Here is a 53989-nt window from a genome sequence, read left to right as displayed (position 1 = left end):
CCGCCTCGCGGCGTTTTCCGGCCTGGGCCTTTCAGCCACTGCGCACCCGATGGGCATCGGTGACTACCTCGAAACCGACGCTGATGGCGCCACCGCCGTGCCCGGCGTCTGGGCAGCGGGCAACGTCACGGACTTGAGGGCGCAGGTGCTGGCGTCCGCAGCGGCAGCGGCGTGGACCGCCGTCGTGATCAACAACCACCTGATGGCTGAAGAACTGGACCGCGATGTCAGCGCCTACCGGGAGTCCCTGGCGCTTACCGGTGCCTGAAGTCCGGCTGGCGCTTTTCCGTGAACGCCGCCATGCCTTCTTTCTGGTCCTCCGTGGCAAAGAGGGAATGGAAGATCCGGCGCTCGAACAGGACCCCCTGGGCGAGCCCGGTTTCGAAGGCGGCGTTCACGGCTTCCTTGGCCGCCATGGTCACGGGCTTGGACTTGGCCGCGATGACTTCGGCGGCCTTGAGCGCCTCGGCCACCACGTCCTCGGCAGGAACAACGCGTGACACCAGGCCGCACCGGTCAGCCTCCTCCGCCCCGATGAACCGGCCGGTCAGGATCAGGTCCATTGCCTTGGCCTTGCCCACGGCCCGGGTCAGCCGCTGGGACCCGCCCATGCCGGGAAGGACGCCCAGGTTGATTTCCGGCTGCCCGAACTTGGCGTTGTCCCCGGCGATGATGAGGTCGCACATCATGGCCAGTTCGCACCCTCCGCCCAGGGCAAACCCGGATACCGCAGCGACAGTGGGGATGCGCAGCCGCGTGAAATCCTCCCACCCCCGGAACCAGTCAGCCGCGTACATGTCCATATAGCCCTGGGACGCCATCTCCTTGATGTCGGCACCGGCGGCGAAGGCCTTGCCTGATCCGGTGATCACCACCGCTCCCACCCCGGGATCGGCATCCATGGCTGTCACGGCGGAAACCAACTCCTCCATGGTGGCCTTGTTCAGCGCATTCAGCGCCTGCGGCCGGTTGAGTGTCACCAGGCCCACCCGGCCCCGCTGCTCCACCAGGATGTTGGCGTACTCCGTCATTCAGGGCTCCCGTCGTCGTGTGCTGTCGTGGCCGGCGCTGCGGGCGTTACCGGCACCTTCCCCGGGGCATCCGGGCCCTGGTTTCCGGACTTCTCCCGGATATCGGTGATGATCGCGGAGAAGTCCCGGCCGGCGCCGCCTTCCGCGGCAAACGTATCGTAGATTTCGGCGGCAAGGGGTCCCATCCGTCCCGCCACCCCGGTGCTGCGGAGGGCGTTGACCGCGAGGTTGAGGTCCTTGGCCATGAGTGCGCCGGCAAACCCCGGCTGGTAGTCCCGGTTCGCCGGGCTGCCGGGAACAGGGCCGGGCACCGGGCAGTTGGTGGTCAGCGCCCAGCATTGCCCGGAAGCCGCCGAGGCAACATCGAAGAGGGCCTGGTGGGTCAGGCCCAGCTTTTCGCCGAGCACGAAGGCCTCGCTGACGGCGATCATGGACACACCCAAAATCAGGTTGTTACACACTTTGGCGGCCTGCCCTGCCCCGTGGGTCCCGCAGTGCACCACGCGTTTGCCCATCACCTCCAGGAGTGGGCGGACGGCCTCGAAGTCTTCCGCGTCCGCACCCACCATGAAGGTGAGTGTTCCGGCTTCGGCGCCCACTACACCGCCGGAGACGGGGGCGTCCACGGAGCGGTGGCCTGCTTCGATGGCCAGATGCGCCGCCTCACGTGCTTCGTCGACGTTGATCGTGGAACAGTCCAGGAACAGGGTTCCGGGAGCGGCTGCTGCCAGCAGCCCCGGCTGCCCGGAGGTTCCGCGGTAGGCGTCGAGCACCTGCTGGCCGCTCTGGAACATGGTCAGCACCACGTCGGCACCCTGCAGTGTCTCCGTGGCGCTGCCTGCCACCGGAATTCCCTGGGACCTGGCCGCTTCGAGGGCAGCCGGGACCACGTCGAACCCGGCCACCCCATGGCCTGCCCTGACCAGGTTCGCGGCCATGGGCCCGCCCATGTGCCCCAGCCCCAGGAAGGCCACGGTGTACTTTTCAGACATGGTCCGTCTCCTCTAATCGCAGTCCCCCGCCTGCACGGAGGTCCAGTTCCCTGCCGTGCAGCGGTTCGAAAAAGCGGGCAACGTGTTCCGGACGCACCTCCCCGAGCGTTGGCGGCGTCCAGCGCGGAGTGCGGTCCTTGTCCACCACCTGCGCGCGGATACCCTCGCGGAAGTCGGGGCCGGACAGGAACCGCAGGCCAACCCGGTATTCCTGGGCCAATGCCTCGTCCAGCGCCAGTGTCCTGGCCCGCCGCAGGGATTCCAGCGTGACCTTGACCGACGTGGGAGACTTCCCTTCGATGGTGTCAGCGGCGTGTGCCGCGTCCGCCGCGCCTTGTCCATTCCAGCTGCGGAGCCGCCGGACGATGTCCTCGGCGTCGGCGAAGGCGTAACAGGCGTCGATCCACTCGCGCTGGCCGGCCAGCACCGAGGGCGGAGGTCCTGCAGTAAAGCGTCCGACGGCGTCTTCCGCGCTTTCGTTTTCCAGCGCGGCCACGAGTGCGGGCAGCCGCTCAGACGGGACGTAGTGGTCCGCCAGGCCCAGGTGCAGTGCGTCCGGACCGGTCAGGTGCGCCCCCGTCAGGGCCGCGTGGGTTCCCGCCTCCCCCGGTGCGCGGGCCAGCAGGAAGGTCCCGCCGACGTCGGGGGCGAATCCGATGGTGGTCTCAGGCATGCCCGTCCGGGTGCGTTCGGTGACCACGCGGACGGACCCGTGGGCGGAAATTCCCACCCCGCCGCCCAGTACCAGCCCGTCCATGAGCGCTACATACGGCTTGGGGTAACGCGCAATCAGGGAATTGACCCGGTACTCCGTCTGCCAGAAAGCTGCGGTCCGGGCACCGCCCTGCGGGATGTCCTCGTAGATGGCCACGATGTCCCCGCCCGCGCAGAGGCCCCGCTCTCCGGCGCCCTGCACCAGGACGGTGGCGACGCCGTCGTCATCAGCCCAGGCGGTCAGCTGCTCCAGGAGCATGCCCACCATCCCGGCGGTCAGTGCGTTGACTGCCTTGGGCCTGTTGAGGGTGGCCACCGCCAGCCGGCCGCGGCGCTCGAACAGCACCTCGGTACTGCCCGCGTCCCCCTGCACCTTGTCCGCACGGCCGGAGGTGCCCGCCATCAGCTTCCCTCCGGCATCACGAAGCTGGCTCCGTGGCGTATTCCGGACGGCCAGCGCGTGGTGACGGTCTTGGTCTTGGTGTAGAAGCGGAAGGCGTCCGCGCCGTGCTGGTTCAGGTCGCCGAAGCCGGAGGCTTTCCAGCCGCCAAAGGTGTAGTAAGCGAGGGGCACGGGGATGGGAACGTTGATCCCCACCATGCCCACGTCCACCCGGGTGGCGAAATCGCGGGCGGCATCACCGTCGCGGGTGAAGATGGCTACGCCGTTGCCGTAAGGATTGTCGGTGCACAGCCGGAGGGCTTCGTCATAGGTGGCCGCCCGGACGACGCTCAGGACGGGGCCGAAGATCTCGTCCCGGTAGACGGCCATGTCCGGGGTGACGTGGTCGAAGAGGGTAGGCCCCACCCAAAAGCCGTCGTCATAGCCCGCTACGCGAAGCCCGCGGCCGTCAGCAAGGAGGGTGGCGCCGTCGTCCACCCCTGCCCGGATGCAGCCTTCGATGCGTTCCTTGGCGGCGGCCGTCACCACGGGACCGAAGTCCGTGCCCGCCTCCAGGCTGTGCCCTACCTTGAGGGCCTTGACCCGTTCCTTAAGCCTGGCCACCAACCGGTCGGCGGTATCCCCGCCCACCGGCACGGCCACGGAGATTGCCATGCAGCGTTCACCGGCGGAGCCGTAGCCGGAGCCGATCAGGGCGTCCGCGGCCTGGTCAAGATCCGCGTCCGGCATGACCACCATGTGGTTCTTGGCCCCGCCGAAACACTGGGCCCGTTTGCCGTGTGCGGCGGCAGTGGCGTAGATGTACTGGGCGACGGGTGTGGACCCCACAAAGCCCACCGCCTTGACCTGCGGGTCCTCAAGCAGCGCGTCTACGGCTTCCTTATCGCCGTTGACCACGTTGAACACACCGTCCGGCACGCCCGCCTCGCTGTAAAGTTCCGCCAGCCGGAGCGGCACCGAGGGGTCCCGCTCCGAGGGTTTCAGGATGAACGCGTTGCCCGCGGCCAGGGCGGGACCCGACTTCCAGAGCGGAATCATGGCCGGAAAGTTGAAGGGGGTAATGCCTGCCACCACACCCAGCGGCTGGCGGAGCGAATGGATGTCGATTCCCGCGCCTGCATCGCTGGAGAACTCACCTTTGAGCAGGTGCGGTGCACCCGCCGCGAACTCCACCACTTCCAGGCCCCGCTGGATGTCTCCCCTGGAATCGGCGAGGGTCTTTCCGTGTTCCGAGGACAAGAGCCGGGCCAGCTCGTCCATGTTGCGGTTTACCAGGTCCACGAAGGCGAGCAGGATCCTGCCCCGCCGTTGCGGGTTCATCGCTGCCCATTCCGCCTGCGCCTTGCCTGCGGCGGCTACCGCGTTCTGCACCTCATCCCGGCCGGCCAGCGGAACCCGGGCCTGGACGCGTCCGGTGCAGGGATCGAAGACGTCGCCGAAGCGGCCTGAAGTTCCGGGGGTCTGCTGACCGCCGACGTAATGGGAGAGCTCGCGCACCATGGCTGATGCTCCTTCGCATGTGGCCCAGGTCATCTTTGGTTGCGAATATACTCGGACTTCCTACTAAGTTCCATCCGCCGTTTCCGACCCTGGAAGGGGCCGGGCAGGCTTCAGCCCCGCTTTACCAGCGGTGGTGCCGCCACGGTAAGTTAGGAACTGTGAAGATAGCTACCTGGAATGTGAACTCGCTCCGTGCCCGCGCCGACCGTGTTGAAGCCTGGCTTCAGCGCAGCGACTGCGACGTCCTGGCCATCCAGGAGACCAAGTGCAAGGACGACAACTTTCCGTGGGAACTCTTTGAACGGATGGGCTACGAAGTGGCCCACTTCGGCGTGAACCAGTGGAACGGCGTAGCCATCGCTTCCCGCGTGGGGCTCGAAGACGTGGAGCGGACGTTCCTTGACCAGCCCTCCTTCGGCAAGGCCGGCAAGGACCCCGTGCAGGAAGCCCGGGCCATGGCAGCAACGTGCGCAGGCATCCGGATCTGGAGCCTCTACGTTCCCAACGGCCGCTCGCTGGACGACGAACACATGCCGTACAAGCTCAAGTGGCTGGAGAGCCTCAAGACGCACGCGCAGGGGCTTGTCACCGAGAACCCCCAGGCCCAGGTTGCGCTGATGGGCGACTGGAACATCGCGCCCTTCGACGACGACGTCTGGGACATCGACCTGTTCGTGAACAACCGGTACACCCACGTCAGTCCGCCGGAACGTGCCGCATTCCACGCCTTCGAATCCGCCGGCTTCACGGACGTTGTCCGCCCCTACACCCCGGGCCCCGGCGTCTACACATACTGGGACTACACCCAGCTGCGCTTCCCCAAGCGCGAAGGCATGCGGATCGACTTCGTCCTGGCGTCCCCCGCCCTGGCCGGCCGGGTCACCGGCGCCTCGATCGACCGCGAGGAACGCAAGGGCAAGGGCGCCTCGGACCACGCCCCCGTGCTGGTGGAACTGGCGGACTGATGGCAGCCATCTGGACCCTTCCAAGGAGACCGTGATGACGGGAAACCTCTACCGGGGCCAGGCAGGCCTGCCATTCTCCTCGACCCTGCGCGTCTACGAACCCCTGGACGCGTTTCCGGAAGAGCAGCGCCCGGCCATCCAGGCGGCAGGAGCACGCACCGCCTCGCGTGCCGCCGTCGAAAACGCTGAACTGCTGGCATCCCTGGGCCGCATCACCCGCTCCGGCGGTGATCCGTTCCCCACGGGCCGCACCGACCTGGTCCGCGTCACCACGGCGCCGGCTTCCCAGGGCGGAACGTCCGATGACGACGCCGACGCCGAACCGGTGCTCCTGTACTGTCCCAGCCAGCTGGTCCTGCGGGCGGGGCTGGCGGCCAACGCCCTGATGGAAGGGATCCACGGTCCGCTGGCCGAACTGTTGATCCCCGAGGAGCAGCGGGACCGGCACCAGGAGCGGATCGACCTGGTCAAGGCCCGCGACGGTTCCATCCGGGTGCACACGCGGGCGTCAACATGGGGAATCCCGTTCAGCTGGTTCTCGCTGTTCATGGAGTCGGACCACAAGGACGTTGTGGAGGCCGCGGGGCGGATCCTGACCGTGCGGGTGTGGGCGCCCATCACCGAGGCGCTGGAACGCGCCCGGTACGCGGTGGCGAATCTGGCGCTGGCGGCACCTGACCTGGACATGCTGGACGATCTGGCCCAGCTCACGGAGTGGCTGGAACAGTTCCACGTGGCGTCCATGGTGGAGCTGGATTATGGCGCCGTGGCTGACAAGGTGTATCCGGACGATTCCCCCATGGACATCCGGCTGGGCATCGAGTGCCTTGCGGAGGGCGACATGACCGGAGCGGCCGCCGCGTACCGCCGGCTGGCGTCCCGGTGGATCCCCATCCGGCAACTGGCCCGCGCGTCCTGACTGCCGCTGGCCTTAGCGTTTAGCAGGGCTGTTAGCCCTGCGGCGGGGCCGTGGTGCGCCGGACGATAAGTTCGTGGGGTGCGACGGCGGACTGGACTGATCCCAGCTGGCCGTCCAGTTCGTCAAGGAGCATCTTGGTGGCCAGCTCCGCCTGTTCATCCGGCCGCTGCCCTACCGTGGTCAGGCCCATGGGATCGGCAAAATCGTGGTTATCGATGCCCACCACCGAGAGGTCCTCCGGCACCCGGACACCAAGCCTGGATGCTTCGAAGATGACCCCCATGGCCATTTCGTCCGAGGCGCAGAAAATAGCGGTTGGTTTGTCGCCCGGTCTGGACCACAGCCTGCGAAGGGCTTCCTGCCCGCTTCGTACAGTGAAGTCGCCCCATTCGTCCCACTCCGGCCGGGTGGGAAGTCCGGCCGCCGTCATCACGTCCTTGAACGCCAGGATACGCACGCGGGGAACATCGAAGTTGAGGTCAGTCTCGTCGTCGCCATGCAAGAGGGCGATGTCCCGGTGGCCCAGGTCGATGAGGTGCCGGACTGCTGTTGAGGCGGCGGCGTAGTCATCGATGCCGATGTAGGCGCACTCTTCCACATGGCCGCCCACCACAACCAGCGGGATATCGATCTTCTGCAGGTGGTCCAGCTCTTCGTGCGTCAACGCCATACACAGGACCAGGAGGGCGTCGATCTGCTTGTAGACCATGGTCTTGCTGAACAGCCGTTCCCGGTTGCTGCCGTGCCCGCCCAGGTTGAAGAGGGAGAGGTTGTAGTGCCGGGCATGGAGTTCCCGGTCGGCCCCCTCAATGGCCTTGGAAAAGAACCACCGGCTGACGAACGGGGCCAGAACGCCGATGGTCTTGGTGCGGCCGGTGGCAAGGCCGGAGGCGGACGACGACGCTACGTAACCCAGGTTCGCGGCAACCTCGAGGATCTTTTCCCGCGTTGCCGGCGAAACCCGGGGCAGTCCCCGGACCGCCCGCGACACGGTGGCAGTTGAGACACCTGCCGCCGCAGCAACGTCCTCGATACTGACGCCGTTGTGGCCGCCCCGTTGGGACCTCTCAGTTGTGCGTGCCACGGTGTCCCCTCAATAACTCCTTGCAGCGTAAGGCGCTCCGCCCTGCGTTACCCCAAACCTTCGTATTTTTGCATCCCGTCCAGGCATGGTGTTAAACGCAGCGGGATGTGACCTGTTACCTGCGTGCCGGGAGCTTGCGGCGGAGCCGCACCATGCCGTACAGCGCCAGGAGCGTTGCCAGCAGGCCAAGGGCCCAGCCGAGGGCGGGCTGGGCCGTCACCTCCATCCAGACGGTGACGACCAGCAGGACCAGGGCCCAAAAACCGAGGAATCCGATGATGATGTCGAAGTCCTCGCCGGACCTGGCACGCCGGCGGCTGCTTCCCGCCCCCGTCGAGCGGGAACGGGAAGCGTCGCCCGTCACTTGACTGCACCTGCTGTCAGGCCGGCCACAATCTTGCGCTGGAATACCAGCACCAGGATCACCAGCGGAATGGTGACGATGGTGCCTGCGGCCATGATGGCCGTGTACGGGATCTGGTTGGGCTGCGCGCCGGCAAAGCTGGCAATGGCAACCGTGACCGGTTTCGTGGCCTCATTCGACAGCTGGCTGGCGATCAGGAACTCGTTCCAGGAGGAGATGAACGCCAGGATCGCGGTGGTGAAGATGGCCGGTGCTGCCAGGGGCATGATCACCTTCCGGAACGCCTGGCCCTGCGTGCAGCCGTCAACACGGGCTGATTCCTCGAGCTCCCACGGCATCTCGCGGAAGAAGGAGGTCAGGGTGTAGACGGTGAGCGGCAGGACGAAGGAGATGTTCGGGATGATCAGGGCCTGGTAGCTGCCCATCCAGCCGATGTTGGTGAACAGCTGGAACAGCGGGGTGATAAGGGCAACGCCGGGGAACATGGAAGCGCCCAGGATGAAGCCCAGAACCAGGTACTTGAACCGGAAGTTCAGGCGCGCCAATGCATACGCGGCGAACACACCGATCACCAGCGAGATCACAGTGACAGTGACGCCAATGAAAATACTGTTCAGCAGCGCCTGGCCGAACCTGTTGCCGAACGAGGTATCGAAGGCCGTGATGAAGTTGTCCAGCGTCACGTGCGTCGGCCACGGCGTGGTGTCGTAGGTGAAGCCAACCTCACGGAACGCCGTCACCACCATCCAGTAAGCGGGTGCAAGGCACCAGATCAGGATCACGGCGGCGCTGATGTACGTGCGGGCGCTCGCCCACTTCTCCCGGGTCTGCGAAGCTTTACGCCCCTTGTCCTGCTGCGCCCGCAGTGCGGTGGAGGCAGATGTGGTTGTCATTTCTTCCCCTTGCCGGTGGCTCCGCTTTGTTCCACAACGTTCGCACCAAGGAACCGGACGAAAATGAATGCGACCAGGAAGATGATGATGAACGTAATGGTGGACAACGCGGCTGCTGAATTGAACCCTTGCCTGATTTGGTTAATCACCAGGATGGACAGCGTGGTGGTGTTGTTGGCACCGCCGGTGAGGATGTAAGGAAGGTCAAACATACGCAGCGCGTCCAGGGTACGGAACAGGATCGCCACCATCAGGGCCGGTTTGACGAGCGGAAGCGTGATCAGCCGGAAGCGCTGCCAGGCCGTGGTGCCGTCCACCTTTGCGGCTTCATACACTTCGGCAGGGATCATCTGCAGGCCTGCAAGGATGAGCAGCGCCATAAACGGCGTGGTCTTCCAGGTGTCGGCAATGATCACCGCCCATTTTGCGGGCCATTCACTGCCGGTCCACAGGATGGAGACATTGAACAGCTTGTTGATGATGCCGTTGAAATCGAACATAAAGAGCCACAGCTGTGCGGTAACGGCGGTGGGGATAGCCCATGGAACGAGCACGGCTGCGCGGACCAGGCCACGGCCCTTGAACGTCCGGGACATGATCATGGCCATCCAGAAACCGAGGACGGTTTCGAAGGCCACAGTAACCACCGTGAACAGGAATGTGGTGCCTGTCGCCGTCCAGAACTGGCCCCCGAGGGTGCCGGGCGGACAAGCGACCGTGCCGCCGCCTTGGGCCGCGCACTGCTGCCCCAGCCAGTTCACATAGTTCTGGATGCCCGCCGGGCCGCCGGCCGTAAACAGACCTGTAACCGGATCGAGTCCGGCGTCCTTCTGGAAGGACATGACGATCGCGCTGATGATCGGGTAAACGATCACAATGCCGAGCGCAATGATGGTGGGGGCAAGGAGCCATGTGGCCCACTTGCCCTGGCTGAGGATCTTGTTGTCTTCGCCTACACCCTTAGGCCCGTGGTGGACCGGGGTGGCGCCCGACGCCGGCTTGACCGGCGTCGGGCCCAGTTCGGTAGCCATGGTTTGCTACGATCCCGCGCCGGCGGTCTCGATCGACTTCTGCATGTCGGACAGCGCATCCTTGGCCGGCTTCTCACCCTTCAGTGCCGCGTAGGCATTTTCCTGGATGGCCTGGGTGACAGCGGGGTAGAACGGCGTCACCGGACGGGGAACAGCGTTCTCGATGGAGGTCTTCAGGACCGGCAGGTACGGCAGCTTGGCAACCAGTTCCTGGTCCTCATAGAGAGCGCCGAAGACCGGAGCCAGCGAACCCTGGGTTGCGAAGAACTTCTGCTGTTCCTCTTCGATCAGGAACTTGACGAAGTCCAGGGCGGTCGCCTTGTGATCGGAGTAGACGCTGATGGCTGCGCTGTGGCCGCCGAGGGACGAGGCACCGGGGCCATCCGCGCCGGGCAGGGCAGCCATGCCCAGAACGTCCTTCACCTGCGAGGAACCTTCAGTGGTGGCCAGGTTGTACACGTAAGGCCAGTTGCGGAGGAACAGCAACTTGCCTTCCTGGAAGGCACGGCGGCTTTCCTCTTCCTGGTAGGTGATCGCCTCAGCGGGGATGTTCCCGTTCTTGAATGCTTCCACCAGGTTGTTCAGGCCTTCTTCAGCCTCCGGGGTGTTCAGGTTCGGCTTGCCCTCGTCATCCAGGACAGAACCGCCGGCCGAGTTGATGGCCTCGGACGCATTGACCGTGAGGCCTTCATACTGCTTGAACTGGCCTGAGTAGCACCCGATGTTGTTTTCCTTGGCAATGGAGCACATCTCCATCATCTCGGCCCAGGTCTTGGGCGCCTCGGGCACCAAGTCCTTGCGGTAGTAGAGGATGCCGCCATCGGAGGAGACCGGAGCCGCGTACAGGGTGCCCTTGTAGGAACCGGCCTCAACGGTGGGTTCGAGCATGCCCTCGGTCTCCACAGCCATCTTGTCCTTGAGCGGCTGCAGCCACCCCTTGGCTGCGAACTCAGCAGTCCACACAACATCCACGCTGGCAACGTCGTAATCCGCGTTCTTGGCCTGGAAGTTCTGCACGAGGTCATCGTGCTGCTGGTCGGCCTGGTCGGTCTGTTCCTTGAACGTGACCTTCTCGTCGGGGTGGGCAGCGTTCCACTTTTCGATCAGCGGACGCACCACGTTGCTGTTGTCCTTGCCCTGTACGTAGGTGATGGGGCCCCGGCTGTCCAGGTTTGCTTCGGCGTCGGTTCCACCGCCACCCGTGGTCCCGCCGCCGCCTCCGCCGCCACAGGCGGACAAGGTCAGGGCAAGGACGCCGGCAGTGGCAGCCGGAAGAAGGAATCTAGGGGTTTTCATTAGCTTGAAGCTCCTCGCTGAGTGACAAGTAAGTCGACAGTGCGCTCGTTTGGTGAGGTTGTTGTGGTGACCATCACACTAGTAATGTGACTGCGGGTAATGCAAGCGTTTACATCAAAAAGTTATCTGAGAGGAACCAAATGTCCAACCTGAGCGTTCCTGCCGCCGCCCCGGCCCGTTCCGAATGGTGGGCGGACGCTGTTGTCTACCAGATTTACCCGCGGTCCTTCGCCGATGGAAACGGCGACGGAATGGGCGATCTGCGCGGCATAGTGGCCCGCCTTCCCTACCTCGAACGCCTGGGGGTGGACGCGATCTGGCTGTCCCCGTTCTACAAGTCGCCGCAGGCCGACGGCGGGTACGACGTCGCGGACTACCGCCAGGTGGACCCGCTGTTCGGCTCGCTGGCCGACTTCGACGCCATGTTGCAGGATGCTCACAACAGGAACCTGAAGGTCATCGTCGACCTGGTTCCCAACCACACCTCCGATGAACACGTATGGTTCCAGGAGGCCCTGGCTTCGCTGCCGGGGTCACCGGAACGGGAGCGCTACATCTTCCGCCCTGGCAAGGACGAGGTTCCCGGGTCGGGGGACGGCAACCGGGCACCGAACAACTGGCGGTCGATTTTCGGCGGGCCGGCCTGGAGCAGGGTCCGGGGCGCTGACGGCTCCCCCGGCGAGTGGTACCTGCACCTGTTTGATACCAAACAGCCGGACCTGAACTGGGAAAACCCCGAGGTACAGGAAGAGATGCGGTCAGTTCTCCGTTTCTGGCTGGACCGGGGCGTGGACGGCTTCAGGGTGGACGTAGCCCATGGCATGGTCAAGGAAAAAGGCCTGCCCGACTGGGACGGGGTGGCTGCCATGGTGGAAGGCACCGCCGGCACGCGCCCTGGTGCAACACCACCCGGCGACGCGCCCGGCGCCCATACCGACGCCGAAGAACCGCACCGTGCTGTGTCTCCGGTGTACCCGCCGTCGCCGTTTTTCGACCAGGACGGGGTGCACGAGATCTACCGTGACTGGCACAGGGTCCTGGCAGAGTACGCTGGCGACCGGATGATGGTGGCGGAAGCCTGGGTGGAGCCGGCGGAACGGCTGGCACTCTACGTCCGGCCCGACGAGATGCAGCAGGCATTCAATTTCGATTTCCTGCTGGCCGGCTGGGACGCTGAACGCCTGGCCGAGGCTGTGGAAGCCTCCCTTGCAGCCGCAGCGTCCGTCGGCGCGCCCTGCACCTGGGTCCTCAGCAACCATGACACAGTCCGCCATCCCACCCGCTTCGGGCTGTCCGATCCCACAACCTTCCCCAAGGGCATCGCCGCGGATGACGAGCAACCGGATGCCGCCCTGGGACTGGCCCGTGCCCGCGCTGCCACCCTGGTTTCGCTGGCCTTGCCCGGTTCCGCCTACCTGTACCAGGGCGAGGAACTGGGCCTGCCGGAACACACCACGCTTCCGGCCGCCGCCCGGCAGGACCCCACTTTTTTCCGGACACGGGGTGCTGAAACCGGGCGGGACGGCTGCCGGGTGCCGCTCCCCTGGTCCGGCAACCTGCCGGGCTACGGGTTCTCGGACCCGCGCAACGGACAGGCGCCGCAGCCGTGGCTCCCCCAACCGGAGAGCTTCGGGCCCCTGGCTGCTGACCGGCAGGACGGCGTGGAAGGCTCCACGCTTGAGCTTTACCGGGCCGCCCTTGCCTTCCGTTCCGCCCACAAACTTGGCCGCGGCGCCGTGGCATGGGCCGATGTCCATGCACCGGACAGCGGCCTGCTGGCCTTCCACAATGGGGACGTCCTGGTCCTCGCCAACATGGGATTCGCCTCGGCACCGGTTCCTGAGGGGTACACCGTAGCCCTCTCCAGCGGGCCTGAACCTGCCGAAGAGTGGGCAGCGATGCGGGAGGTCCCCGTGGACCACGCCGTCTACCTTCTCAGGAAGTGACCTGTCAGCGGACCCGCTCGGCCCGGCCGAAGCGGGTCCGCGCACCGGCGCCGATATGGATGAGGACGGGCGTTTCCCTGCCTACGACGGTTTCGAGGGCAGCCAGCAGCTCGGAGATTTCGGCGGCCAGCAGATGCGGCGCCACCCCCTGGCGCGGCAGGAGCCGTACCTTCAGGGCAGGGGTTCCCTTGACGTCGTAGGTGGTTACGGTGGCTCCGGCAAGGTCCGGACGTCCGGCAAGGGCGTGCTTGAGGGCCTGCTCGGCCACTCCCCCGCCAATCCGCACGTCACCGGGAACCTCACCGGGATCGTACTCGGAGGCCAGAAGGTTGGACCGTCCCTTTCCCTGCTGGGCGATCCAGGCCACCATGAGCCCGATCAGCAGCAGCAGGACCAGCGCCACTATGATCCACAGCCAGCTTTGGGTCCGGCCCGGGAACCTGGTGGCGTTGAACATCTGGTTGATCCCGTTCCACACGCCCGGGGACCAGGAGTGCCACCACGCCGCGACTGCGGGCACGGTGGCCAGCAGCATCAGCAGGACACCGATGGCCAGGAGCTTCAGGCCCAGGACGGTGAGCAGGATCCGGTTGAGGAGGGTTGGTGTGCTGTTCACGCGCCCACCACTCCTGACGGTGCCACGTTGACACGGGCGGCAGGTGACGGATCGAGCGCCATCTGGTCCAGCTCGTCCTCGATGGCGGCAAGGACTGTCCCCTCGTCGACGGGTACTCCGGACGTGGGCCTGACGTTCACCAGGACCTGCCGTTGCGAGACCACCACCATGACCTGTTCGGGGGTGACATTTGCCGCCAGCCTGGCGCGGCGGGCCAGCGACGAGGCGATGACTTCGTCGTCAACCACGACGGCGGGACGGGCGGTGGCGTGGCCTGAGAGAAGGTGCCGGGCCCGCCGTCCGGGAAGTATTCCGTTGAGGAGAAAGACCAGGCCGACCATGGCAATCACTGCCCCGATCGCGCCAAGCAGAAGCGGGGTTATGCCGGCGGGCAACGCGACGATACGTTGCGCCGCCATCTGCGGCTCGATGAGCCAGGCCGGTTGGCCGATGGCGTGTACGGCGGCTTCCAGGAGGCCGTAGGCGGCGATCACCGTGACCAGGACTGCAGCGGCGATCGCAACGGCCGCCCTTGTTGAGTGGGTTTCGCGGTACACCACGCGGCGCATGTCAGGACGCCGTCCGTTGTCACTGCCCTCCGGACTCCGGGACCTGCGGTCCCCGGCCTCAACCCTGCTGCTCACTGGACGCGCCCTCCTTCACTGATCCTGGCGCCGCTGATCCTGATATCCACCCGGCTCAGTTGTGCACCGCTGAGGTCGGTGACAGTTTCCAGGATGCGGGCTTTGGCCCGGACGGTGCGGTCCCAGATGGAGCCGCCAAAAACCTCCACCCGTGCCGGGTCTACGGACACATCCTTTAAAGGCGGAATGCTAATGGGCGTGACGAGGGACAAAGCCAGGAGGCCGTCGTCGTCCGTCCAATCCGCCCGGACATCCTGGGCATCGACGCCCAGGGCATGGGCGGCCGCCGCTTTGGCGAGGCTTGTCAATGCCTGCGTGCTGATCCGGTTGTGGCCGCTGCGCGCCTGCCCCCGCACAGCCGGCGCAGGCGTGCTCATGAGGATGAGCGCCGGCCGGTGATGGCGTCCAGGACGCCGCGCAGGTCCAGCTTCCCCTCGGCGGCGCGGCCCAGGAATGCCCCGATGGCCATAAAGAGCAGGGAGATCAGGAATCCCCACAGCCCGAACTGGAGGGACATGAAGGCAACGAAGGCCCCCATCGCGATTCCTGCAACAGTGAGATTCACAGCAGCGCCTCCCTGTCGGCAGTGCCCGGTATTGTCGGTTTAACAGGAGGCGGAACGAAGACGTCGGTGACTTCGACGTTCACCTCGATGACCTGCAGTCCCACCAGTTCCTCGACGGCCCGGTAAACGGCCGCCCGCACCTGGTTGGCGAGGGCGTGCAGGGGCGTGCCGTAGCTGGCCACCAGGCTGATATCCACAGCTACCTGCGTTTCGCCCACCTCGGCATGGACCCCCGCAGCATGGTCCGTACTGCTGCCTACGGCATCGCGGATGGCCCCCAGCGCGCGGGACCCCGACCCCAGGGAGTGGACACCGGGGACGGCACGGGCGGCGATTCCGGCAACCTTGGCCACCGCCGTTTCGGAAATCACTGTCCGGCCCAGTCCCGGGACCGGGACGGGAACCGGCACGGCGGTACTGTGACTGCCCTGGCCGGGTTGTGGGTTCTGGTATTCCATCAGGCACTCCCCCTTCTGTTGTTCCAACCCTATCCCCAGCCGGCGCTGATGTGCTGTTATGCCTGTCAGCCCGCCTTTTGCCGCGCTCCCTGGCCGGCTGCCAGCGCACCTTTAAACAGCCCACATTGAAAGAACCCAGGCGGGGAGGCCCCCAAGGACATCCCCGCCTGAGCGGTGCCGCTGGCTCAGCAGCGGCGGTTACGGCTGGTGCCGCAGTCTATTTGTAGTGTCCTTCGCCGCCGACGCGGACGTTGGTGGGCAGGTAGCCGAACGGCCCAAGGCCGTTCTGGCCGAAGCTGCGGTCCACCTGGGAGACGCCATTACGGAAGTTGATCTTCACCGTGGGCGAGAGCGAGCCGCCCCGGACACCGTTGACGTTGTCGATGAAGGACTGCACCAGGCCGCCGGGCTGCACGTAGTGCGAGTAGGCCTGGAACTGCCGACCGTTCTGGTTGGGCGTGGGTGCCTCCGGTGATTCGGACGGCAGGTTCAGGTCCGTCGGCGAACCGAGCGCCAGGCCGCTGTTGTTCATCGGCTGGTAGTCGGAACGGACGCCGTCGCCCACGAAGCCGTAGACGCCGTCGGGGCCGCGCATGCCCGCTGCATACGTGAACTGGTGGCTGATGGTGAACAGGTAGTACTTGTTCTTGCCGCCTTCGTTCTGGATGAAGATCTGGGGACGCTCGGTCTGGTCGTTGACGCAGTTCGCCGAAAGGATGGGCGGCAGGAAGGACCACTTGGTGAGGTCCTTGTTGTCCGCCACTGCCAGGCCGACATTGGCGGTCTGGTAGTAGGCTCCGCTGCTGTTGACCTCGTCCACGGACTCGGCGTTGGCGTCGCCGGGACGGTACCCAAGGTCTTCAGGCTTGCACTCGTATTCACCGCGGGTTCCGCCGGTGTTGCCTTCGAAGACCATGAAGGTCTTTCCGGGGTGGGCCGGGTCGGCGAATGTGTAGGGGTCGCGGAAGGCGAAGCCCGGGTTCTGTTCCTTGGTCTGGTACATCGTGCCGTCCGGTTCCAGCAGCTTGGTGTGCTGGAAGCCGTCGAACGTCACGCCGTTCTCGTCAGCGTGGATCTTTCCCAGTGCCTTGGCGATGGCAGCATCGGGGGCAATGCCGCCGCCACCTGCGTTCCGCTCGGCCACATCGTAAAAGGTGGTGGCGGTGTAGAACACGTTGACCTGGTTGCCCTGCATGAGGCGGGTGGAACCGGACCATTCGGTGTTTCCGATGGAGGCGCCGTCAGCGAAGACGTGTCCGCCGTAGTTCCACTTGTCCTTGGCCGGGTCGGCGTTGGTCTTGCGGAAGAAGTAGCCGATGCGGGCGTTCCAGTGCCGCTGGTCGAAGCCGTAGCCGGCGTGGCGGTCCGCGACCAGGGAGAAGACGACGTCCCAGCCCTTGTAGCTGATCTGGTTCGCGTTCTCGTCCGTCAGGGACCAGGTGTCCCAAACCCAGACGTCGTCATTCATGGCGGGGAAATCCTCGGGGATCTCCGGCATGGTGACGTCGGGGCTCATGGAGTTTTCGCCGGCAGCCACGGTGGAGTCGCTCTGCGCCATGATCTGCTTGGCATCCGCGCGGGTCCACTTGGAGGTGAAATCCGACGCCGGATCGTGGGCCTGCTGGGTGTGTTCCGTGGGGAGGGGGAAGCCAGGGGTGGGCGCGGGCATCTGCTCAACGGCCGGCGGGTCCGCAGGCTCGTTCGCCTGCGCCGACGGCACGGCCAGGAAGGCCGAGGCCGCTACGGCCGTCGCCAGTGCTGCGGCGGCGGGACGCCACCGCAGCGGCCGGCGGGTTTGGGGGTGCTTGTGCATTGTTGCTCTTCTCGCGGAGTTGTAACTGTTCGTGGAAGACGGGCGGATGCCCTGTTCCTCACACTCCGGAGTCCCCGATAACCCTGCTGGCGTCATCGAGGACGCCGTTGTATCGAGGGGAGGGACTTGGTGCGGTCCCGATGCGGGCCCGGTATCTGGGGAGATCCCGGGCCGCTGTCCACGCTAGGCACGGTGAACGGCCCGCTCCAAACCGTGTTGCGGGCCCCAGAGTCCGGACCGGCCGCGTCATGTGCAAGCGCTTACGCATCCCAAGGCGCGCGCGTGCCACAACGGTTTTGCACGAGTCAAATGTTTCAAAGGTCAGTCAAATCCTTTTCGCTTGGTCTGGGCCGTGTGGTTCGTGCCACGCGCGGTTCTGTGGGGCACTTCACAGGATTTTGCTCCACGGAAATCCGTGATGCCAGCGACATACCCCCGCAGATGGACATCTCCCCTGGAAACGCCAGGGGGATTTGTCTGCGAAGGGGGGATTTAGCTGGTGAGCCAGGGTCAGCGGTCCGGTTGGGCCCCTCGGAATCATGCAGCACCGGGCGCCTGCCCCTGGTTCCCTATAGAGGCCGCTAATTCAGATAAAAGGCGGTGCGTTAAATGAAGAAAAGCACCAGTTCCGAAGAACTGGTGCTTCCCAGTGGTGGCTCCGACCGGCGTCGATCCGGTGACCTTTCGATTTTCAGTCGAACGCTCTACCAACTGAGCTACAGAGCCTAGGTGACTAGTCACCATGACAGCCGGAATTACTTCCAACAATCAGAGCGACCCTGACGGGACTTGAACCCGCGACCTCCGCCGTGACAGGGCGGCGCGCTAACCAACTGCGCTACAGGGCCTTGCGTTTCTTGCATTTGCAGTATCTCTACCGCTTTTTTCAAGGCTTCCAGCCTACCAGACTTTTTTAGTCTGTTTGACCAGTTCCTTGCGTACCCCCAACGGGATTCGAACCCGTGCCGCCGCCGTGAAAGGGCGGTGTCCTAGGCCGCTAGACGATGGGGGCCAGAACCCGTTCGGAACAAAATAAAAGGCGTAAAGCGAGGCTTTCCGTCTTTGTCCTTTGCGTTTCTCCGAACTGGACTCTAAAACTATAGGGCCTAGTCCGGGATATTCCAAAATCGGCCCAAAACACCGTGCCTGAACAGGGAGAACAGGTGAAGATGGACTGATGGATGCCGTTGCAGCACTCAACGAGATTGCTTTCTGGCTGGAGCGCGGACGCGCCGCCACCTTCAAGGTCCAGGCCTTCCGCAAGGCCGCCGCGGCCATCAGCCCGCTGCCGCCGGAGGAGGTGGCGGAGCGTGCCCGCACCGGGCGGCTGAAATCCATGAAGGGCATCGGCGACCGGACCTACCAGGTCATCCAGCAGGCAGTGGGCGGCGGGGTCCCGGACTACCTGGCCGACCTCCGGGAGAAGGGCGTTCAGCCCCTGGCAACCGGCGGCGCCGCGATCCGGAACGAACTGCGCGGGGACCTGCACAGCCACAGCGACTGGTCCGACGGCGGCTCCCCCATTGAGCTGATGGTGGCGGCCGCCGGGGTGCTGGGGCGGGAATACCTGGCGCTCACCGACCACTCACCGAACCTCACCATCGCCAACGGGCTCTCGCCGGAACGGCTCACGCGGCAGCTGGACGTGGTGGCGGAAATCAATGCCAACGGGCAGTCCGGCAGCGGGAACCCGGACAGCAGGGTGCGGCTGTTGACCGGCATCGAAGTGGACATCCTCGAGTCGGGCGAGCTGGACCAGGATCCCGGCCTGCTGGACCGCCTCGACATCGTTGTGGCCAGCGTCCATTCCAAGCTCCGGGCGGACCGGAAGACCATGACCCGGCGGATGCTCGGAGGCATCCAGGCACGGCACACCAACGTCCTGGGCCACTGCACGGGACGCCTGGTGGAGGGTTCGCGGGGAACGCGCCCGCCGTCCGAATTCGACGCCAAGGAGGTCTTTGCCGCCTGCGCCGAATACAACGTGGCGGTGGAAATCAATTCCCGGCCGGAACGGCAGGACCCACCGGATGCACTGATCCAGCTCGCGCTGGAAGCCGGGTGCCTGTTCTCGATCGACAGCGACGCCCACGCGCCGGGACAGCTGGACTTCCTGCAGTACGGCGCGGAGCGGGCCGCACGGAACGAGGTCCCGGCTGAGCGCATCATCACCACCTGGCCGGTGGAGCGCCTGCTGGACTGGGCAGCCGCGACGTAACCTGCTTCCCAGGCGACCGGCGCGGCAGAGGAACGCTACTTCGCCGCGTCAGCCAGCTTCTGCCGGAAGTCCGCCTGCGTGGACAGCGTGAGCTTTTCCCCGTTCAGGAAAAAGGTGGGCGTACCGCTCACGCCCAGCGCCTTGCCGTCGGCGATGTCGGCCAGGATCCGGTCCTCGGTCTTCTGGTCGGCCACCGCGGCGTCGAACAGGGCAAGATCGAGCCCCAGCTCCTGGGCATAAGTGCGGAACAACGGCGCCTGCGACTGCTGGCTTCCCGCCCACTGGGACTGCGTTTCAAACAGCCTGTTGGCCATCTGCTGGTACTGGCCCTGCTGCCCGGCCGCCTCGGCGGCCAGGGCAGCCTGCCCGGAATTCGGGTGCATCGACAACGGGAAATGCCGGTGGACGAACGTGATCCGGTCTCCGAACTCCACCTTGAGCTGCTCCACCACGGGATGGATGGAGCCGCAGGACGGGCACTCGAAGTCGAGGAACTCCACCAGCTGGGCTTTCTCCACCGAGGGCATGGTAAGCCGGTGGCTGTCCGCCCGGACCAGCTGCTCCGAGCCGGGGACCGGCGGGGCGGCCTGCTGCGGCTTCCCGGCTCCGAAGAAGGCATACCAGGCGACGCCGCCTGCCACGACGAGGGCCAGGACGATCCAGATGATTGTCCTGACGAGGCGTGCGGCATCACGGGGAGGAGCAGGGTTTGAGACCATAACCCGCATCCTAACCGAGCCGGCAGGCTGCCCTTGCCCAAGCGCCGCGCAACTTTGGCAGGAAGTTGACCAGACGTGGCCGATTTCCGCCAGCCTGCAGCTCCCGCGCCCGGATACATTGGCTTCATGCCGTCAACCACCCCCGCCAGCACATCCGTTCCCGCACCTGCCGGCCAGGCCGCCCCACTGAAGGCGCTGGGCGTGGCAGCGATGGTGGTTACCGTGGTGCTGTGGGCATCTGCCTTCGTAGGAATCCGGGCCATCGGTCCGCACTTCTCCCCAGGCTCCCTGACGCTTGGCAGGCTGGCGATCGCCGCCGTCGTACTGTCCCTGCTGGTCCTGCCGCAACTCCTGAAGAGCCGGCACCTGCCCAAGGGGCGCGAGTGGTGGCCCATCCTTGCGTACGGCGTGATGTGGTTCGGCGGGTACAACGTGGCGCTGAACGCCGCCGAACATGTCCTGGACGCGGGCACCAGCGCTTTGCTGATCAACGTCAACCCCATCCTGGTGGCCATCATGGCAGGCATCTTCCTGAAGGAAGGCTTTCCCAGGTGGCTGCTGATCGGAAGCACCGTGGCGTTCGCCGGGGTTGCGCTGATCGCCCTGGGATCCGGGCAGGGGGCGGCGTCCGGGCCGGGAACCATGCCGGTGTCCGGCGGAGGGGAAAGCACGACGGCGGAGATGGCGGGTGTGGCGCTTTGCCTCCTGGCCGCCGTACTCGCCGCGGTCAGCGTCATCATCCAGAAGCCTGTCCTGCGGAAGTTCCCCGCGGCCCAGGCCACGTGGTTCGGGATCCTGGTGGGTGCGGTCTGCTGCCTGCCCTTCGCAGGGCAACTGGCAGCCGAGGTGCAGGCCGCCCCGCCCGGGGCGACGGCCGGGCTGGTGTATCTGGGGATCTTCCCCACCGCCATCGCCTTTACCACCTGGGCCTACGCCCTCTCACTCATTGACGCGGGCAAACTCGCCGCCACCACCTACCTGGTGCCCGGCACCACGGTCCTGATTTCGTGGCTCCTGCTGGGAGAAATCCCCACTGCCCTGGGCCTGGTGGGCGGCCTCATCTGCCTGGTGGGAGTCAGCCTCACCCGGCGCCGTTCACGCCCGGGCGGCGGGCACAAGGCGCGGATCCGGCAGGGGCACGTTCGGGACTAAAGTCGAGGTATGCCTGCCAGCCTCCCGCCCGGCCTCCCCATCATTCCGGAGGGCCCCCACGAACCGCTCGGCTTCAGGATGTCCGCCGACGACTTCGAAGCCGCGGTGTTAGATGCCCTGGACAGCATCCCGGACAAGCTGGCCCGCGCCATGGACAACGTGGCCGTGTTCATCGAGGACGACTACGTGCCGGGGCCGGGTGAGGACCCGGACACAGTCCTGCTGGGAGTTTATGAAGGCGTGCCCCTCACCGAACGGGATTCCTGGTGGGACGCCGGCTCGCTGCCGGACCGGATCACCATCTTCCGGGAACCCATCCTGGAGATCTGTGCGTCCCGGGAGGACGTCATCCACGAAGTGGCGGTGACAGTGGTCCATGAGATCGCCCACCACTTCGGCATTTCGGATGACCGGCTGCATGAGCTGGGCTGGGGCTAGCCTTGTAGGCATGGGACACGACCACAGCCACACGCACGGCATCACCGCCACCGGGCGGCACCGGAAACGGCTCGTAGCCGTGCTGTCGATCACTCTCGCCGTGGTCCTGGTCCAGGTTGTGGGCGCCATCCTGTCCGGTTCCCTGTCCCTGCTGGCTGACGCCGGGCACATGCTGTCGGACGCGGCCGGCGTAACCATTGCCCTGCTCGCATCCTGGATCGCCGGCCGGCCAGCCAGCGACCAGCGCACGTACGGGTACCAGCGGGCCGAAGTCCTCGCTGCACTGGCCAACGCGCTGATCCTGATCGTGATCTCCGTGGTCATCTTTTCGGAGGCAATCCGGCGGATCGGGGCCGCCCCGGAAGTGCAGACCGACATCATGCTGTTCGCGGCCATCCTCGGCGCCATCGCGAACATCGTGTCACTGCTGATCCTGCATGGCGCCCATCATGAAAGCCTGAACGTGCGCGGCGCCTACCTGGAGGTCCTGGGCGACCTGCTGGGCTCCTTCGCCGTCATCGCCGCGGCCGTGGTGATCATGCTGACCGGATTCAACGCCGCGGATACCATCGCGTCCGTGGTGATCGCCCTGCTGATCCTTCCCCGGGCCTGGAGCCTGCTGCGCGACGTGGTGGATGTGCTGCTGGAAGCCAGCCCCAAGGGCGTGGAGGTGCAGATGATCCGTGAGCACATCCTGTCCGTGGACGGGGTCACCGACGTGCACGATATCCACATCTGGACCATCACGTCCGGCGTGCCGGTCTTTTCCGCCCATGTGGTGGTGGAGGACGGGGTGCTCAACGCCCGCGGCGCCGACCAGCTGCTGGACAAGCTCATCACCTGCCTGGGCTCGCATTTCGACACCGACCACTGCACCTTCCAGCTGGAACCTGCGAGTCATTCCGAGCACGAGGCGCACCAGCACGCGTAGTTCTTCAAACGGCCAGTTCGGCAACACGGCTGGTGCGGCTCAGCTCAGGACGTCCTTGGTGACCATCCGCCCGTACGCGAGCGCCCCGAACACGGTGATGTAACCGGCCTGCAGCAGCGCGTTGCTGGCGAACGTGTCCCACAGGACCGGCTGGCGGAGCATGTCGCCAAAGCCGAACCAATAGTGGCTAAACAGCCATGGGTGCAGCCACTCCAGCTGGGGCAGCTGGTCCAGGACCTGGGACACCACCGAGACCACCACGGTGGCGGCCATCGCGCCAACCGGGACCACGGTCAGGGTTGAGAGGAACAGCCCGATGGCGGACAGGCCTGCCAGGGACACCGCAAGGTAGGCGGCAATCAGGAGAATGCGGACGGCAGCTTCCGGCGGCTGGATCACGTCGCCGGACAGCAGTGTCACCGGCCCTACCGGAAACAGCGCCGCGCCGATGGCCGCACCGGCAACGGCCACGGTGAGGGGTGCCACCAGGCAGAATGCGAGCGCCCCCGCGTACTTGACCAGCAGCAGCCGCACCCGCCCGGCAGGTGCAACCAGCAGGTACCTCAGCGTTCCCAGGTTCGCCTCGCCCGCAATCGTGTCCCCGGCAACCACCCCCACCGTAAGCGGCAGGAACAAGGGGACCGAAACCAGCATCGCGGTAAAGGCGACGAACAGGCCGTTCTGGCTGATCCGGTCAAGGAAAGCAGGGCCACGGCCCGGCGGGACGGAGGAGGACACCCGCACCGCAACGGCCACCAGCACAGGTATGGCCGCGAGCGCCAGCAACAGCGCCCAGGTGCGGCGGCGCGCAAACAACACTCTCAGTTCAGACAGCATCAGTGAAAACGCGGACCCGCGGGGCACCCCGGCCGGTCGTAAGGCCACTCCCGGGACGTCCGCCGGGACACTACTGGGCAACGTCGAACCCCTCCCCCGTCAAGGCAACAAAACGGTCTTCCAGGCTTTCGCGTTCGACGGCAAATCCCCTGACCCGGACCCCCGCCGCCACCAGGTGCCCCACAATGTCCTCCGGAAGGCGGCCGTCAGCACCACCTCCAGGGGAGGCCAGGTCAGCCAGGAGGATCTCGCCGTCGGCCTGGACGCCGCCTGCCTCCACTTCCAGGCCAAGCCCGGCCAGGACCGGACGGGCCGCCCCGGCGTCAGGTGTCAGCAGCCTGATCCGGGCGCTGCCCGCCCTCCGCAGGTCGGCCAGCGGCCCCTGCGCCACCAGCCGGCCGGCACTCATGACGGCGGCGTGCGTGCACATCTGCTCCACCTCCGCCAACAGATGGCTGGAGACAAAGACAGTGGCGCCGTCGTGGGCCAGAGACCGGACCAGGTTGCGTACTTCGCGGGTGCCCTGCGGGTCCAGCCCGTTGGTCGGCTCGTCCAGGACCAGCAGGTCCCGGTGGGACAGCAGGGCGTTGGCGATGCCCAGCCGCTGCTTCATGCCCAGCGAGTAGGCGTGGACCTTTTTTCCTGCTGCGTGCGACAACCCCACACGTTCCAGGGCCCGGTCCACCCTGGCCTTGCGTGTGGACGGCACGGTGTGGCGGCCGGCGGCGTCCAGGCGGTGGAGGTTGGCCGCTCCGGACAGAAAGGGGTAGAACGCCGGCCCCTCCACCAGCGCGCCCACCCGGGGAAGCACGTCCTGGAACCGGCGCGGCATGTTCATCCCCAGCAGGTTGACCGTTCCCGCCGACGCCGCCGCCAGGCCCAGCAGCATCCGGATGGTGGTGGTCTTGCCGGACCCGTTGGGGCCCAGGAACCCGAACACTGAGCCGGGCGGCACGGCAAGATCCACGGCGTCCACCGCAACCTGCTGGCCGAAACGCTTCGTCAGGCCCTGCGTCTCGATGGCCAGTCCGTCAGTCCCGGGGCGGGAGCTTCCGCCCGCAGGGTTCACGGAACCGCCGACGCGGCTGCCTGCAGCCTGTCCGGCGGCACCATGCCCGCAAAGATGCGGCCGTCGTCGGTGATGAGAACGTTGAAGAGCGTGGTGGACAGCAGCCGCCCGCCCGGTACGACGACGGCGGCCTGGGACAGGAGTGGATCCTTCAGCAGGGAGCCGGCGAGACTACCGCCCGCTGCCGCGGCAGGGATTTCCACAACAGTTTCCCAGCCCTTCCCCGTCACTGTGGGCGGGGCCGGATGCTGGTGGATGCCGTCCGGATGCTGGTGGATGGCATCCAGTTGGTCCGGGGTGATCATCATGCCAGGGTTGCGGATGCCGGGCGGCCACCCGGTGGCCGGAACCTGCAGTTCCTCCACGGTGCTGCCCGGTGGCGGGACGAAGGTGAAGAGCGAATCGTCCGGTGCTTGAAGGGAAAGGCTGGTGAACCCGGCACGGAAGGACGGCGAGTCCGCACCGCGTGCGGTCACCTGGACGGACAGCGGCATTCCGGTTTCCCCGTCCACCGCGATGGCCACGTTGCCCACCAGGGTGGCGTCCGTGCGCGGCTCAAGTATCAGGTTGTAGGCTGCGCGTCCGGCCACTTCCACGTCGTCCCCGACCCGCACCGCGGTGGTGGGGTCCACCTTGGCCAGCAGGTGCTCGGCGAGTTCCTGGGGCGTGGCTGGCATGGCGCCGTCCGGTATCGCGTGGTCCGGCATTGACTGGTCCGGTACAGCAGGCTCCGGTACAGCCGGCACCGTTGCAGGCTGGTCCGGGGGCGGACTTCCCGGAAGTCCGGGATCAACAAGCGGCAGGTCGCGGGCGAATGCCGGCAGGGTCAGGTGCGCTGCGGAGTTGTCCCTGGAGGAGTAGAACCACAGGTCGCTGTCCCGGCGGATGATGTCGCGTTCAGCCAGCCGGTCCATGACCTGGATGCGGACCTTGGTTTTACCGTCCATGTAGACCCGTGCGGTGTGCCCTCCGGAGAGCAACTCGAACACCGAGGCTGCGCCGCCGGCAGATGCGGGTCCTGAGCTGGGCCCGGCAGCGGGCAGCTCCGGCAGGCCAAGGTCGGAGGACTGCTCGATGGTGCCCGAGAACGAGTGCGGTTTGTGCCCTCCGTCGTGCCCGCCGAGCAGCGCCAGGACTTCAGCGGGAGTCTTGGCGGGCAGGGGATCACCGGCCCGCGCCGGAATGGTCCCCGCCAGGACGCCGGCGGCGATTACTGCAGGTGCTGCCACGGCAGGCACCCACCGCAGCCATGCACGCCTGGTGCCGGGCGTACTCCGCCGGTTGAATCTGCCGCCGGAGCCCATGATGTCGGAGCCCATAGCTCAAGGGTACGCCTGCAACGGCGGGTAGACACGCGCTCCAATCCCCCACCTTCGGGGCTTCCGGAAGGTCACGCAGGCACTACTGTCCCCGCCCCGCCGTCGACCGTTATTCTCTCCCCCGTGGCGATCCTGGCCGTGGCATCCGGCACCCCCACCACGGCAGGAATGCCGTATTCCCGCGCCACCACGGCACCATGGGAATTCGGACCGCCCATTTCCATCACCAGCCCGCCCGCCGTCAGGAACAGCGGCGTCCAGCCGGGGTCCGTGGACGGGGCAACCAGGATTTCGCCGGGTTCCAGGTGGGCGCCCACCGGGTCCAGGATGACCCGGGCGGCAGCGGTAACGGACCCGGCCGACGCGGGGCTTCCCGCCAGCGCGCCGGCAACAGTGCTTTCCGCTGCAGGCCGGAGTGCCTCGGGTTCCGTGCCGTCCGAAAGCAGCACCCGGGGAATGTGCCGCCGCCCGAGTTCCCGGGCGTACGCCTCGCGCCGTTCCGCCACAAGGTTCCGTATGTCTCCGGCTTCGGCTGTTGTGCCCGTGCCGCCAGTTTCGCCCGTGCCTGCCTGCCGGGTTACTGCCGTCCGGGCTTCGTCGAAGTCGAGGAAGAAGATGTCGTCCGGCTGCCCGAGGACGCCGGCGGCGGTGAGCGCGCTGCCCACGTGCAGGAGTTGCCGGCGGACTTCGGCGAGGCCCAGCACCAGCTGGTACTTGGGCAGCTCCCGGAGCCCGGCGAACAGCCGCGCCCTGCGCAGGGCTCCGCGGACCAACACGGCGTGGACGGCGCTGCGGGCCCGGGCCTGTGCGAGGAGGCGTTCCACCTGCGCGTCGGCAGCCTCTGCCGCCTTGCTGAACTGGACGTCGGGGGCAAGCCCAGGATCCTCCAGCCGGAGATAGTTGGCCAGGACCCCAAGGATGTGGGCAGGGTCATCGGACCAGCGGGGCATCCCGACGTCGATCTCGGCAACGGCGCGGTGCCCGTAACGGTCCAGGAACCTGGTGAGGCCGGCCTCCAGGCGTGGCGGCACGCGTCCGGCCAGGAACTCCCGGGCCAGGCGGGACGGGTCCTGGGTCAACAGGGCCGCGCTGGATTCGGCGTCGTCCCTGATGGCCGCGGCCAGGTGCCACAGCTCAAGGTCCATTTCGGTGGTCACGTTGTTGGGCAGGCCGCGGAGCACCGGCTGAAGTTCGTCCCACCGGTTCCCGCCCAGCAGTTTGCCTGCCACGGCCAGCATGGCGAATCCCAGCGCCGGCAACGGCAGGATGGCGGGAACGATCGCGAACAAGCGCGTCTGCAGGAGCCTTTCGGCGTGGTCGAGGCGTTCCCCGGCTCCGGTGTCACCCGGCAGCGCCAGCGCGGCGTCGAATTGGGCCGTGAACCTCTTCATCCGCCGGAGGGCAGCAGCAGGCCGGACCAGTCCGCGGAGGACCGATTCCGGAGCTTTGGCGCGGGCCGCTGCGGGCACGACGTGGCGGAGCAGCCCCCAGGGGGTCCTGCGCGTCACGGAAAAGGCCGGATCGTCGAAAAGTTGCCGCAGGACGGTGGCGGAGCGGGCCTCCATGATGTCGAAGACGCGGGGCAGGATCTGCCGGCCCACGGTGCTCCGCAGTGGAGTGGTGGCGTCGATGTAGATGCGCTGTCCGGCTTCGGCATAGGGGGACGGTCCGCGCCGCGGGTCGGGAACCCGGAAGCCTGCCGCGCCGGCGACCGAGGAAGCGATGAGCCTCAGGGCGGCGCGTCCCATCGGCGTCAGGGGACGGGTCAGGCCCTGGGCAAGGCTGAAGCAGAGGTACGCCCTGGTGCCGCCGGTGTTGCCGTTGCTGTTGGCCTGGTTGGTTCCGTTCCGTGCAGGGACCGGATACAGCGTGGTGATGGGCCTTGACTGCGTCAGCCACGGGGTGCCGTTATGGTCGATGGCCCACTCGATGTCCTGCGGCGCACCGAAATACTGCTCTGCCTGCTGTCCCAGGCGGGCCAGTCCGGTCGCCTGGGCGTCGGAAAGGCAGGAAGAATCCGGCGCGGGTGGCAGGTCAACGGTCTCGGTCCCGCCGCCGGGAAGGGCCAGGACAGCTACCCGTTTGTCGCCCAGTTTCCGCTCGACAACCCGGCCGGCAGCGGCGTCCACGACGTAATGGTCCGGATTGACCGCCCCTGAAACCACCGCTTCGCCCAGGCCCGGGCTGGCATCGATGACGGCGTGTCCCCTGCGTCCGGTCACAGGGTTGGCGGTGAACAGGACGCCTGCGGCTTCCACGTCCACCATCTGCTGGACAACCACTGCCAGGGCCACGTCGTCAGGATCAATCCCGAGGCTGGCCCGGTAGGCGGTGGCCCGGTCCGTCCACAGCGAAGCCCAGCACTTCCGGACTGCTTCCAGGACGGGACCCGCGCCCACCACGTGGAGGTAGGTGTCCTGCTGCCCGGCAAAGCTGGCGAAGGGAAGGTCTTCCGCTGTGGCCGAGGACCTTACCGCCACGGGCACCTCCGGCCCAAGGCTGTTGTAGGCCTGTTCCACCGCGGCGGCTATGCCGGCCGGAATGGGTGCCTCCTGGATGGCGCTGCGCGCAGCAGCCGCCAGGCCGGCAAGCGCAGGCAGCTCAGGAGTACCACTTCCGGAGCGCGGCTTCAGGGCGGCATGGATCCCGGCGAGCGCCGGGAGCAGGTTGTGCGGGGCGCCGGTGATGTGCCGGTAGGCATCAGTGGTGAGGCAAAAGCCGTGCGGCACCGGCAGCCCGGCTGCCATCAGCCCGCCCAGGTTGGCGGCCTTGCCTCCCACGAGGGCGAGCATTCCGGCATCAAGAGAGCGCAGGTTCCGGACCAGGCCGTCACCGGTGCTCTCCCCAGCCTCCTCCGGCCGTTGCATGTGCGTGCCTTCCCTGGTGGCCGGGTGCCTGCCGTCTTAGGCGGCGTCGCCGAGGATCGGCCCGAAGCGGGCGCGGTCGGCGAGGCGGGGGTCTTCGCGGTCCGGAACCACCATCACCGGGCCCTTGGCATGGTGGAGCACGCCGTCGGAGGTTGACCCCAGGAGCATCCCGGTGAACCCGCCGCGGCCGCGGGTACCCACCACCACAAGCTCAACGTGCCTGCTTTCCCCAACCAGCACGTCCACGGGCGAGCCGTCCCGCAATTCCGACTCCGCCGGAAGGCCGGGGTAATGGCTCCGCAGCCAGGACATGCCGGCGTCCAGCGTTACCTGGATGTCCGCGAAGAGGGCCTTGCGGTCCATCGGAGCGGGAACCCAGGCGAGCGATCCGCTGTACTGGGGCACCGCGCACACCACACGCAAGGCCGCGCCCAGCCGCTCAGCCTGGTCTGCAGCTTCCAGCACGGCAACCCGTGCCTGTTCCGAGCCGTCAACGCCGACCACCACCACGTTCTCCACGCGCTGGTGACCTGCCTTGGCCTGTTCAGCCTTGATGCGCCGGTCCTCGGTTGTTTCACCCAACCGGTCCGAACAGATCAGCGGCACCGTCACCGTCGGGCATTTGGCGTGCGCGGGCAGGGCGCTGCTCACCGAGCCAAGGAGCCGGCCCACGAAGCCGCCCCGGCCCCTGGTGCCGAACACCAGCAGTTCCGCGGTTTCGGACATCTCCAGCAATACTCCGGAGGCATCGCCGTTCTCCACGGAGGAGCTCACCTGGATGTCGTACCCGGCAACTTTTGCAAGTGCTTGCTTGACGATGGCCTCTGCACCTTCGCGGATCACGGAGTCATCCACGGTGGCGTAGCCGCCGTCAAGGCCGGACGCAGCGAAGATGGGCACGGAGTATGCCGTGACGATGTGCAACGGACGACGCCGGCGCTGGGCCTCGCGTGCTGCCCACACCAGGGCGCACTGGCCATGGTCCGAACCATCAACGCCCACAACGATTCCATCGGGCGCGGCAGAAGTGCCACCACCGTCCCGTGCCGGGTCCGGATGCAACTCTCGTGCGCCCATGGGGCCGCCTCCTTGCGCTACTGCCTGATATTGCGGCTATTCTGCCAGAAGCCTGGCGTTCCCCAAGCACCCGGCCGGCAGCCGCAGCCGCCCGGGAAACAACCGGCCTCCACTTCTCACTATTCTCCGTCCGCTGTGCCATAGCAAGCCTGTTCAGGCCACGGAAGCGCAGGTTATCCACAAGATTTCCACAGGCTCAGGGCAGTGCTGCGGAAAGCGCGTTCACCTGCAGAAGAATGTTTGCGTTTTGGGCTATGCCTGACCCGGATTGTTCTGTAGTCTTCAGGACATTGTTGGTCCGGGACGCCTGCTGCCACTTCTCGTCAGGGCTGCCCGCCAACGTGCTGCGGCCGGACTTTGGGGGATACGGAACGCGCGCCGGCGAGGACGCCGGCACCTGCCGAAACTTTCGAAGGAGGGAAACTGTAGTGTCAAGCATGCCTGGGAGTGCCGGGACCGAACAGACCACCACCGTGATCATTGGCACGGGTCTCTCCGGCCTGGCCGTTGCCGCCGAACTGCGCCGCCGCGGCATTGACTCCATCGTGGTGGACGGGCTCGACATACTGGGCGCGGCCCAGCCTGCCAACACAGCTTCACTGCAGCGCTGCGATGCAGCGGACTCCGCCACCCTCCGGGAACGGAACGAGATCCTCCGGCACCTGCGCAACTACGCCGCCAGCCACCACGTGGACGTGCGGAACACCACCCGCGCCGTCCAGCTGACCATGGTGGAGCCCTCCCCGGCCGACGCTGCCGGCCCACAGTGGGAAGTCCACACCCCCACCGGCATCCTGGTGGCAGACCACATCGTCCTCACCCGCTGCGCCCACAGCCAGCTCCGGCGGATGATCAATGACTTCGGGATCGCCGTCGGACGCAACCTTGCCGCCGCCATGCGGGCCATCGGCATCTACCTCGTGGGCGTTGGCGAGCTCATCACGCCGTCACCCAAGGAAGTCCTCCGCCAGGCAAAAACGGTTGGCCAGGCCATCTCCGCCAAGGTCCACCCGGACAGCACGGCCTTCCCGCCGACGGGAAGCTTTGCAATCCTGCCCTGCTAGGGATCCAGCCCTGCCAGTGATCCTGTCCTGCCGGTACGGCTATTTCCCGTCCGGCTGCTCTTCGCCGCCGGCGGACAGACGCCGCTTCGCCAGGATTGCCAGCACCGCGAGCAGGCCCACGGCCACCGCGGCGAAAATGACGATGCTCCATTGGAACGGCTCCCCGGAGTTTGCCGGCACGGACGGTTCCGCGGTGACACCAGGCTCAGCGGTGCCCATCCCCGGAACTGTTGCGGCCGCCGTCGGGGTTGTTGCCTGGCCCGTTGCCGGGGTTGTTGCCTGGCCCGTTCCCTCCGCTGCGCCGGCCGCCGTGAAGCCGAACGTGCCTTCGATGGGGTGGGAATCGGAACTGACCACCCGCCACGACACCGTGTATTCACCGGCCGGGCCGCCCGCCCGGAGTTTCTGCGACGCCACGTTGTCCACGATCTCCACGGGCCCGTCGGCCCATTCGGCGCCCGAGGCGTCCTTGACCGAGAAGGAGGCGCCGATGCCGAGCGGTTTATTGCTGAAGGTGACCGACACCTGCGCGGGCGGGCTCGGCAGGGACGCCCCCTGGGCCGGGTTGCTGGACTCGGCGGCGTCGTGGGCAGCGGCCGGGCCGGCAAAGCCCAGCAGGGCTCCGGCAAAAACGAGGGACCCGAGCAAGAGGCTCAGCAATTGGCGGCGGATAAAACGCATGCGGGACTGCTCCTTGTGTTGGCTTCCTTACAGACTAGGGGAATTTGCGGGCCCTCCCGCCGTCACACCCATAGGATTCAGGTATCCCCACAGACTTCCCCGGAGGACTAATGCTTAAGCAAGGCTCTGCCCTGGACCGGTATTTCAAGATCACCGAGCGCGGCTCCAACCTTTCCCGCGAGATCCGGGGCGGCTTCGCCACGTTCTTCGCCATGAGCTACATCGTGGTGCTGAACCCCCTGATCCTTTCCGGCCCGGACTCGAGCGGCAACACCCTGGGCTTTCCCGCGGTTGCAGCGGTCACGGCCTTCGTGGCGGGCATCCTCACCATCCTGATGGGCGCGTGGGCAAAGCATCCCTTCGCGCTGGCCACCGGCCTTGGCGTTAACGCCTTTGTTGCCGTCACCGTGGCCACCAACCCGGGACTGACGTGGCCGGACATGATGGGCCTGGTGGTCCTCTCCGGCGTCACCATGCTGATCCTGGTCCTTACCGGGTTCCGTACGGCCGTCTTCAAGGCCGTGCCGGACGGGATCAAGACCGCCATCGTGGTGGGCATCGGCCTGTTCATCGCGCTGATCGGGCTTGTGAACGCCGGCTTTGTCCGTCGCATCCCCGACGTTGCCGGCACCACCGTTCCGGTGGGCCTGGGTTTTGACGGCAAGCTCCTGGGCTGGCCCACCGCCGTCTTTGTGTTCGGACTGGTCCTGACCATCGCCCTGGTGGTGCGCAAAGTCAAAGGTGCCATCCTGATCGGCATCATCACCTCCACGGTCATCTCGGTGATCCTCGAACTCACCCTGCACATCGGACCCAGCGTGGTTCCCGGCAAGGAATTCAACCCGCAGGGCTGGTCCCTGGTGGCCCCGGCGTTCTCGGAATGGGCCGCCCCTGACCTCTCCCTGATCGGCAAGGCAAACCCGTTCGGCGCCTTCGACAACCTGGGCTTCGTGGCCGCAACCCTGCTGGCCTTCGTCATCCTGCTCAGCATCTTCTTTGACGCGATGGGCACCATGGTGGGCCTGGCGAACGAAGCAGGCACGGTGGACGAGCACGGCAACATTCCCAACGTGGACCGGGTCCTCCAGGTGGACGCGCTGGGCGCGATCGTGGGCGGCGGCGCCTCCGTGTCCTCCAACCAGATTTACGTGGAAGCCGGCGCGGGCATCGGCGAAGGTGCACGCACCGGCATCGCCTCGATCGTGACCGGACTGCTGTTCCTGGTGGCCATGTTCTTCACCCCGCTCATCAACCTGGTCCCGTTCGAAGCCGTCGCCCCCGCCCTTGTGGTGGTGGGCTTCATGATGGTGTCCCAAGTAGGCAAGATCGACTGGCAGGACTGGGGCATCGCCATCCCGGCCTTCCTCACCTTCACCCTCATGCCTTTCACCTACTCCATCGCCAACGGCCTGGGCGCCGGATTCATCGCGTACGTGCTGATCCGCACTGTCCAGGGCAGGGTCAAGGACATCCATCCACTGATGTGGGCTGTGGCAGGAGCCTTCCTGCTGTTCTTCGCGGTGGGTCCCATCGAGGCCGCCCTGGGGATGTAGCCCGTTCCCCGCCTATACCGGGGTGTTGGGGGCCAGCCCTTCGTCCCCTGAAACGGCACGGGCCTTCTTTTCACGAAGCCGGTCCAGCCGGTTCATCAGGGGCGAGGTGGTGGCGCCGTGGATTACGATGGACAGTGCCACCACCAGTCCCACGAAGGCCCACAGCCACTCTGCCTGGCCGCCGAACTGCCCTTTTCCGAGGGCGTAGGCGAGGTAATACAGGGAACCGATCCCGCGGATGCCGAAGAAGGACAGGGCGATCCGCTCACGCGGGCCGGTCTTCCCGCCCAGCAGCCCCACCCAGCCCGCCAGCGGGCGCACCACCAGCAGGAATGCCAGCGCCACAAGCACCTCGGCCAGTCCGATGCCGGCCAGCAGTCCGCGGGCAATGGCGCCGCCGAGCAGGACCAGGATCACCACCGTCAGGAGCCGCTCCAGCTGCTCCACATAGGAATGGAGCACCCGGTGGTAGCCGTGCGTATGCTCTGCGGCCCGGATGGTGACTGCGCAGACGAACACCGCGATGAAGCCGTAGCCCTCCACCATCTCCGTCAGCCCGTACGCCAGGAACGTCGCGGCGAGGGCAACGAAGCCCTCCGAGTGGTTGGACAGCCGGAGGCTTTCTTTCCGTGCCGAGAAGAAGAGCCGGCCCAGCAGTTTGCCCATCAAGAAGCCCAACAGCAGGCCGATGGCCAGCCGCCACAGGACGTCCACCCCGAACCATTCCAGAAACCACGAGGACGGGGACGATCCAGCAATGCTGATGGCGATGGCCAGGTAGACGAAGGGGAACGCCAGTCCGTCATTGAGGCCGGCCTCCGAGGTGAGGCCGAACCGCACCTCATCCTCCTTGTTGGCGCCGTCGTCGTGGTCTGCCGGCTCCCCCACCTGCACCTCAGACGCCAGGACGGGGTCCGTGGGAGCCAGGCTGGAGGCCACCAGCAGTGCAGCGCCGAGGCCCAGGCCCAGGAACCATAGCCCCAGCAAGGTCAACGCGACAATGCACAGCGGCATGGCGATCCCCAGGAGCCGCCACGTTGTGGACCACCCCTTGCGGCCGACCGGCCGGTCAAGGGCCAGCCCCGCGCCCATCAGGGAGATGATGACGCAGATTTCGGCGAGGTGCAGGACGAAGTCGCCATGAACCACTGGGTCCGGATCGGGAAGCGTCGGGATCAGGGCGAACACACCCATTCCGGCTCCGAGGAAGACCATCGGCATCGAAAACGGCATGTTGCGCAACAGCTTGGGCAGCACCGCGGCGATGAACACCGCCACGCCGGCGGCGGCAAACAGGAGGTTGGGGGCTTCAAACATGCGTGCTCTCCGGACTGTTCATTGCGCCCGTCCGGCGCAGGCAAACGTTCTGCGGTCCCAAACGGGATTGCTCCACCATAGCCCCTGCCGTTTTGCAGGGGGTTCTTGGATTCCAGACACGACGACGGCGGCGCTGCTGGTTTTCGCCGCCTGCATGCGGTGAGCTTGAGGCATGCCTGCCGTGAGCCCCGCCGTCGATGTCCCGCCCCAGCCCTGGACGGGAAGGTTCGACGGGGACGGGCCGGAGCACCGCCGCTGGTGGCAGGCTGTGGCAGAGTACGGGCAAGCAGGACCGGGGGCACTCCCCGGCGCCGGCGGCGACGGCCAAGGCGCCCGTGACGCTCCCAAACCCGTGGCCCTGCTGGGCTTTGCCAGCGACGAAGGGGTGCGCCGGAACAAGGGCCGCACCGGCGCGTCCGCGGCACCCGCCGCCCTGCGGAAGGCCCTGGGTCCCTTGGCGTTCCACCTGGACCGCACCATCGCGGACGCAGGTGACGTTGTGGTGTCCGGCGGCGACCTGGAAGACGGCCAGGAACGCGCAGGACATGCGGTGACAGAGTTGCTCGACGCCGGGCACTTGACCGTGGTGCTGGGCGGCGGCCACGAAACGGCCTACGCAAGTTACCTTGGCGTCCGTGCCTCCCAGGCAGTCCAGGGTGGCCAGCGGCTGGGCGTGCTGAACCTCGATGCCCACTTTGACCTTCGGGACGAGCACGTTCCCAGCTCGGGGACACCATTCCTCCAGATGGCAAAGGCAGAAGCTCGCGCTGGGCGGGACTTCCGGTACGCCGTGGTGGGTATCTCCGAAGCCAACAACACCAAGGCGCTTTTCGACACCGCAGGGCGGCTGGGCGTGCGTTACCTCCTGGACGAGGACTGCGAGGCGGAGCGGGTCCGGGCTTTCGTGGCCTCCTTCCTGGCAGACATCGACGTCCTGTACCTGACCATCGACCTGGACGTGCTTCCCGCGGCAGTGGCTCCGGGAGTCAGTGCCCCCGCCGCCTTCGGCGTGCCGCTGCCCGTCATCAGCGCCGTCTGCCGCCAGGTGGCCTGGAGCGGCAAACTCCTCCACCTGGACTTTGCGGAACTCAACCCCACGTTCGACGTCGACGGCCGGACAGCGAAGGTTGCGGCGCGGCTGCTGGACACTTTGCTGCGCTGAACGCGGCCGCAGTTCCCCACGGATTTCATCGAATGGTAAGCATGCTGTCTATCATGAAGATGAAAATACCTGCTGGAAGGAGAGTGCCAATGCGGCGTCACACGTTAGTGGCCGTCCTGCTGGCCGGGGTGATGCTGGTTGCCGGTTGCGGGACCTACCCGGCGGACCCGCAGGACACGCTGGAGAAAGTCCGCGGCGGTACCCTTCGCGTGGGCGCCAGCCCGAACGGTGACTGGGTGCGGATTTCCGGGTAGGACACCACCGGAACAGATGCTGTCCAGGGCTCGGAGGCGGAACTGGTGCGGCAATTCGCGCAGACGCTGGGGGCGGACGTCGAGTGGACCATCGGGACTGAGCAGGTCCTGGCTGAGGAGCTCAAGCATGGCGGGCTGGACCTGGTGATCGGCGGCCTGGATGACAAGACGCCGTGGTCCACCCACGCCGGCCTGACCCGCCCCTACGCGGAATCCAGGGATGGGCGGGGATCCCTGCACAAGCACATCATGCTGGTTCCGATGGGCGAAAACGCGTTTCTGCTGGAGCTGGACACCTTCCTGAAGAGCGCGGCGGCCCAGGCATGAGCGCGCCCGGCAGCGGGACTGCCGTGCGGTTCGGCCACACGGAACTGCCGCAGGAACAGCAGGACGCCCTGCGCAAAGCCAAAAAATACGAATGGATCACCATTGGATTCCTGGCGGCCTCCACAGCCCTCGTGTTTGGGGTGCTCGGCAACTCCCAGGCAATGAAGGCCGCATGGGTGGAGGACGTCCTGTCCTTCCTGCCGCCCATCGCCTTCCTTTTCGCCACACGGGTCATCCGCAGACACCCCAGCGAGGACCACCCCTACGGCTACCACCGGGCTGTGGGCGTTGCGCATGTGGTGGCGGCGGTGGCCCTCACCGTCATGGGCACCTATCTCATCGTTGATTCCGCCATTGGGCTGTTGAGCGCCGAACATCCCACGATCGGCGGCTTCAACTTTTTTGGCCAGACCATCTGGCTTGGTTGGCTGATGATCACGGCAATGGTCCTCACGGCCGGGCCTCCCATCTGGCTGGGCCGGGTCAAGATGAAGCTTGCAGAGAAGCTGCACGACAAAGTGCTGTACGCCGACGCTGACATGAACAAGGCGGACTGGATGACCGCCCTTGCTGCTGCCGTGGGAGTGGCAGGCATTGGGATTGGCTGGTGGTGGGCGGACTATGCTGCAGCCTTGGTCATCTCTGCGAGCATCCTGCACGACGGCGTCCGGAACACCCGGGCAGCGGTCTCGGCCCTGATGGACAAACGCGCCATGACCTACGACGACGGCGCGCCCCACCCCCTCGGGCGGCAGCTGGACACCTACCTCCGCGGCCTCCCGTGGGCAGAGACGGCAAAGTCACGGATCCGCGACGAGGGGCACGTGTTCCACGTGGAGTCGTTCGTGGTCCCGGCGGCAGGGACCATGCCCACCCTGGACCAGATTGAGGCGGCACGCGAAGCCTGCGTGGCCATGGACTGGAAGGTCCAGGACATGGTGATTGTCCCGGTTGCCGAACTGCCCGCGGAATTCCTTCCCGGCCCCACGCCGGGCGGCGAACACTAGGACTGGCTGCCGGGTTCCCGGCGTGCCGCCTACTTGCCCTTCATGACATAGCGGCGCTCGGGACGTCCCACACCGTACTTGAGCCGGACATCCAGGGTGCCTTCATCGTGCAGGTACTCCAGGTAGCGGCGGGCACTGACGCGGGACGTGCCGAGTTCCTCTGCCAACTCGGCGGCCGAAAGGTCCCCGGGGGCTGCGCCCAGGGCGGCCTCCACCAGCTTCAGCGTCTCCACGCTGCAGCCCTTGGGCAGCGGCCGCTCGCTGCGGTCCAGGCCGAAGACCCGGTTGACGTCCGACTGCTCCGCAATGTCCTTGGACGCATCGAGGCTCTGGTAGGCGCTGCGGTAATGCTCCAGCCGCTCCTGCAGGTCCGATTGGGAGAAAGGCTTGATGAGGTAGTGGACGATGCCTCCCCGCAGCGCCTTCCGGACGGTCTCCACTTCGCGGGCAGCGCTGATCACCAGCACATCCAGTTCCGGGGCCACCTCACGCAGTTGCTGCATCAGGTCCAGGCCGTTAATGTCGGGCAGGTGAATGTCCAGCAGCACCAGGTCCGGCTGCAGCCGTTCGGTTTCGATCACCGCCTGGGCGCCGGTATGGGCCGCACCAACCACCTTGAAACCGGGCGTCCGCTGGATGAACCCGGCGTGGACCTTGGCCACCATGAAGTCGTCATCGACTATCAGGACCTTGATCATGCTTCTGCACCTCTTTTGAATCGGGCGGTAAAAACCGCCCCGTTGCTGTTGGCCACCGTCAGGTCGCCGCCCGACCGGCGGCAGACCACGCGGGAGAGGGCCAGGCCAAACCCGCGCCCGCCCTCCCGCCTGGAATCCTTGGTGGTGAATCCCTGCCGAAAAATGTCCTCCGCCTTGTCCGCCGGGACGCCGGGCCCGTTGTCACGGACGGTGACGGTAACCTGGCCGCCCGTGTCCTCCACAAGCACCCGGACGGAGGCCTGCCCAACCCCGGCAACGGCGTCGAACGCGTTGTCCACCAGGTTCCCCGCCACGGTGGCAAGGTCGCGCGAAAGCTCATCGTTGACCGGACGCAGCGATGATTCGGGATCCAGCTGGAGCGCCACGCCGCGTTCCGCCGCCAGGCTGGACTTGGCAATGAGCAGCGCGGCCAGCGCCGGGTCATGGATCCTGGCCGTGACCTCGTCACTGAGCCGGGTCCGGTCCACCGTTGCCCCGTTGACGAACTGCACCACCGAATCGTAGTCGCCGATCTGTATCAGGCCGGAGATGACATGCAGCTGGTTGGCGAACTCGTGTGCCTGTGCGCGGAGGGTGTCCGTGGCAGTGCGGGTGGCGCCGAGTTCCTTTTCCAGGGAGGACAGCTCGGTCCTGTCGCGCAGGGTGGTGACGGAGCCAATCCCGCGGCCGCGGGAACGGATGGGAACCCGGTTCAGCACCACCAGCCGCTCGCCCACCAGGACCAGCTGGTCAGGGTCCGGCTGGTCGCGGGTCAGCACCACTTTGAGTGCGGGATCCACGGGAAGTGATGCAAGCTTCTTGCCCACGCAGTCCGCCGGCAGGCCCAGGAGTTCCCGGGCGCTGTCGTTCGCCACGGTGATCCGCTCGTTCGGGTCGAGGGCCACCACGCCTTCCTTGAGCCCGTGCAGCATGGCCTCACGGTTTTCCACCAGGTTGGTAATCTCGCTGGGTTCCATGCCCAGGGTCTGCCGCTTGACGCGGCGGGACAGCAGGAGGGAGCCCGCGACACCCAGCACGCTTGCCACCCCCACGTACGTGAGCAGGTTGGGGACGGCATCGCCCAGCCGCTCCAGCGTGGTGGGATAGTTCCTGCTGACCGAGGCGATGCCGATCATTATCCCTGCGTCGTCCAGCACCGGCACGTGGGCGGACAGGAGGGCTGCGCCGCTCCCGGCCACCACTCCGGTCCAGGAGCGGCCGTCCATCACCCGGCTCTCCCCCAGTTCCAGGTGCTGGCCCAGGAGCCCGGGGTCGGACGAGGCCACCACCGTCCGGTCCAGCTTGGCCAGCGCCACCTGGGACGCCCCGGAGACTGTCCGGACGGACTCCGCCACTGCCGGGAGTGCTGCGCCCACCCGGGGTTCGGCGGCGGGAAGCAATTCACGGACCGCGGGGTTGTTGCCGAGCGCTTCGGCGGCGGACAGCGCACGGCGGCCTTCGACGCGCTCGAAGGCGGCCGCTGACTGGGCCAGGGAGATGGCGACGACGGCCACCAGGACTGCCAACACAATCAGCAACTGCAGCACGAGGTACTGCCCCGCGAGGGACATCCCTCTTCGTCGAGTCACGGTGGTTGGTCCTTAAGGTTCAGCAAACATGTCCGGCCGGGCCACTGGTTCTGCGGCCACCGGCGGAGGTACGGGAACTATACCGCAGGCGGAGCAGGTGCACGGCTGGCAGGGCCTTCCACCCCCGGAGGCGCCCGCCATGAGGGATTCCCGAAACGTGAACGCAATGAACTTAACTTTCTCTGCGTACATAAGAGTGACCGGTATCACGGCGGAACCTAGCATCGAAGCACAAGTCAGTCTTGCTGATCATTTTTCATGAGAAGAGGAACACCATGCGCCAGATCCGCGCATTGCGAATCGCCGCCGTCGCCGCCGGCATCGCCCTGATGGCCACCGGCTGCGGTGCCACCGGCAAAAGCTCCACTGGTTCGGAAAGCTCCGGCGCTGCCGCCGGGCCCATCTCCGGCCTCCAGATCATGGTCCCCAACACTCCGGGCGGCGGCTATGACACCACCGCCCGCGTGGCCGCCAAGGTCCTCGACGACGAGAAGGTTGCCACCAACACCGAAGTCTTCAACCTCGCCGGTGCCGGCGGGACCGTGGGCCTGGCCCGCATCGTGAACGAAAAGGGCAACGGCGACCTCACCATGCTCATGGGACTGGGCGTGGTGGGCGCGAGCTACACCAACAAGTCCGAGTCCAAGCTCACGGCCACCACTCCCCTGGCCCGGCTCATCGAAGAGCCCGGTGCCATCATGGTCAGCAAGGATTCGCCCTACAAGACCATCGATGACCTGGTTGCCGCCTGGAAGGCCGATCCCGGTTCCATCAGCGTCGGCGGCGGCTCCTCCCCGGGCGGCCCGGACCACCTGCTGCCCATGCAGCTCGCCGGTGCCCTGGGCATCGACGCCACCAAGGTGAACTTCGTTTCCTACGACGGCGGCGGGGACCTCCTCCCGGCCATCCTGGGCAACAAGGTGGGCTTCGCGGCCTCCGGTGCCGGTGAGTACCTCAAGCAGATCGAATCCGGCGAAGTCCGCGTCCTGGCCACCAGCGGCGAAGAGCGGCTGGAAGGCGTGGACGCCCCCACGCTGAAGGAATCCAACATCGACCTGGTCTTCACCAACTGGCGCGGCATCGTCGCCCCTCCGGGCATCAGCGACGAGGACAAGGCATCCCTGATCGCCGCCCTTGAGAAGATGCACGCCACCGAAGGGTGGAAGGAAGCATTGAAGACCAACAGCTGGACGGATGCCTTCATCACCGGCGACGAGTTCGAGACCTTCCTCGCCGAGCAGGACAAGCGGGTGGCGGACGTCCTCACGAAGCTTGGCTTGGCGTGAGCTCCTCCCCAACACTTGCCTCACGGCTGAAAGGCCGCGCCGAGCTGGGGGTTGCCCTCCTGCTCGGCGCGGCCGGCGCCCTGGTCATCCTGGACGCGGCCCGCATCTCCACCCCGTACTCCCAGTCTGATCCAGTAGGACCAAAGACCCTTCCGTTCATCGTGGGCGCCATGCTGCTGGTCTGCGCCGTCCTGCTGGCCGTCAACGTCCTTCGCGGCGGCCAGGGCGAGGCGGAAGGCGGCGAGGACGTGGACCTTACCCACCCCGCCGACTGGAAGACGGTCCTGCCCCTGGCAGGCGCCTTCATCCTTAACATCCTGCTCATCGACTGGGCCGGCTGGGTCATCTCCGGAACGGTACTGTTCTGGGGCAGCGTCCTGGCCCTGGGCAGCCGCCACTACATCCGTGACGGAATCATTTCCCTGGCCCTGGCCCTGCTCACCTTCTACGGCTTCTACCTCGGCCTCGGCATCGCACTGCCGGCCGGACTCCTGGAAGGAATCCTCTGATGGACGTCTGGTCCTCACTGATGGACGGTTTCGCCACCGCCCTGACCCCCATGAACTTTCTCTACGCCGTGATCGGCGTACTCCTGGGCACTGCCGTCGGCGTCCTTCCGGGCCTGGGCCCGGCCATGACCGTTGCCCTGCTGCTCCCGGTCACCTACGCCCTGGAACCCACCAGCGCCTTCATTATGTTCGCCGGCATCTACTACGGCGGCATGTACGGCGGCTCCACCACCTCGATCCTGCTCAACACACCGGGCGAGTCGTCGTCGGTGGTGACGGCGATCGAAGGCAACAAAATGGCCAAGGCGGGGCGTGCGGCACAGGCGCTTGCGACGGCGGCCATCGGCTCCTTCGTTGCCGGCACCATCGGTACCGCCCTCCTGGCAGTCTGCGCCCCGGTGGTGGTGGAATTCGCCGTCAGCCTGGGCGCGCCGAGCTACTTCTCGATCATGGTGCTGGCCCTGCTGGCCGTCACCGCGGTCCTCGGTTCCTCCCGCCTTCGCGGCTTCGCGTCGCTGGGCCTTGGCCTCGCCATCGGCCTGGTAGGCCTGGACGTGGTCACGGGCCAGGCCCGGCTCACCTTCGGCGTGCCGCTCCTGGCCGACGGCCTGGACATTGTGGTGGTGGCGGTGGCGATCTTCGCCGTCGGTGAAGCCCTCTGGGTGGCCGCGCACCTGCGCCGCAACCCCCTGCAGATTATTCCCGTGGGCCGCCCGTGGATGGGCAAGCAGGACTGGAAGCGGTCCTGGAAGCCCTGGCTCCGCGGGACCGCCTACGGCTTCCCCTTCGGTGCACTGCCCGCCGGCGGCGCCGAGATCCCCACGTTCCTCTCCTACGTCACCGAGAAACGCCTCAGCAAGCACCCCGAGGAGTTCGGCAAGGGCGCCATCGAGGGCGTGGCCGGTCCGGAAGCTGCCAACAACGCTGCAGCCGCCGGCACCCTGACCCCCATGCTGGCCCTGGGCCTGCCCACCAACGCCACCGCTGCGGTGATGCTCGCAGCGTTCACCAGCTACGGCATCCAGCCGGGACCCCAGCTCTTCTCGAGCCAGGGCCCCCTGGTGTGGGCGCTGATCGCCAGCCTCTTCATCGGCAACCTGCTGCTGCTGCTGATCAACCTGCCGCTGGCACCGATGTGGGCAAAGCTCCTGCAGATCCCCCGCCCGTACCTGTACGCCGGCATCCTGTTCTTCGCCACCCTGGGCGCCTACTCGGTGAACCTGCAGGCGTTTGACCTGGTGCTCCTGCTGGCGCTCGGCGCACTGGGCTTCATGATGCGGCGCTTCGGCCTTCCGGTCCTGCCGCTGATCCTCGGCGTCATCCTGGGCCCGCGCATCGAAAAGCAGCTCCGGCAGACGCTGCAGCTTAGCGCCGGTGACCCGGCCGGCCTGTTCAGCGAGCCGATCGCCGTCGTCATTTACATCATCGTGGCCATCATCCTGGTGTGGCCGTGGATCTTCAAACTCATCCGGCGCAACCGCCCGGCGTCCACCACCGCGATCCCCGCCAACTCCGGCGCAACCGTGCCGAGGGAGGCCGGCGGCAGCGTGAGCCACGGCAGCCACCGCGCCGACGGAATGGCCGACGGCGACGGCGACGGCTAGGACAACCTTCCCGGTCCGCCGCCCGCCCATCACTAACCGACATTCATCACAATTAAGGAGCGACCATGACCATTGTGGTGGGATACGTCCCGACACCCGAGGGCGAAGCAGCCCTGACCCAGGCCATCCACGAAGCCCGGAAGAGCAACACCCAACTGTTGGTCATCAACTCGTCCAAGGGCGACGCGCTGGTGGACAACCGCTACGCCCAGGATTCGGACATCCAAAGCATCGAGGACCGCCTGGCCACCCAGGGCATCGACCATGTGATCAAGCAGCCGGTCCGTGGCCACGATGCCGCCGCCGAGGTCCTGGACGCCGCTGAGGAGAACAACGCCGAGCTCATCGTGATCGGCCTGCGGCGCCGCACCCCGGTAGGCAAGCTCATCATGGGCAGCGTGTCACAGCGCATCCTGCTGGAGGCCGATTGCCCGGTCCTGGCGGTGAAGGCCGGCTAGTACGCCGGATCCTGCGCGGTACAGTTCCTGGCGCTGGCGGCCCAGCCCTTCCACCTCTACCTCCACCACATCGCCCGGCTGGAGGTAGGGGAAGCGGCCGCTCAGGGCCACCCCTTCCGGAGTCCCGGTGATGATGACATCACCGGGCTCCAGCCGCATGTACTGGCTGCAGTGGTGGACCAGGGTGGCAACGTCGAAAATGAGCTCGGATGTGGTGGAGTCCTGCCGTGGTTCGCCGTTGACCCAGCTGCGCAGCCGGAGGTTCCCGCCGTCGACGTCTTCCGAGGGGACAAGCCACGGGCCGAGGGGTGTTGACCCTGGCAGCGTTTTGCCCTTGGTCCACTGCCCGGCGGCCCCGGGCAGCTGGTACTCACGCTCCGAGAAGTCGTTCGCCGTGACGTACCCCGCGATGCAGGCAACCGCTTCATCTGTTGTCGCGAGGTAGCTGGCTTCCCGGCCGATGACGATGCCCAATTCCACCTCCCAGTCGTACTTGCTGGAGAGGGGCGGAACGGGGGCGGCGTCGTAGGGCCCGGCCACCGTGTTGCTGGGCTTGAGGAACACGACAGGGATCTCCGGCGGCGCAGAACCGGACTCCGCTGCGTGGGCCGCATAATTCATGCCGATGCCCACCACTGTTCCCGGCCGGGCCACGGGAGCTCCCACCCGCAGGTTTTCTGCGTTCTCGATGACGGAAAGGGTTCCGGCTGCCAGTGCTTCCCTTGCCCGGTCGAGGCCTCCTGATGCCAGGAAGGCGCCGTCCACATCCCGCGTCAGGGGCAGCAGGCTGAAGTACCGGGAGGAACCATCGCCGGCAGGAACCATCACGGCCGGCTGTTCATTCCCGGCTTCGCCCAGGCGCATGATTTTCATGGTGAATCTCCTTTGATCCGGGATGAGTGGGGGGACTGCTTCCTATCGTGGCGCGGCTGCAGCGCCGGCGGCAAAACGCACCGATTGTGACTGGAGCCAGGCTGCCGTGCACTCTTCTGTGCTTGCCCGTCCGGCGGCCGTAGGGCGCTGGGGATTCAGCAGTCATCTGACATCTCCGGTAGCAGCCGGTAGACTGGGTGGGCCCTCAGGCAGGAAACACAGAAAGTTCAGCACATGACTACAGCCACGTTGGAGCGCCGCCCTGACGCCGCGGACTCCGCAGAAGCACATGCGAGCCGGTCCATCGACCTGGAATTCTCCAGCGCCCGCGAAGTACACGCCGGCCTGGAAGAGGCCGTTGCAGAGCTGATCGAGGTGGCAGCGAAGAATGCAGCCTGCGGCATCCTGGTGACAAGGCTCCACCCGGGACGCTACACAGTAGCCCTGGACGAATCAGTACCGTTCGGGGAAACCTACGAGGCGTTCGCAGCCTGATTTTCCCATCGCGCTAAGCCAAAACGCACAAATCCCCGCCCTGCCTTTCGGCAGTGCGGGGATTTGTTGTATCTGCTGAAGCTCCTAGCCGCGGCGGACCTGGACGCCGTCGGACTTCAGGAAGAGCTGCTTTTCTGCCGGACCCGCCGGCACAAGCCACAGGACGTTTCCGCTCTGCGACACCTCTTCCACCTCCCCGGCCGCTACCACATGCGCATGCTTGATGATCTCGACATGGTCACCAACCGAAAGGCTCTTCCAGTTGGATACCACAGCGGAATGGGCATTGCGCCTCGATAAGACTGCCCCACGTGCTTTCATTTGAACTTCTACCCCTTTGTATACGTTCTGCGCCACAGCCTCGTTGATGTGACTTTCACTACACCTTCAGTTCTACTACACTCTTCCGCCCATGGTTGACCGTGTCGGCGAAAATTCCGCCCCTTGGACAGGAGCTATTCGCATACTGAAGATTCTTCGGTGTCAGGCAAGCGAACCGACTGCTGATTCGGCCGCCCTCCGCACCTCCCCGGAGGCCACCAGCCGGTCCGCCGCTTCCAGCTCCGGCGAGAGGAAGCGGTCCGTTCCCGGCCCCTCGACGACGTCACGCAGGGCAGCGACGACGGCGGAGCCCGCGGGGCCCGGCGTCAGGACGCCGCCGGACAGCTGGCTCCGGATGTCCAGGGCCCGGGCCGAGGTAACCAGTTCGATGGCCAGGACTCGGCGGAGGTTTTCGACGGCCTTGCGCAGCTTCCGGGCTGCATGCCAGCCCATGGACACGTGGTCTTCCTGCATGGCCGAGCTGGGGATGGAGTCCACGGATGCGGGGACCGCGAGCCGTTTGTTGTCGGACACCAGGCCCGCCTGGGTGTACTGGGCGATCATGAGCCCGGAGTCCACGCCGGGATCAGCCGCGAGGAAAGCGGGGAGGCCGTGCGAGCGGGCAGGATCCAGCATCCGGTCCGTCCGGCGCTCCGCGATGGAACTCAGGTCCGCGACGGCGATGGCCAGGAAGTCCAGCACGTAAGCCACGGGGGCGCCATGGAAGTTCCCATTGGAGCTGACCCGGCCATCCGGCAGCACCACGGGATTGTCGATGGCCGCGGCCAGCTCGCGCGACGCCACCAGTTCAGCATGGTCGACGGTGTCCCGGACGGCGCCGGCCACCTGCGGTGCGCAGCGGAGAGAATAGGCGTCCTGGACGCGTGAATCGCCCACCCGGTGGGAGGCAACGATGGGCGAGTTGGACAGGACGCGGAGCATGTTGTCCGCGCTGGCGGCCTGGCCGGGGTGCGGGCGCAGCGCGGCATGGAGCTCCGGCAGGAACACCTGGTCGGTGCCCAGCAGCGCCTCGACACTGAGCGCCGCGGTGATGTCCGCCGTCGTCAGCAGCCGGCGAAGGTCAGCGATGGCCATCAGGAGCATGCCCAGCATGCCCTCGGTGCCGTTGACCAGGGCCAGGCCTTCCTTTTCGGCGAGGGTGACCGGCTCGATGCCGTTATCGGCGAGCAGCTCCGCGACGGTGCGCTGCCCGGCGGCGCCAACCAGTTCGCCGTCGGGCCCTTCCGCCTGCCCTTCGCCCATGAGCACCAGGGCACAGTGGGACAGCGGGGCGAGGTCGCCGGAGCAGCCGAGCGAGCCGAACTCGCGGACCACAGGCGTGATGCCGGCGTTCAGCACATCCACCATCGTCTGCAGGACCACGGGGCGGACGCCGGTGCGGCCGGACGCCAGGGTTTTGGCGCGCAGGAACATGATGCCGCGGACAACTTCGCGTTCCACGGCCGGGCCCATGCCGGCCGCATGGCTGCGGATGAGGGACTTCTGCAGCTGGGTGCGAAGCTCGTTGGGGATGTGGCGGTTGGCCAGTGCACCGAAACCCGTGGAGATGCCATAGGCGGGGGTCTCGCTGTGGGCCAGCTCGTCAATGTGGGCGCGGACCTTGGCCACTGTGTCCAAGGCGTCCTGGGAGATGGTCACCGTGGCGTTGTGGCGCGCGACGGCGACAACATCCTCAGGCGTGACGCCGCTGGAGCCAAGGGTGACGGTCAGCGGTTCGTGGGTTATCAATGTCATGATTCCTACTTTTTGTGGTGTGCGGGGATCGATTGCTCCGTAACTGTCGTTTTCGGGGCTCTAAACGACAGTTACGGAGCAGTCGATGGACTAGTTGGTCCCTGAAGACTCGTTCATTGGGATGCGGACGCCGCGTTCCTGGGCGACGTCGAGGGCGCGTTCGTAGCCGGCGTCGGCGTGGCGGATGACGCCCATGCCGGGGTCGTTGGTGAGGAGGCGTTCGAGCTTTTCGGCGGCGAGGTCCGTGCCGTCGGCGACGGAAACCTGGCCGGCGTGGATGGAGCGGCCGATGCCAACGCCGCCGCCGTGGTGCAGCGACACCCAGGTGGCGCCGGAAGCGGTGTTGAGCAGGGCGTTGAGCATGGGCCAGTCGGCGATCGCGTCGGAGCCGTCGGCCATGGCCTCGGTTTCGCGGTAGGGGGAGGCGACGGAGCCGGAGTCCAGGTGGTCGCGGCCGATCACGATGGGCGCCTTGACCTTGCCTTCCTTTACGAGCCGGTTGAACAGCAGCCCGGCTTTGGCGCGCTCGCCGTAGCCCAGCCAGCAGATCCGTGCCGGCAGTCCTTCAAATTCGACCCGTTCCTGGGCGGCGTCGATCCAGCGATGCAGGTGCTTGTTCTCGGGGAAGAGTTCCTTGATGGCCTCGTCGGTGACGCGGATGTCTTCGGGGTCTCCGGAGAGCGCCACCCAGCGGAACGGGCCCAGCCCCTCGCAGAACAGCGGGCGGATGTAGGCGGGGACGAAGCCCGGGAACTCGAACGCGCGGGTGTAGCCGCCCTTGCGGGCCTCGTCCCGGATGGAGTTGCCGTAGTCGAAAACTTCGGCGCCGGCGTCCTGGAATTCGACCATGGCCTGAACGTGGCGTGCCATGGAGGCCTGCGCCTTCTTGGTGAAGCCTTCCGGGTCAGCTTCGGCTTCGCGGTGCCACTCGTCGACCGAGATGCCTTCGGGGAGGTAGCTCAGCGGATCGTGGGCGGAGGTCTGGTCGGTGACGATGTCCACGGTGAACTCGCCGGCTTTGTGGCGCCGCAGGATCTCCGGGAAAACTTCCGCTGCGTTTCCCACGTAGCCCACGGACCAGCCGCGGCGCTCTTCCTTGGCCTTGAGTACCTTGGCGATGGCGGCGTCGAGGTCGGTTTCCACCTCGTCCAGGTACCGCTTGCCGGCACGGCGGCGCAGGCGGGTCTCGTCGACGTCGACGATGAGGCAGGCGCCCTCGTTCAGCGTGACGGCGAGCGGCTGCGCGCCGCCCATGCCGCCGCAGCCGCCGGTCAGGGTGAGGGTGCCCGCGAGGGTGCCGTCCTCGTCTTTGGTGAGCTTGCGGGCGATCGCCGCGAACGTCTCGAAGGTGCCCTGCAGGATGCCCTGGGTGCCGATGTAGATCCAGGACCCGGCCGTCATCTGGCCGTACATCATCAGGCCCTCGGCCTCGAGCCGGCGGAACTCAGGCCAGTTGGCCCAGTCGCCCACCAGGTTGGAGTTGGCCAGGAGCACCCGGGGTGCCCATTCGTTGGTGCGGAAGACACCCACCGGCTTGCCGGACTGGACCAGGAGGGTCTCGTCCTTCTCCATGGTTTCGAGGGTGCGGGTGATGGCGTCGAACGCTGCCCAGGAGCGCACGGCCCGGCCGGTGCCGCCGTAGACTACCAGGTCGTCCGGACGCTCGGCCACCTCGGGGTCCAGGTTGTTCATGAGCATGCGCAGCGGCGCTTCGGTCTGCCAGCTCTTGGCGGTGAGCTCGGTGCCGCGGGCTGCTTTGACCGGGCGGGCACCGGTGGTGAAATCGGCGGGTGCCATGGTGGCTCCTTTTCATTGTGCGTCTGTGATCGTGGAAGAAGTTCTGTATCAACTAAAGCCCGTTACGAAGAGGCTTTATAGGGGTTTTGGGTGGGCGCTGTCCGGCATTCCAGACAAGCCCGGCTGGCCGAGTTGCTCCATCACTTGAGGCTCCCATTCCGGGGTTTTAGCAGCCGTAAGTGATGGAGCAACGAGGGTTATTTGACCGGTCGGCCGTGGATGCGGACCGAGAGTTCGTCTGCGACCTTTTGGACACGCGCCGCCAGGACGGGCCACTCTTCCGGCTGCAGTTTGTCCTCAAGGAATGTGACCGCCACGGCAGCGGTGGGCCAGCCAAGATGGTCGGTCACGGCGGCGGCGATGGAGCCGAAGCCGGGGGTCACCTCGCCGTGTTCCGTGGCGTATCCGCGCTGCCGGACCTGGTCCAGGTGCGAGGACAAGGCGGAGTACTTCATGATGGGCGACTCGGTCTCGTGCCGGGCCGTAAACGCGGCTGCATTCGGGTACAGCGCGCGGACTTGGGACTTTGGCAGGGCGGCAAGGATGGCCCGCCCGCTGGCGGTGAGGTGGCTGGGGAGCCGGACGCCGACGTCGGTCACCAGCGACGGGCGGTTCTTGGCCCGCTCCTCGACAATGTAGAGGACATCCCGCCCGTGCAGAACGGCCAGGTGCGCGCTCTCCCCCAGCGCATCCACGAGGGACGCAAGAAGAGGGCGGCCCAGCCGCGACAACGGTTCCTGCCTCGAATACGCGGAACTGAGCTCAAAGGCGCTGATCCCCAGACCGTACCGCTGTTCCTCATGAAGGTGGAGCACAAACCCGTTCGCCTCCATCACTCCCAGCAGGTGGTACACACTGGACCGAGGGAGGCCCAGTGACGAAGCAATTTGCGAGGCTGCCATGGGTCCGCGGCGGGAGGCCAGCAGTTTGAGGATGCGCAGGGTGTTTTCCGCAGCAGGAACCTTGGACGCCACCTTTGATGTGCTGCCGGCCACCGGCCTCGCTTCCGTAACTAACACCGGAACTCCTCCATTTCTCATGTGCGGCCCCGACGCTATCCGGGATCCCGTACTTAAGCTTGCGCCCCTCGTTGCCCCGGAAGCACTACGTAAGCCTAGGCACTGTCTGGGATACCAGATAGCGCCGAGACCTCTGACGGCACCCTCAGGACCGGCCCCGGCGCCTTGACTGGGTCAGAGCGCGGGATTTCTGACGTTATGAAACCCCGACCACTGCCTTGCCCCGGCTCTGCCCCTCGTGCAGGTATCTGACAGCGGCCGGAGCTTCCTCAAGGGGGAAGACCTTGTCGACGGCAGGCTTCACGCTGCCTGCTTCAATGAGAGATGACAGTGCCTCCAGATCCAGGTATGTCTCCTTTGAGACAAGCCCCTTGAATTTCTGCCGGGAGACGAGCGAAGCAAAGGGCGCTGCGAGCGACCGCTCAAAGCCGCCGGTCAGCTTGCCGCCCCCTTCGCCTCCGACGATCACCAGCGTTCCCTGTGGCCCGAGCACCCGCCGGAGGACGGACAGTGGCCGGTTGCCGGCGGTATCCAGGATGACGTCGAACAGCTTTCCGCCACTAGTGATATCAGAATTCCTGTAGTCAATAACTGCATCGGCCCCGAGGGACCGGACGAGGTCCATCTTGCCGGTACTGCAGACCCCGGTGACCTCCGCCCCGAAGGCCTTGGCCAGTTGCACGGCGAAGGAGCCCACTCCCCCGCCCGCCCCAATGACCAGCACCTTTTGCCCAACGGTGACCTCGCCGGCGTCGCGGACAGCCTGAAGGGCCGTAACACCGGAAATAGGAGCCGCCGCCGCCTCCTCGAACGAGAGGTTCACGGGCTTCCGCGCCAGCTTGTCCTCCCGCGCGCAGACGTATTCCGCAAAGGACCCCTCGCAGGTTCCATAGACCTCGTCGCCCACCTGGAAACGGTCAACATCGGCTCCCACAGACTCCACAACGCCGGCCACCTCCCGGCCCCGCACAGGCGTCTTGGGCTTCCTCAATCCATAACCGAAGAGCCTGATCAGATAGGGCAGCCCCGTCATCAGGTGCCAGACCCCTTGGTCGACGCCGGCGGCCCGCACCCGGATAAGGACCTCACCATCACCCGGCACAGGCCGTGCGATCTCACGCAACTGAAGCACGTCCGCCGCTCCGTAAACGTCCTGCACGATAGCTTTCATGGCTGATCTCCTTCTGGCTGCTGGTACTGGAACACGTCCTCAAGCGAAACGCCGAGCACATGGGCGATCTGGAAGGCCATCTCCAGCGACGGTGAATACCGGCCCTGTTCGATGGCGATGACTGTCTGGCGGGTGACCCCCACCCGCGCGGCGAGTTCCGCCTGGGTCATCCCGCCCCGCTCGAACCGGAGCTGGCGGATTGAGTTGGTGACGCGGGTCGGCTTCACCACGGCTGGAACCTCCGGCGGTAGGTCACCGTCTTCGCCACAGAGGCCAGGACGGTGTACGGAACCAGTGCCAGGGGCGTAGTGCGTACCAAACCCGCTCCTGCGGCGACTGGTGAGGTGAAGCAAAGCCGACATCGCCAACGTATGGAAATGCCAACATGGTGTCAATGGTTTTTACACCGAAACGATCCGAGAGGTAGCGGAGAAAGCTCCGCTATAGCACGGCACAACGGGGCTAAGATCAGGGATGGTTCCCCTCTCCAACCTGCTGGCGTTTTCGTTGGCTTCAGTGGTGCTGATCGCCGTGCCGGGGCCAAGCGTCCTGTTCGTGATCGGCCGCTCGCTGGCTCTCGGCTGGAAGGGCGGAGTCCTCACCGTCCTGGGCAATGCGACCGGCCAACTGGTCCAGGTGGCAGGAGTGGCCCTGGGCCTGGGCATTGTGGTGGCACAATCCGTGATCCTCTTCAGCGTGGTGAAGCTTGCCGGTGCCGCTTACCTCGTTTACCTCGGAATCCAAGCCATCAGGCACCGCCACAGCCGCATCGAGGCCGAAAACCAACAAGCCCGCTCCACGCCCTGGCGGCTGGTGGGAGAGGGCGCAGTGGTTGGAGCCACCAACCCGAAGTCCGTCGTTTTCTTTGTTGCCGTGCTGCCGCAGTTCGTGGACTACGCGTCGGGTGCCATCCCGTTCCAGCTGGGACTGCTCGGTTCGGTGTTCCTGGTGATCGCACTGGTCTCGGACAGCATGTGGGCCATCGCCGCAGGGACGGCCAGGCAATGGTTTGCCCGCTCGCCCCGGCGGGTTTCAATGGTGGAGGCAACCGGCGGAGCCCTGATGATTGGACTTGGCGGCACCCTGGCCCTCACCGGCAGCAAGTCCTGAGAACCAGCCCTCAGGGCCGAGCCCATGGCAGTGCCGGCGAACCCCCAAACAAAAAGTGCCCGGCCCCACCAGGGACCGGGCACTTTCCATGAAAACTAGGCAGAAGCCGCGGCGGAGCGGACCGCTTCGGCGAGCGACGTTGCCGGGCGGCCGATCAGCGTCCGCAGGTCGCCTGTGCTGACCAGAAGATCACCCCTGGCAATACCCAGATCCGAATCAGCCAGGATCTCCGCAAAGGTCCCGGGAACACCAACACCCTTCAGCATTCCGGCGTAGTCCTCGGCGGGCAGGTTGTTGTAGCTGATGTCCTTGCCGGTCGCTGCGGTAATTTCGGCCGCGAGGTCCGCCATCGTGAATGCCTCGTCGCCACCCAACTCGTACACCTTGCCGGCCTGGCCCTCAGCTACCAGCACCGCCGCGGCGGCGTGCGCATAGTCGACCCGCGCCGCACCGCTGACCCTGCCGTCTCCGGCACTGCCCGCAAGCGCACCCTGCGCCAGGGTTCCGGGCAGCTGCTCGGTGTAGTTTTCCAGGTACCAGCCGTTGCGCAGCAGAACGAAGGGGACGCCGGATTCGCGGAGGATGGCTTCGGTCTCCTTGTGCTCGGCCGCCAGCTTCATGCCGGTGGTGTCGGCGTTGGCAATGCTGGTGTAGGCCAGCAGCTCGACGCCTTCAGCCTTGGCAGCCTCGATGACAGTACGGTGCTGCTCCACCCGCTGGCCCACCTCGCTGCCGGAGATGAGCAGCACGCGGCGGGCATCCTGGAGGGCAGCAGCCACGGAGGTGGCGTCGGCATAGTCGATGGCGCGGACATCAACGCCCTGCGCGGCGAAATCCGCCAGTTTCTCGATGGAACGTCCGGTGGCCACAATGTCCCCTGCAGGAACGCTGCGCTCCAGCAGGGCCTCGACGACGTGGCGGCCGAGTTGTCCGGTGGCTCCTGTTACAACGATGCTCACGATGAATCCTTTCGGGAAGTACTGGGTTGTCGAAAGGCACAACCAGCGCCCTGACGGATTACTTCCCGAAAGAGAGTACGCACTTTGAAGTAAGGTACTGACCTCGCGGTAAGGTGGATGCATGGAAGCAACAACGCGTCCGCTCCCCCTGCCCATGAGCTTTGCCGACGGCGTCTTCCCGGCCGGGTGCCCCAGCCGGACACTGCTGGACCACATCACCAGCAAGTGGGGCGTGCTGATCCTGCTGTCCCTGTCCGAAGGTGAGCAGCGGTGGAGCGAATTACGACGGCGGGCCGAGGGCATCAGCGAAAAGATGCTCGCCCAGACGCTGAAGACGCTTGAACGGGACGGCCTGGTCAGCAGGAACGCCCAGCCGGTCATACCTCCGCGGGTGGATTACAGCCTGACCGATAAGGGCTATGAGCTGAGCGGCCTGCTTGTTCCGCTGGTGGGCTGGGCGTTCGATAACGCCGACGAAATCGTCAACGGCAAGCGCTGACCACCGCCCGGGTCGACCGCCGGGCAAGCCCCCGGCGCGAAAGCAAGTAGTGCCGATTTTTAATCTGAGTACTTGTTACTGGTGTGACTGATGTGAATAGTGAATAGCTTTGGCGTACGGTGCCAGCCGGAATTGGAGGGCCGTCCTCGCGCTGGGAGCGTTCCGGTTACCTGCACCGACAGTGTGCGGCTCACTGCCGCCGCAAGGAGTTGGTACGCATGGTGAAAGCATTTGTCCAGGACCTGTCGAGCATGGGTAAACCGGTGAGTCTGGCCTCGGTCGCGGCGCAGACGTGGAGCCGCATTGCGAGGCCCTTCGCCCCGCGGTCCCCCTACAGGATTGGTGACGCCGTGGTGGCGGACGATCCCTTCAAGGGCCGCCGCGAGGGAGTGGTGGTGTTCCTGCAGGGCTTGTCCGCGGGCGTGGATACCGCCGAGGGCGTTTTCTTCTACGACCACCGGCAACTCAAGAAGCTGGACTAGCCGCTGAAGGCGGCCAGTCCAGCTGTCGGCTTGCCGAGGAGTGCCTAATACGAAAGTAGGGTGGGTTAGGCTGCGGTGGCTGGTGTGATGGTGACGTCGAAGCCGAGGCTGTTGAGTTTTTTGATGGCGTTGTTTTTGG

General features: G+C 66.3%; 55 protein-coding genes and 3 tRNA genes (1 of these 58 cut by a window edge). 22 read left to right on the top strand and 36 right to left on the bottom strand.

The genetic code is table 11. The features are described 5' to 3' along the window. On the top strand, nucleotides 1-268 hold the 3' portion of the coding sequence (locus tag ACZ9BC_RS19070; protein WP_476247307.1) for an NAD(P)/FAD-dependent oxidoreductase. It extends 677 nt beyond the left edge of the window; only the last 268 of its 945 coding nucleotides appear in the window; the start codon falls outside the window, past its left edge; its stop codon occupies nucleotides 266-268. Here ACZ9BC_RS19070 and ACZ9BC_RS19065 read toward each other — a convergent pair. The 4 genes from ACZ9BC_RS19065 to ACZ9BC_RS19050 are packed head-to-tail and all read right to left on the bottom strand — an operon-like array spanning nucleotide 255 to nucleotide 4639. Then, complete coding sequence (locus ACZ9BC_RS19065) at nucleotides 255-1031, bottom strand: enoyl-CoA hydratase (RefSeq protein ID WP_476247306.1); 777 nt, start codon at nucleotides 1029-1031, stop codon at nucleotides 255-257. The genes ACZ9BC_RS19070 and ACZ9BC_RS19065 overlap by 14 nt on opposite strands. Further along, nucleotides 1028-2023 carry a 3-hydroxyisobutyrate dehydrogenase gene (gene mmsB / locus ACZ9BC_RS19060; protein WP_476247305.1) on the bottom strand — a complete coding sequence of 332 codons (996 nt, stop codon included), beginning with the start codon at nucleotides 2021-2023 and terminating at the stop codon, nucleotides 1028-1030. The genes ACZ9BC_RS19065 and mmsB overlap by 4 nt, the downstream gene beginning before the upstream one ends. Next, a complete protein-coding gene (locus ACZ9BC_RS19055) occupies nucleotides 2016-3140 on the bottom strand; it encodes an enoyl-CoA hydratase/isomerase family protein (protein WP_476247304.1) in 1125 nt (374 codons plus the stop codon). Before ACZ9BC_RS19055 ends, mmsB begins: the two co-directional genes overlap by 8 nt. Beyond that, entirely contained in the window at nucleotides 3140-4639 is a 1500-nt protein-coding gene (locus tag ACZ9BC_RS19050) for a CoA-acylating methylmalonate-semialdehyde dehydrogenase (RefSeq protein WP_476247303.1), read from the bottom strand. The genes ACZ9BC_RS19055 and ACZ9BC_RS19050 overlap by 1 nt, the downstream gene beginning before the upstream one ends. 158 nt (nucleotides 4640-4797) lie before the next feature. On the opposite strand from ACZ9BC_RS19050, the gene ACZ9BC_RS19045 reads away from it, so the two are divergent. Both ACZ9BC_RS19045 and ACZ9BC_RS19040 read left to right on the top strand, forming a co-directional pair. Then, the gene (locus ACZ9BC_RS19045; protein ID WP_115526259.1) at nucleotides 4798-5604 is read left to right on the top strand and encodes an exodeoxyribonuclease III; all 807 of its coding nucleotides are present in this window, start codon (nucleotides 4798-4800) and stop codon (nucleotides 5602-5604) included. A gap of 34 nt (nucleotides 5605-5638) precedes the next feature. Continuing rightward, nucleotides 5639-6523, top strand: coding sequence for a DUF8083 family protein (locus tag ACZ9BC_RS19040; RefSeq protein WP_476247302.1), 885 nt, complete (start codon nucleotides 5639-5641; stop codon nucleotides 6521-6523). Between the two features lie 31 nt (nucleotides 6524-6554). Here the strand turns inward: ACZ9BC_RS19040 and ACZ9BC_RS19035 are convergent, their stop codons facing one another. The 5 genes from ACZ9BC_RS19035 to ACZ9BC_RS19015 all read right to left on the bottom strand — a co-directional run bounded on the left by ACZ9BC_RS19035 (nucleotide 6555) and on the right by ACZ9BC_RS19015 (nucleotide 11191). Further along, nucleotides 6555-7607, bottom strand: a complete 1053-nt coding sequence (locus ACZ9BC_RS19035; protein ID WP_079598408.1) for a LacI family DNA-binding transcriptional regulator — start codon at nucleotides 7605-7607, stop codon at nucleotides 6555-6557. Between the two features lie 115 nt (nucleotides 7608-7722). Next, entirely contained in the window at nucleotides 7723-7971 is a 249-nt protein-coding gene (locus tag ACZ9BC_RS19030; RefSeq protein WP_079598407.1) for a hypothetical protein, read from the bottom strand. Continuing rightward, a complete protein-coding gene (locus ACZ9BC_RS19025; protein WP_275729578.1) occupies nucleotides 7968-8864 on the bottom strand; it encodes a carbohydrate ABC transporter permease in 897 nt (298 codons plus the stop codon). The genes ACZ9BC_RS19030 and ACZ9BC_RS19025 overlap by 4 nt, the downstream gene beginning before the upstream one ends. Continuing rightward, the gene (locus tag ACZ9BC_RS19020; protein WP_476247301.1) at nucleotides 8861-9895 is read right to left on the bottom strand and encodes a carbohydrate ABC transporter permease; all 1035 of its coding nucleotides are present in this window, start codon (nucleotides 9893-9895) and stop codon (nucleotides 8861-8863) included. Before ACZ9BC_RS19020 ends, ACZ9BC_RS19025 begins: the two co-directional genes overlap by 4 nt. Nucleotides 9896-9901: 6 nt before the next feature. Then, nucleotides 9902-11191 (bottom strand): ABC transporter substrate-binding protein, encoded by a 1290-nt coding sequence (locus ACZ9BC_RS19015; RefSeq protein ID WP_275725120.1) that lies wholly within the window; start codon nucleotides 11189-11191, stop codon nucleotides 9902-9904. Nucleotides 11192-11331: 140 nt separating this feature from the next. On the opposite strand from ACZ9BC_RS19015, the gene ACZ9BC_RS19010 reads away from it, so the two are divergent. Beyond that, a complete protein-coding gene (locus tag ACZ9BC_RS19010) occupies nucleotides 11332-13137 on the top strand; it encodes a glycoside hydrolase family 13 protein (RefSeq protein WP_476247300.1) in 1806 nt (601 codons plus the stop codon). A gap of 4 nt (nucleotides 13138-13141) precedes the next feature. On the opposite strand, the gene ACZ9BC_RS19005 is transcribed toward ACZ9BC_RS19010, so the two are convergent. The 9 genes from ACZ9BC_RS19005 to ACZ9BC_RS18965 all read right to left on the bottom strand — a co-directional run bounded on the left by ACZ9BC_RS19005 (nucleotide 13142) and on the right by ACZ9BC_RS18965 (nucleotide 18245). After that, nucleotides 13142-13753 (bottom strand): hypothetical protein, encoded by a 612-nt coding sequence (locus tag ACZ9BC_RS19005; protein ID WP_476247299.1) that lies wholly within the window; start codon nucleotides 13751-13753, stop codon nucleotides 13142-13144. Beyond that, the gene (locus ACZ9BC_RS19000; protein WP_476247298.1) at nucleotides 13750-14397 is read right to left on the bottom strand and encodes a hypothetical protein; all 648 of its coding nucleotides are present in this window, start codon (nucleotides 14395-14397) and stop codon (nucleotides 13750-13752) included. The genes ACZ9BC_RS19005 and ACZ9BC_RS19000 overlap by 4 nt, the downstream gene beginning before the upstream one ends. Further along, nucleotides 14394-14774: a hypothetical protein gene (locus tag ACZ9BC_RS18995; RefSeq protein ID WP_275728638.1), complete on the bottom strand. Its 381-nt coding sequence runs from the start codon at nucleotides 14772-14774 to the stop codon at nucleotides 14394-14396. The genes ACZ9BC_RS19000 and ACZ9BC_RS18995 overlap by 4 nt, the downstream gene beginning before the upstream one ends. Beyond that, nucleotides 14771-14962: a hypothetical protein gene (locus ACZ9BC_RS18990; protein ID WP_079598399.1), complete on the bottom strand. Its 192-nt coding sequence runs from the start codon at nucleotides 14960-14962 to the stop codon at nucleotides 14771-14773. Before ACZ9BC_RS18990 ends, ACZ9BC_RS18995 begins: the two co-directional genes overlap by 4 nt. Continuing rightward, nucleotides 14959-15420 carry an Asp23/Gls24 family envelope stress response protein gene (locus ACZ9BC_RS18985; RefSeq protein ID WP_476247297.1) on the bottom strand — a complete coding sequence of 154 codons (462 nt, stop codon included), beginning with the start codon at nucleotides 15418-15420 and terminating at the stop codon, nucleotides 14959-14961. The genes ACZ9BC_RS18990 and ACZ9BC_RS18985 overlap by 4 nt, the downstream gene beginning before the upstream one ends. Nucleotides 15421-15637: 217 nt before the next feature. Next, a complete protein-coding gene (locus ACZ9BC_RS18980; RefSeq protein ID WP_275728645.1) occupies nucleotides 15638-17233 on the bottom strand; it encodes a glycoside hydrolase family 68 protein in 1596 nt (531 codons plus the stop codon). A 650-nt stretch (nucleotides 17234-17883) separates the two neighbouring features. Next, a tRNA-Phe gene (locus ACZ9BC_RS18975) sits at nucleotides 17884-17959 on the bottom strand. A gap of 48 nt (nucleotides 17960-18007) precedes the next feature. Continuing rightward, a tRNA-Asp gene (locus ACZ9BC_RS18970) sits at nucleotides 18008-18081 on the bottom strand. Nucleotides 18082-18172: 91 nt separating this feature from the next. Further along, nucleotides 18173-18245: transfer RNA gene (locus ACZ9BC_RS18965), tRNA-Glu, on the bottom strand. A gap of 165 nt (nucleotides 18246-18410) precedes the next feature. On the opposite strand from ACZ9BC_RS18965, the gene ACZ9BC_RS18960 reads away from it, so the two are divergent. After that, on the top strand, nucleotides 18411-19451 hold the full coding sequence (locus tag ACZ9BC_RS18960; RefSeq protein WP_476247296.1) for a PHP domain-containing protein: 1041 nt from the start codon (nucleotides 18411-18413) through the stop codon (nucleotides 19449-19451). A gap of 35 nt (nucleotides 19452-19486) precedes the next feature. On the opposite strand, the gene ACZ9BC_RS18955 is transcribed toward ACZ9BC_RS18960, so the two are convergent. Continuing rightward, entirely contained in the window at nucleotides 19487-20170 is a 684-nt protein-coding gene (locus ACZ9BC_RS18955) for a DsbA family protein (RefSeq protein WP_476247295.1), read from the bottom strand. A gap of 126 nt (nucleotides 20171-20296) precedes the next feature. Here ACZ9BC_RS18955 and ACZ9BC_RS18950 point away from each other — a divergent pair, with 126 nt between their 5' ends. From ACZ9BC_RS18950 to ACZ9BC_RS18940, 3 genes are read left to right on the top strand one after another with little or no spacing between them, the layout of a single operon-like run. Beyond that, nucleotides 20297-21322: a DMT family transporter gene (locus ACZ9BC_RS18950; RefSeq protein ID WP_476247294.1), complete on the top strand. Its 1026-nt coding sequence runs from the start codon at nucleotides 20297-20299 to the stop codon at nucleotides 21320-21322. Between the two features lie 9 nt (nucleotides 21323-21331). Then, nucleotides 21332-21760 (top strand): metallopeptidase family protein, encoded by a 429-nt coding sequence (locus ACZ9BC_RS18945; protein ID WP_476247293.1) that lies wholly within the window; start codon nucleotides 21332-21334, stop codon nucleotides 21758-21760. 10 nt (nucleotides 21761-21770) lie between these two features. Then, nucleotides 21771-22691, top strand: coding sequence for a cation diffusion facilitator family transporter (locus ACZ9BC_RS18940; RefSeq protein ID WP_476247292.1), 921 nt, complete (start codon nucleotides 21771-21773; stop codon nucleotides 22689-22691). Between the two features lie 39 nt (nucleotides 22692-22730). Here the strand turns inward: ACZ9BC_RS18940 and ACZ9BC_RS18935 are convergent, their stop codons facing one another. From ACZ9BC_RS18935 to ACZ9BC_RS18915, 5 genes are all read right to left on the bottom strand, one after another. Then, nucleotides 22731-23528: an ABC transporter permease gene (locus tag ACZ9BC_RS18935; protein ID WP_115526272.1), complete on the bottom strand. Its 798-nt coding sequence runs from the start codon at nucleotides 23526-23528 to the stop codon at nucleotides 22731-22733. Nucleotides 23529-23598: 70 nt separating this feature from the next. Beyond that, nucleotides 23599-24597, bottom strand: coding sequence for an ABC transporter ATP-binding protein (locus tag ACZ9BC_RS18930; protein ID WP_476247291.1), 999 nt, complete (start codon nucleotides 24595-24597; stop codon nucleotides 23599-23601). After that, nucleotides 24594-25916 (bottom strand): LolA family protein, encoded by a 1323-nt coding sequence (locus tag ACZ9BC_RS18925; protein WP_476247290.1) that lies wholly within the window; start codon nucleotides 25914-25916, stop codon nucleotides 24594-24596. The genes ACZ9BC_RS18930 and ACZ9BC_RS18925 overlap by 4 nt, the downstream gene beginning before the upstream one ends. A 71-nt stretch (nucleotides 25917-25987) precedes the next feature. Further along, entirely contained in the window at nucleotides 25988-28783 is a 2796-nt protein-coding gene (locus tag ACZ9BC_RS18920; RefSeq protein ID WP_476247289.1) for a PEP/pyruvate-binding domain-containing protein, read from the bottom strand. Nucleotides 28784-28819: 36 nt separating this feature from the next. Then, a complete protein-coding gene (locus tag ACZ9BC_RS18915; RefSeq protein ID WP_079598389.1) occupies nucleotides 28820-29860 on the bottom strand; it encodes a universal stress protein in 1041 nt (346 codons plus the stop codon). Nucleotides 29861-30297: 437 nt separating this feature from the next. On the opposite strand from ACZ9BC_RS18915, the gene ACZ9BC_RS18910 reads away from it, so the two are divergent. Further along, nucleotides 30298-30924 carry an NAD(P)-binding protein gene (locus ACZ9BC_RS18910; protein ID WP_115526275.1) on the top strand — a complete coding sequence of 209 codons (627 nt, stop codon included), beginning with the start codon at nucleotides 30298-30300 and terminating at the stop codon, nucleotides 30922-30924. A 39-nt stretch (nucleotides 30925-30963) separates the two neighbouring features. Here ACZ9BC_RS18910 and ACZ9BC_RS18905 read toward each other — a convergent pair whose 3' ends face one another. Next, the gene (locus tag ACZ9BC_RS18905) at nucleotides 30964-31605 is read right to left on the bottom strand and encodes a copper resistance CopC family protein (RefSeq protein WP_476247288.1); all 642 of its coding nucleotides are present in this window, start codon (nucleotides 31603-31605) and stop codon (nucleotides 30964-30966) included. A gap of 110 nt (nucleotides 31606-31715) precedes the next feature. On the opposite strand from ACZ9BC_RS18905, the gene ACZ9BC_RS18900 reads away from it, so the two are divergent. Next, nucleotides 31716-33158 carry an NCS2 family permease gene (locus ACZ9BC_RS18900; protein ID WP_476247287.1) on the top strand — a complete coding sequence of 481 codons (1443 nt, stop codon included), beginning with the start codon at nucleotides 31716-31718 and terminating at the stop codon, nucleotides 33156-33158. A gap of 12 nt (nucleotides 33159-33170) precedes the next feature. Here ACZ9BC_RS18900 and ACZ9BC_RS18895 read toward each other — a convergent pair whose 3' ends face one another. Further along, nucleotides 33171-34475 (bottom strand): cation:proton antiporter, encoded by a 1305-nt coding sequence (locus ACZ9BC_RS18895; RefSeq protein ID WP_476247286.1) that lies wholly within the window; start codon nucleotides 34473-34475, stop codon nucleotides 33171-33173. Nucleotides 34476-34647: 172 nt separating this feature from the next. On the opposite strand from ACZ9BC_RS18895, the gene hutG reads away from it, so the two are divergent. From hutG to ACZ9BC_RS18875, 4 genes are all read left to right on the top strand, one after another. Continuing rightward, entirely contained in the window at nucleotides 34648-35637 is a 990-nt protein-coding gene (gene hutG / locus ACZ9BC_RS18890; RefSeq protein ID WP_476247285.1) for a formimidoylglutamase, read from the top strand. Between the two features lie 89 nt (nucleotides 35638-35726). Next, nucleotides 35727-35891, top strand: coding sequence for a hypothetical protein (locus tag ACZ9BC_RS18885; RefSeq protein WP_476247284.1), 165 nt, complete (start codon nucleotides 35727-35729; stop codon nucleotides 35889-35891). Between the two features lie 45 nt (nucleotides 35892-35936). Continuing rightward, nucleotides 35937-36218, top strand: a complete 282-nt coding sequence (locus tag ACZ9BC_RS18880; RefSeq protein WP_476247283.1) for a hypothetical protein — start codon at nucleotides 35937-35939, stop codon at nucleotides 36216-36218. Beyond that, nucleotides 36215-37225, top strand: a complete 1011-nt coding sequence (locus ACZ9BC_RS18875) for a cation efflux transmembrane domain-containing protein (RefSeq protein ID WP_476247282.1) — start codon at nucleotides 36215-36217, stop codon at nucleotides 37223-37225. Before ACZ9BC_RS18880 ends, ACZ9BC_RS18875 begins: the two co-directional genes overlap by 4 nt. A gap of 29 nt (nucleotides 37226-37254) precedes the next feature. On the opposite strand, the gene ACZ9BC_RS18870 is transcribed toward ACZ9BC_RS18875, so the two are convergent. Further along, entirely contained in the window at nucleotides 37255-37923 is a 669-nt protein-coding gene (locus ACZ9BC_RS18870) for a response regulator (protein WP_275730668.1), read from the bottom strand. Beyond that, nucleotides 37920-39494: a sensor histidine kinase gene (locus ACZ9BC_RS18865; protein WP_476247452.1), complete on the bottom strand. Its 1575-nt coding sequence runs from the start codon at nucleotides 39492-39494 to the stop codon at nucleotides 37920-37922. The genes ACZ9BC_RS18870 and ACZ9BC_RS18865 overlap by 4 nt, the downstream gene beginning before the upstream one ends. Nucleotides 39495-39787: 293 nt before the next feature. Between ACZ9BC_RS18865 and ACZ9BC_RS18860 the strand changes: the two genes are divergently transcribed. The 4 genes from ACZ9BC_RS18860 to ACZ9BC_RS18845 all read left to right on the top strand — a co-directional run bounded on the left by ACZ9BC_RS18860 (nucleotide 39788) and on the right by ACZ9BC_RS18845 (nucleotide 43369). After that, a complete protein-coding gene (locus ACZ9BC_RS18860; protein ID WP_476247281.1) occupies nucleotides 39788-40798 on the top strand; it encodes a Bug family tripartite tricarboxylate transporter substrate binding protein in 1011 nt (336 codons plus the stop codon). Continuing rightward, nucleotides 40795-41307, top strand: coding sequence for a tripartite tricarboxylate transporter TctB family protein (locus ACZ9BC_RS18855; protein ID WP_476247280.1), 513 nt, complete (start codon nucleotides 40795-40797; stop codon nucleotides 41305-41307). Before ACZ9BC_RS18860 ends, ACZ9BC_RS18855 begins: the two co-directional genes overlap by 4 nt. Further along, nucleotides 41307-42911 carry a tripartite tricarboxylate transporter permease gene (locus tag ACZ9BC_RS18850; RefSeq protein WP_476247279.1) on the top strand — a complete coding sequence of 535 codons (1605 nt, stop codon included), beginning with the start codon at nucleotides 41307-41309 and terminating at the stop codon, nucleotides 42909-42911. The genes ACZ9BC_RS18855 and ACZ9BC_RS18850 overlap by 1 nt, the downstream gene beginning before the upstream one ends. Nucleotides 42912-42976: 65 nt before the next feature. Then, complete coding sequence (locus tag ACZ9BC_RS18845) at nucleotides 42977-43369, top strand: universal stress protein (RefSeq protein ID WP_275730675.1); 393 nt, start codon at nucleotides 42977-42979, stop codon at nucleotides 43367-43369. On the opposite strand, the gene ACZ9BC_RS18840 is transcribed toward ACZ9BC_RS18845, so the two are convergent. After that, a complete protein-coding gene (locus ACZ9BC_RS18840; protein ID WP_476247278.1) occupies nucleotides 43313-44242 on the bottom strand; it encodes a fumarylacetoacetate hydrolase family protein in 930 nt (309 codons plus the stop codon). The genes ACZ9BC_RS18845 and ACZ9BC_RS18840 overlap by 57 nt on opposite strands. A gap of 234 nt (nucleotides 44243-44476) precedes the next feature. Between ACZ9BC_RS18840 and ACZ9BC_RS18835 the strand changes: the two genes are divergently transcribed. Continuing rightward, complete coding sequence (locus tag ACZ9BC_RS18835) at nucleotides 44477-44737, top strand: hypothetical protein (protein WP_476247277.1); 261 nt, start codon at nucleotides 44477-44479, stop codon at nucleotides 44735-44737. 84 nt (nucleotides 44738-44821) lie between these two features. Here ACZ9BC_RS18835 and ACZ9BC_RS18830 read toward each other — a convergent pair whose 3' ends face one another. The 6 genes from ACZ9BC_RS18830 to ACZ9BC_RS18805 form a co-directional block, all read right to left on the bottom strand. After that, nucleotides 44822-45058 carry a hypothetical protein gene (locus ACZ9BC_RS18830; RefSeq protein WP_079598373.1) on the bottom strand — a complete coding sequence of 79 codons (237 nt, stop codon included), beginning with the start codon at nucleotides 45056-45058 and terminating at the stop codon, nucleotides 44822-44824. A 162-nt stretch (nucleotides 45059-45220) separates the two neighbouring features. Further along, entirely contained in the window at nucleotides 45221-46813 is a 1593-nt protein-coding gene (hutH, locus tag ACZ9BC_RS18825) for a histidine ammonia-lyase (RefSeq protein ID WP_476247276.1), read from the bottom strand. Between the two features lie 90 nt (nucleotides 46814-46903). Continuing rightward, nucleotides 46904-48610: a urocanate hydratase gene (locus ACZ9BC_RS18820; RefSeq protein ID WP_476247275.1), complete on the bottom strand. Its 1707-nt coding sequence runs from the start codon at nucleotides 48608-48610 to the stop codon at nucleotides 46904-46906. Nucleotides 48611-48807: 197 nt separating this feature from the next. Further along, nucleotides 48808-49650, bottom strand: coding sequence for an IclR family transcriptional regulator (locus tag ACZ9BC_RS18815; protein ID WP_476247274.1), 843 nt, complete (start codon nucleotides 49648-49650; stop codon nucleotides 48808-48810). Between the two features lie 175 nt (nucleotides 49651-49825). Beyond that, nucleotides 49826-50800 (bottom strand): NAD(P)-dependent alcohol dehydrogenase, encoded by a 975-nt coding sequence (locus ACZ9BC_RS18810; RefSeq protein WP_476247273.1) that lies wholly within the window; start codon nucleotides 50798-50800, stop codon nucleotides 49826-49828. Then, nucleotides 50797-51030, bottom strand: coding sequence for a helix-turn-helix transcriptional regulator (locus ACZ9BC_RS18805; RefSeq protein ID WP_476247272.1), 234 nt, complete (start codon nucleotides 51028-51030; stop codon nucleotides 50797-50799). Before ACZ9BC_RS18805 ends, ACZ9BC_RS18810 begins: the two co-directional genes overlap by 4 nt. Nucleotides 51031-51274: 244 nt before the next feature. Between ACZ9BC_RS18805 and ACZ9BC_RS18800 the strand changes: the two genes are divergently transcribed. Next, nucleotides 51275-51910: a LysE family translocator gene (locus ACZ9BC_RS18800; RefSeq protein ID WP_476247271.1), complete on the top strand. Its 636-nt coding sequence runs from the start codon at nucleotides 51275-51277 to the stop codon at nucleotides 51908-51910. A 95-nt stretch (nucleotides 51911-52005) separates the two neighbouring features. Here the strand turns inward: ACZ9BC_RS18800 and ACZ9BC_RS18795 are convergent, their stop codons facing one another. Beyond that, nucleotides 52006-52869, bottom strand: a complete 864-nt coding sequence (locus ACZ9BC_RS18795) for an SDR family oxidoreductase (RefSeq protein WP_476247270.1) — start codon at nucleotides 52867-52869, stop codon at nucleotides 52006-52008. Between the two features lie 121 nt (nucleotides 52870-52990). Between ACZ9BC_RS18795 and ACZ9BC_RS18790 the strand changes: the two genes are divergently transcribed. Both ACZ9BC_RS18790 and ACZ9BC_RS18785 read left to right on the top strand, forming a co-directional pair. Next, complete coding sequence (locus tag ACZ9BC_RS18790) at nucleotides 52991-53368, top strand: winged helix-turn-helix transcriptional regulator (RefSeq protein ID WP_476247269.1); 378 nt, start codon at nucleotides 52991-52993, stop codon at nucleotides 53366-53368. A gap of 218 nt (nucleotides 53369-53586) precedes the next feature. After that, nucleotides 53587-53850, top strand: a complete 264-nt coding sequence (locus tag ACZ9BC_RS18785; protein WP_476247268.1) for a hypothetical protein — start codon at nucleotides 53587-53589, stop codon at nucleotides 53848-53850. The last annotated feature ends 139 nt before the right edge of the window (nucleotides 53851-53989 follow it).

Source organism: Pseudarthrobacter sp. TE3704, from assembly GCF_056279405.1.
The sequence above is the reverse complement of the archived record's forward strand: the minus strand, read 5'-3'. Positions and strand labels throughout refer to the sequence as shown.

What these genes read in the sequence shown, in the direction of transcription:
- ACZ9BC_RS19065 (WP_476247306.1), bottom strand. Translation starts at nt 1,031, where the DNA reads ATGACGGAGTACGCCAACATCCTGGTGGAGCAGCGGGGCCGGGTGGGC.
- mmsB (WP_476247305.1), bottom strand. Translation starts at nt 2,023, where the DNA reads ATGTCTGAAAAGTACACCGTGGCCTTCCTGGGGCTGGGGCACATGGGC.
- ACZ9BC_RS19055 (WP_476247304.1), bottom strand. Translation starts at nt 3,140, where the DNA reads ATGGCGGGCACCTCCGGCCGTGCGGACAAGGTGCAGGGGGACGCGGGC.
- ACZ9BC_RS19050 (WP_476247303.1), bottom strand. Translation starts at nt 4,639, where the DNA reads ATGGTGCGCGAGCTCTCCCATTACGTCGGCGGTCAGCAGACCCCCGGA.
- ACZ9BC_RS19040 (WP_476247302.1), top strand. Translation starts at nt 5,639, where the DNA reads ATGACGGGAAACCTCTACCGGGGCCAGGCAGGCCTGCCATTCTCCTCG.
- ACZ9BC_RS19025 (WP_275729578.1), bottom strand. Translation starts at nt 8,864, where the DNA reads ATGACAACCACATCTGCCTCCACCGCACTGCGGGCGCAGCAGGACAAG.
- ACZ9BC_RS19020 (WP_476247301.1), bottom strand. Translation starts at nt 9,895, where the DNA reads ATGGCTACCGAACTGGGCCCGACGCCGGTCAAGCCGGCGTCGGGCGCC.
- ACZ9BC_RS19015 (WP_275725120.1), bottom strand. Translation starts at nt 11,191, where the DNA reads ATGAAAACCCCTAGATTCCTTCTTCCGGCTGCCACTGCCGGCGTCCTT.
- ACZ9BC_RS19010 (WP_476247300.1), top strand. Translation starts at nt 11,332, where the DNA reads ATGTCCAACCTGAGCGTTCCTGCCGCCGCCCCGGCCCGTTCCGAATGG.
- ACZ9BC_RS18995 (WP_275728638.1), bottom strand. Translation starts at nt 14,774, where the DNA reads ATGAGCACGCCTGCGCCGGCTGTGCGGGGGCAGGCGCGCAGCGGCCAC.
- ACZ9BC_RS18985 (WP_476247297.1), bottom strand. Translation starts at nt 15,420, where the DNA reads ATGGAATACCAGAACCCACAACCCGGCCAGGGCAGTCACAGTACCGCC.
- ACZ9BC_RS18980 (WP_275728645.1), bottom strand. Translation starts at nt 17,233, where the DNA reads ATGCACAAGCACCCCCAAACCCGCCGGCCGCTGCGGTGGCGTCCCGCC.
- ACZ9BC_RS18960 (WP_476247296.1), top strand. Translation starts at nt 18,411, where the DNA reads ATGGATGCCGTTGCAGCACTCAACGAGATTGCTTTCTGGCTGGAGCGC.
- ACZ9BC_RS18955 (WP_476247295.1), bottom strand. Translation starts at nt 20,170, where the DNA reads ATGGTCTCAAACCCTGCTCCTCCCCGTGATGCCGCACGCCTCGTCAGG.
- ACZ9BC_RS18950 (WP_476247294.1), top strand. Translation starts at nt 20,297, where the DNA reads ATGCCGTCAACCACCCCCGCCAGCACATCCGTTCCCGCACCTGCCGGC.
- ACZ9BC_RS18945 (WP_476247293.1), top strand. Translation starts at nt 21,332, where the DNA reads ATGCCTGCCAGCCTCCCGCCCGGCCTCCCCATCATTCCGGAGGGCCCC.
- ACZ9BC_RS18940 (WP_476247292.1), top strand. Translation starts at nt 21,771, where the DNA reads ATGGGACACGACCACAGCCACACGCACGGCATCACCGCCACCGGGCGG.
- ACZ9BC_RS18935 (WP_115526272.1), bottom strand. Translation starts at nt 23,528, where the DNA reads ATGCTGTCTGAACTGAGAGTGTTGTTTGCGCGCCGCCGCACCTGGGCG.
- ACZ9BC_RS18925 (WP_476247290.1), bottom strand. Translation starts at nt 25,916, where the DNA reads ATGGGCTCCGACATCATGGGCTCCGGCGGCAGATTCAACCGGCGGAGT.
- ACZ9BC_RS18920 (WP_476247289.1), bottom strand. Translation starts at nt 28,783, where the DNA reads ATGCAACGGCCGGAGGAGGCTGGGGAGAGCACCGGTGACGGCCTGGTC.
- ACZ9BC_RS18915 (WP_079598389.1), bottom strand. Translation starts at nt 29,860, where the DNA reads ATGGGCGCACGAGAGTTGCATCCGGACCCGGCACGGGACGGTGGTGGC.
- ACZ9BC_RS18910 (WP_115526275.1), top strand. Translation starts at nt 30,298, where the DNA reads ATGCCTGGGAGTGCCGGGACCGAACAGACCACCACCGTGATCATTGGC.
- ACZ9BC_RS18905 (WP_476247288.1), bottom strand. Translation starts at nt 31,605, where the DNA reads ATGCGTTTTATCCGCCGCCAATTGCTGAGCCTCTTGCTCGGGTCCCTC.
- ACZ9BC_RS18900 (WP_476247287.1), top strand. Translation starts at nt 31,716, where the DNA reads ATGCTTAAGCAAGGCTCTGCCCTGGACCGGTATTTCAAGATCACCGAG.
- ACZ9BC_RS18895 (WP_476247286.1), bottom strand. Translation starts at nt 34,475, where the DNA reads ATGTTTGAAGCCCCCAACCTCCTGTTTGCCGCCGCCGGCGTGGCGGTG.
- hutG (WP_476247285.1), top strand. Translation starts at nt 34,648, where the DNA reads ATGCCTGCCGTGAGCCCCGCCGTCGATGTCCCGCCCCAGCCCTGGACG.
- ACZ9BC_RS18885 (WP_476247284.1), top strand. Translation starts at nt 35,727, where the DNA reads ATGCGGCGTCACACGTTAGTGGCCGTCCTGCTGGCCGGGGTGATGCTG.
- ACZ9BC_RS18875 (WP_476247282.1), top strand. Translation starts at nt 36,215, where the DNA reads ATGAGCGCGCCCGGCAGCGGGACTGCCGTGCGGTTCGGCCACACGGAA.
- ACZ9BC_RS18870 (WP_275730668.1), bottom strand. Translation starts at nt 37,923, where the DNA reads ATGATCAAGGTCCTGATAGTCGATGACGACTTCATGGTGGCCAAGGTC.
- ACZ9BC_RS18865 (WP_476247452.1), bottom strand. Translation starts at nt 39,494, where the DNA reads ATGTCCCTCGCGGGGCAGTACCTCGTGCTGCAGTTGCTGATTGTGTTG.
- ACZ9BC_RS18860 (WP_476247281.1), top strand. Translation starts at nt 39,788, where the DNA reads ATGCGCCAGATCCGCGCATTGCGAATCGCCGCCGTCGCCGCCGGCATC.
- ACZ9BC_RS18850 (WP_476247279.1), top strand. Translation starts at nt 41,307, where the DNA reads ATGGACGTCTGGTCCTCACTGATGGACGGTTTCGCCACCGCCCTGACC.
- ACZ9BC_RS18845 (WP_275730675.1), top strand. Translation starts at nt 42,977, where the DNA reads ATGACCATTGTGGTGGGATACGTCCCGACACCCGAGGGCGAAGCAGCC.
- ACZ9BC_RS18840 (WP_476247278.1), bottom strand. Translation starts at nt 44,242, where the DNA reads ATGAAAATCATGCGCCTGGGCGAAGCCGGGAATGAACAGCCGGCCGTG.
- ACZ9BC_RS18835 (WP_476247277.1), top strand. Translation starts at nt 44,477, where the DNA reads ATGACTACAGCCACGTTGGAGCGCCGCCCTGACGCCGCGGACTCCGCA.
- ACZ9BC_RS18830 (WP_079598373.1), bottom strand. Translation starts at nt 45,058, where the DNA reads ATGAAAGCACGTGGGGCAGTCTTATCGAGGCGCAATGCCCATTCCGCT.
- hutH (WP_476247276.1), bottom strand. Translation starts at nt 46,813, where the DNA reads ATGACATTGATAACCCACGAACCGCTGACCGTCACCCTTGGCTCCAGC.
- ACZ9BC_RS18820 (WP_476247275.1), bottom strand. Translation starts at nt 48,610, where the DNA reads ATGGCACCCGCCGATTTCACCACCGGTGCCCGCCCGGTCAAAGCAGCC.
- ACZ9BC_RS18815 (WP_476247274.1), bottom strand. Translation starts at nt 49,650, where the DNA reads ATGAGAAATGGAGGAGTTCCGGTGTTAGTTACGGAAGCGAGGCCGGTG.
- ACZ9BC_RS18810 (WP_476247273.1), bottom strand. Translation starts at nt 50,800, where the DNA reads ATGAAAGCTATCGTGCAGGACGTTTACGGAGCGGCGGACGTGCTTCAG.
- ACZ9BC_RS18800 (WP_476247271.1), top strand. Translation starts at nt 51,275, where the DNA reads ATGGTTCCCCTCTCCAACCTGCTGGCGTTTTCGTTGGCTTCAGTGGTG.
- ACZ9BC_RS18790 (WP_476247269.1), top strand. Translation starts at nt 52,991, where the DNA reads ATGGAAGCAACAACGCGTCCGCTCCCCCTGCCCATGAGCTTTGCCGAC.
- ACZ9BC_RS18785 (WP_476247268.1), top strand. Translation starts at nt 53,587, where the DNA reads ATGGTGAAAGCATTTGTCCAGGACCTGTCGAGCATGGGTAAACCGGTG.